The 55,096-nt window shown below is 68.0% G+C and carries 58 protein-coding genes and 1 tRNA gene (1 of these 59 only partly in view); 30 read left to right on the top strand and 29 right to left on the bottom strand.

What is annotated here, in order from left to right; genetic code table 11:
- The 4 genes from pth to B3E43_RS14985 all read right to left on the bottom strand — a co-directional run.
- Positions 1-126, bottom strand: partial view of an aminoacyl-tRNA hydrolase gene (pth, locus tag B3E43_RS15000; RefSeq protein WP_292030903.1) — the 5' portion only. It extends 504 nt beyond the left edge of the window; 126 of the gene's 630 nt are visible here — the first part of the coding sequence; it begins with the start codon at positions 124-126; the stop codon falls past the left edge of the window.
- 78 nt (positions 127-204) lie between these two features.
- Entirely contained in the window at positions 205-891 is a 687-nt protein-coding gene (locus B3E43_RS14995) for a 50S ribosomal protein L25/general stress protein Ctc (protein WP_292030901.1), read from the bottom strand.
- 153 nt (positions 892-1,044) lie between these two features.
- Positions 1,045-2,154, bottom strand: a complete 1,110-nt coding sequence (locus B3E43_RS14990; protein WP_292030899.1) for a hypothetical protein — start codon at positions 2,152-2,154, stop codon at positions 1,045-1,047.
- 84 nt (positions 2,155-2,238) lie between these two features.
- On the bottom strand, positions 2,239-3,174 hold the full coding sequence (locus tag B3E43_RS14985) for a ribose-phosphate pyrophosphokinase (RefSeq protein ID WP_292030897.1): 936 nt from the start codon (positions 3,172-3,174) through the stop codon (positions 2,239-2,241).
- A gap of 220 nt (positions 3,175-3,394) precedes the next feature.
- Between B3E43_RS14985 and B3E43_RS14980 the strand changes: the two genes are divergently transcribed.
- The 3 genes from B3E43_RS14980 to B3E43_RS14970 all read left to right on the top strand — a co-directional run bounded on the left by B3E43_RS14980 (position 3,395) and on the right by B3E43_RS14970 (position 6,554).
- On the top strand, positions 3,395-4,240 hold the full coding sequence (locus B3E43_RS14980) for an outer membrane protein assembly factor BamD (protein ID WP_292030894.1): 846 nt from the start codon (positions 3,395-3,397) through the stop codon (positions 4,238-4,240).
- 159 nt (positions 4,241-4,399) lie between these two features.
- On the top strand, positions 4,400-6,100 hold the full coding sequence (gene recN / locus B3E43_RS14975; RefSeq protein ID WP_292030892.1) for a DNA repair protein RecN: 1,701 nt from the start codon (positions 4,400-4,402) through the stop codon (positions 6,098-6,100).
- A gap of 133 nt (positions 6,101-6,233) precedes the next feature.
- On the top strand, positions 6,234-6,554 hold the full coding sequence (locus tag B3E43_RS14970; protein WP_292030890.1) for a hypothetical protein: 321 nt from the start codon (positions 6,234-6,236) through the stop codon (positions 6,552-6,554).
- A 61-nt stretch (positions 6,555-6,615) separates the two neighbouring features.
- On the opposite strand, the gene B3E43_RS14965 is transcribed toward B3E43_RS14970, so the two are convergent.
- Positions 6,616-6,688, bottom strand: a tRNA-Arg gene (locus B3E43_RS14965).
- A gap of 554 nt (positions 6,689-7,242) precedes the next feature.
- Between B3E43_RS14965 and B3E43_RS14960 the strand changes: the two genes are divergently transcribed.
- The 4 genes from B3E43_RS14960 to B3E43_RS14945 all read left to right on the top strand — a co-directional run bounded on the left by B3E43_RS14960 (position 7,243) and on the right by B3E43_RS14945 (position 10,012).
- Positions 7,243-7,518, top strand: a complete 276-nt coding sequence (locus B3E43_RS14960; RefSeq protein ID WP_292030887.1) for a hypothetical protein — start codon at positions 7,243-7,245, stop codon at positions 7,516-7,518.
- A 303-nt stretch (positions 7,519-7,821) separates the two neighbouring features.
- On the top strand, positions 7,822-8,685 hold the full coding sequence (locus B3E43_RS14955) for a class I SAM-dependent methyltransferase (protein ID WP_292030885.1): 864 nt from the start codon (positions 7,822-7,824) through the stop codon (positions 8,683-8,685).
- Positions 8,686-8,697: 12 nt separating this feature from the next.
- Positions 8,698-9,321, top strand: coding sequence for a class I SAM-dependent methyltransferase (locus B3E43_RS14950; RefSeq protein ID WP_292030883.1), 624 nt, complete (start codon positions 8,698-8,700; stop codon positions 9,319-9,321).
- Positions 9,322-9,517: 196 nt separating this feature from the next.
- Positions 9,518-10,012, top strand: a complete 495-nt coding sequence (locus tag B3E43_RS14945; protein ID WP_292030881.1) for a thioredoxin family protein — start codon at positions 9,518-9,520, stop codon at positions 10,010-10,012.
- A gap of 503 nt (positions 10,013-10,515) precedes the next feature.
- On the opposite strand, the gene B3E43_RS14940 is transcribed toward B3E43_RS14945, so the two are convergent.
- The 5 genes from B3E43_RS14940 to B3E43_RS14920 form a co-directional block, all read right to left on the bottom strand.
- A complete protein-coding gene (locus B3E43_RS14940; RefSeq protein WP_292030879.1) occupies positions 10,516-11,319 on the bottom strand; it encodes an inositol monophosphatase family protein in 804 nt (267 codons plus the stop codon).
- 179 nt (positions 11,320-11,498) lie between these two features.
- Positions 11,499-12,068 (bottom strand): elongation factor P, encoded by a 570-nt coding sequence (efp, locus tag B3E43_RS14935; protein ID WP_292030877.1) that lies wholly within the window; start codon positions 12,066-12,068, stop codon positions 11,499-11,501.
- 95 nt (positions 12,069-12,163) lie between these two features.
- Positions 12,164-12,709, bottom strand: coding sequence for a tryptophan-rich sensory protein (locus B3E43_RS14930; RefSeq protein ID WP_292030875.1), 546 nt, complete (start codon positions 12,707-12,709; stop codon positions 12,164-12,166).
- A 45-nt stretch (positions 12,710-12,754) separates the two neighbouring features.
- A complete protein-coding gene (bfr, locus tag B3E43_RS14925) occupies positions 12,755-13,255 on the bottom strand; it encodes a bacterioferritin (protein WP_292030873.1) in 501 nt (166 codons plus the stop codon).
- Between the two features lie 160 nt (positions 13,256-13,415).
- Complete coding sequence (locus tag B3E43_RS14920) at positions 13,416-13,601, bottom strand: (2Fe-2S)-binding protein (RefSeq protein WP_292030872.1); 186 nt, start codon at positions 13,599-13,601, stop codon at positions 13,416-13,418.
- 116 nt (positions 13,602-13,717) lie between these two features.
- Between B3E43_RS14920 and thiE the strand changes: the two genes are divergently transcribed.
- The 3 genes from thiE (at position 13,718) to B3E43_RS14905 (ending at position 17,078) form a co-directional block, all read left to right on the top strand.
- Positions 13,718-14,377, top strand: a complete 660-nt coding sequence (gene thiE / locus B3E43_RS14915; RefSeq protein ID WP_292030871.1) for a thiamine phosphate synthase — start codon at positions 13,718-13,720, stop codon at positions 14,375-14,377.
- A gap of 73 nt (positions 14,378-14,450) precedes the next feature.
- On the top strand, positions 14,451-16,127 hold the full coding sequence (locus tag B3E43_RS14910) for a sensor histidine kinase (RefSeq protein ID WP_292030870.1): 1,677 nt from the start codon (positions 14,451-14,453) through the stop codon (positions 16,125-16,127).
- A 30-nt stretch (positions 16,128-16,157) separates the two neighbouring features.
- The gene (locus tag B3E43_RS14905) at positions 16,158-17,078 is read left to right on the top strand and encodes a hypothetical protein (RefSeq protein WP_292030869.1); all 921 of its coding nucleotides are present in this window, start codon (positions 16,158-16,160) and stop codon (positions 17,076-17,078) included.
- 9 nt (positions 17,079-17,087) lie between these two features.
- Here the strand turns inward: B3E43_RS14905 and B3E43_RS14900 are convergent, their stop codons facing one another.
- The 3 genes from B3E43_RS14900 to B3E43_RS14890 all read right to left on the bottom strand — a co-directional run bounded on the left by B3E43_RS14900 (position 17,088) and on the right by B3E43_RS14890 (position 19,347).
- Positions 17,088-17,516, bottom strand: coding sequence for a YkgJ family cysteine cluster protein (locus B3E43_RS14900; protein WP_292030868.1), 429 nt, complete (start codon positions 17,514-17,516; stop codon positions 17,088-17,090).
- Between the two features lie 158 nt (positions 17,517-17,674).
- Entirely contained in the window at positions 17,675-18,400 is a 726-nt protein-coding gene (locus B3E43_RS14895) for an ABC transporter permease (RefSeq protein WP_292030867.1), read from the bottom strand.
- A complete protein-coding gene (locus B3E43_RS14890) occupies positions 18,400-19,347 on the bottom strand; it encodes an ABC transporter ATP-binding protein (RefSeq protein ID WP_292030864.1) in 948 nt (315 codons plus the stop codon). Before B3E43_RS14890 ends, B3E43_RS14895 begins: the two co-directional genes overlap by 1 nt.
- A gap of 103 nt (positions 19,348-19,450) precedes the next feature.
- Between B3E43_RS14890 and B3E43_RS14885 the strand changes: the two genes are divergently transcribed.
- On the top strand, positions 19,451-19,951 hold the full coding sequence (locus B3E43_RS14885; protein WP_292030862.1) for a DUF2975 domain-containing protein: 501 nt from the start codon (positions 19,451-19,453) through the stop codon (positions 19,949-19,951).
- On the top strand, positions 19,951-20,187 hold the full coding sequence (locus tag B3E43_RS14880; RefSeq protein WP_292030861.1) for a helix-turn-helix domain-containing protein: 237 nt from the start codon (positions 19,951-19,953) through the stop codon (positions 20,185-20,187). Before B3E43_RS14885 ends, B3E43_RS14880 begins: the two co-directional genes overlap by 1 nt.
- Here the strand turns inward: B3E43_RS14880 and B3E43_RS14875 are convergent.
- From B3E43_RS14875 to B3E43_RS14865, 3 genes are all read right to left on the bottom strand, one after another.
- Complete coding sequence (locus B3E43_RS14875) at positions 20,184-21,161, bottom strand: alpha/beta hydrolase (protein ID WP_292030860.1); 978 nt, start codon at positions 21,159-21,161, stop codon at positions 20,184-20,186. The two genes, B3E43_RS14880 and B3E43_RS14875, sit on opposite strands and share 4 nt — an antisense overlap.
- A 47-nt stretch (positions 21,162-21,208) precedes the next feature.
- Positions 21,209-22,390, bottom strand: a complete 1,182-nt coding sequence (locus tag B3E43_RS14870; protein ID WP_292030859.1) for a thiolase family protein — start codon at positions 22,388-22,390, stop codon at positions 21,209-21,211.
- Between the two features lie 69 nt (positions 22,391-22,459).
- Positions 22,460-22,963 carry a winged helix-turn-helix transcriptional regulator gene (locus B3E43_RS14865; RefSeq protein ID WP_292030858.1) on the bottom strand — a complete coding sequence of 168 codons (504 nt, stop codon included), beginning with the start codon at positions 22,961-22,963 and terminating at the stop codon, positions 22,460-22,462.
- A gap of 169 nt (positions 22,964-23,132) precedes the next feature.
- Between B3E43_RS14865 and B3E43_RS14860 the strand changes: the two genes are divergently transcribed.
- Entirely contained in the window at positions 23,133-23,969 is an 837-nt protein-coding gene (locus B3E43_RS14860) for a thioesterase family protein (protein WP_292030857.1), read from the top strand.
- Here B3E43_RS14860 and B3E43_RS14855 read toward each other — a convergent pair.
- The 6 genes from B3E43_RS14855 to B3E43_RS14830 form a co-directional block, all read right to left on the bottom strand.
- Positions 23,966-24,532: a hemerythrin domain-containing protein gene (locus B3E43_RS14855; RefSeq protein ID WP_292030856.1), complete on the bottom strand. Its 567-nt coding sequence runs from the start codon at positions 24,530-24,532 to the stop codon at positions 23,966-23,968. The two genes, B3E43_RS14860 and B3E43_RS14855, sit on opposite strands and share 4 nt — an antisense overlap.
- Positions 24,525-25,724 carry a tRNA 2-thiouridine(34) synthase MnmA gene (mnmA, locus tag B3E43_RS14850; protein WP_292030855.1) on the bottom strand — a complete coding sequence of 400 codons (1,200 nt, stop codon included), beginning with the start codon at positions 25,722-25,724 and terminating at the stop codon, positions 24,525-24,527. Before mnmA ends, B3E43_RS14855 begins: the two co-directional genes overlap by 8 nt.
- A 105-nt stretch (positions 25,725-25,829) precedes the next feature.
- Positions 25,830-26,117, bottom strand: coding sequence for a DUF1153 domain-containing protein (locus B3E43_RS14845; RefSeq protein ID WP_284222292.1), 288 nt, complete (start codon positions 26,115-26,117; stop codon positions 25,830-25,832).
- 164 nt (positions 26,118-26,281) lie between these two features.
- Positions 26,282-27,736, bottom strand: coding sequence for a flagellar hook protein FlgE (flgE, locus tag B3E43_RS14840; protein WP_292030854.1), 1,455 nt, complete (start codon positions 27,734-27,736; stop codon positions 26,282-26,284).
- Between the two features lie 13 nt (positions 27,737-27,749).
- Positions 27,750-28,508: a flagellar hook assembly protein FlgD gene (locus B3E43_RS14835; protein ID WP_292030853.1), complete on the bottom strand. Its 759-nt coding sequence runs from the start codon at positions 28,506-28,508 to the stop codon at positions 27,750-27,752.
- A gap of 4 nt (positions 28,509-28,512) precedes the next feature.
- Positions 28,513-29,946 carry a flagellar hook-length control protein FliK gene (locus B3E43_RS14830; RefSeq protein WP_292030852.1) on the bottom strand — a complete coding sequence of 478 codons (1,434 nt, stop codon included), beginning with the start codon at positions 29,944-29,946 and terminating at the stop codon, positions 28,513-28,515.
- Positions 29,947-30,354: 408 nt separating this feature from the next.
- Between B3E43_RS14830 and flgK the strand changes: the two genes are divergently transcribed.
- The 8 genes from flgK to B3E43_RS14790 all read left to right on the top strand — a co-directional run bounded on the left by flgK (position 30,355) and on the right by B3E43_RS14790 (position 39,723).
- Positions 30,355-32,469 carry a flagellar hook-associated protein FlgK gene (gene flgK / locus B3E43_RS14825; protein WP_292030851.1) on the top strand — a complete coding sequence of 705 codons (2,115 nt, stop codon included), beginning with the start codon at positions 30,355-30,357 and terminating at the stop codon, positions 32,467-32,469.
- Positions 32,469-33,398: a flagellin gene (locus tag B3E43_RS14820; protein ID WP_292030850.1), complete on the top strand. Its 930-nt coding sequence runs from the start codon at positions 32,469-32,471 to the stop codon at positions 33,396-33,398. The genes flgK and B3E43_RS14820 overlap by 1 nt, the downstream gene beginning before the upstream one ends.
- 61 nt (positions 33,399-33,459) lie before the next feature.
- A complete protein-coding gene (locus B3E43_RS14815) occupies positions 33,460-34,701 on the top strand; it encodes a putative DNA modification/repair radical SAM protein (protein ID WP_292030849.1) in 1,242 nt (413 codons plus the stop codon).
- Positions 34,702-36,132 (top strand): UdgX family uracil-DNA binding protein, encoded by a 1,431-nt coding sequence (locus B3E43_RS14810; protein WP_292030848.1) that lies wholly within the window; start codon positions 34,702-34,704, stop codon positions 36,130-36,132.
- A 117-nt stretch (positions 36,133-36,249) separates the two neighbouring features.
- Positions 36,250-37,362: an MlaE family ABC transporter permease gene (locus tag B3E43_RS14805; RefSeq protein ID WP_292030846.1), complete on the top strand. Its 1,113-nt coding sequence runs from the start codon at positions 36,250-36,252 to the stop codon at positions 37,360-37,362.
- Entirely contained in the window at positions 37,359-38,159 is an 801-nt protein-coding gene (locus tag B3E43_RS14800) for an ABC transporter ATP-binding protein (RefSeq protein ID WP_292030844.1), read from the top strand. The genes B3E43_RS14805 and B3E43_RS14800 overlap by 4 nt, the downstream gene beginning before the upstream one ends.
- Positions 38,160-38,173: 14 nt before the next feature.
- The gene (locus B3E43_RS14795) at positions 38,174-39,112 is read left to right on the top strand and encodes an MlaD family protein (protein ID WP_292030842.1); all 939 of its coding nucleotides are present in this window, start codon (positions 38,174-38,176) and stop codon (positions 39,110-39,112) included.
- Positions 39,109-39,723, top strand: a complete 615-nt coding sequence (locus B3E43_RS14790; RefSeq protein WP_292030840.1) for an ABC-type transport auxiliary lipoprotein family protein — start codon at positions 39,109-39,111, stop codon at positions 39,721-39,723. Before B3E43_RS14795 ends, B3E43_RS14790 begins: the two co-directional genes overlap by 4 nt.
- 16 nt (positions 39,724-39,739) lie before the next feature.
- Here B3E43_RS14790 and B3E43_RS14785 read toward each other — a convergent pair whose 3' ends face one another.
- The 7 genes from B3E43_RS14785 to B3E43_RS14755 form a co-directional block, all read right to left on the bottom strand.
- On the bottom strand, positions 39,740-40,585 hold the full coding sequence (locus tag B3E43_RS14785) for a hypothetical protein (RefSeq protein ID WP_292030838.1): 846 nt from the start codon (positions 40,583-40,585) through the stop codon (positions 39,740-39,742).
- A 150-nt stretch (positions 40,586-40,735) separates the two neighbouring features.
- Positions 40,736-41,386 carry a 3-oxoacid CoA-transferase subunit B gene (locus B3E43_RS14780; protein ID WP_292030835.1) on the bottom strand — a complete coding sequence of 217 codons (651 nt, stop codon included), beginning with the start codon at positions 41,384-41,386 and terminating at the stop codon, positions 40,736-40,738.
- On the bottom strand, positions 41,386-42,090 hold the full coding sequence (locus B3E43_RS14775) for a CoA transferase subunit A (protein ID WP_292030833.1): 705 nt from the start codon (positions 42,088-42,090) through the stop codon (positions 41,386-41,388). The genes B3E43_RS14780 and B3E43_RS14775 overlap by 1 nt, the downstream gene beginning before the upstream one ends.
- A gap of 122 nt (positions 42,091-42,212) precedes the next feature.
- Positions 42,213-42,590 (bottom strand): helix-turn-helix domain-containing protein, encoded by a 378-nt coding sequence (locus B3E43_RS14770; RefSeq protein ID WP_292030832.1) that lies wholly within the window; start codon positions 42,588-42,590, stop codon positions 42,213-42,215.
- Between the two features lie 9 nt (positions 42,591-42,599).
- Positions 42,600-42,911 carry a type II toxin-antitoxin system HigB family toxin gene (locus B3E43_RS14765; RefSeq protein ID WP_292030831.1) on the bottom strand — a complete coding sequence of 104 codons (312 nt, stop codon included), beginning with the start codon at positions 42,909-42,911 and terminating at the stop codon, positions 42,600-42,602.
- A 37-nt stretch (positions 42,912-42,948) separates the two neighbouring features.
- Positions 42,949-43,743 carry a DUF1365 domain-containing protein gene (locus B3E43_RS14760; protein WP_292030830.1) on the bottom strand — a complete coding sequence of 265 codons (795 nt, stop codon included), beginning with the start codon at positions 43,741-43,743 and terminating at the stop codon, positions 42,949-42,951.
- The gene (locus B3E43_RS14755; protein ID WP_292030828.1) at positions 43,740-45,113 is read right to left on the bottom strand and encodes an NAD(P)/FAD-dependent oxidoreductase; all 1,374 of its coding nucleotides are present in this window, start codon (positions 45,111-45,113) and stop codon (positions 43,740-43,742) included. Before B3E43_RS14755 ends, B3E43_RS14760 begins: the two co-directional genes overlap by 4 nt.
- Positions 45,114-45,229: 116 nt before the next feature.
- On the opposite strand from B3E43_RS14755, the gene B3E43_RS14750 reads away from it, so the two are divergent.
- From B3E43_RS14750 to B3E43_RS14710, 9 genes are all read left to right on the top strand, one after another.
- Positions 45,230-46,261 carry an SAM-dependent methyltransferase gene (locus B3E43_RS14750; RefSeq protein ID WP_292030826.1) on the top strand — a complete coding sequence of 344 codons (1,032 nt, stop codon included), beginning with the start codon at positions 45,230-45,232 and terminating at the stop codon, positions 46,259-46,261.
- A 12-nt stretch (positions 46,262-46,273) separates the two neighbouring features.
- On the top strand, positions 46,274-46,687 hold the full coding sequence (locus tag B3E43_RS14745; RefSeq protein ID WP_292030825.1) for a DUF2177 family protein: 414 nt from the start codon (positions 46,274-46,276) through the stop codon (positions 46,685-46,687).
- A gap of 106 nt (positions 46,688-46,793) precedes the next feature.
- Complete coding sequence (locus B3E43_RS14740) at positions 46,794-47,705, top strand: DUF459 domain-containing protein (RefSeq protein WP_292030824.1); 912 nt, start codon at positions 46,794-46,796, stop codon at positions 47,703-47,705.
- Positions 47,706-47,707: 2 nt separating this feature from the next.
- Positions 47,708-48,970, top strand: a complete 1,263-nt coding sequence (locus tag B3E43_RS14735; protein WP_292030823.1) for a GDSL-type esterase/lipase family protein — start codon at positions 47,708-47,710, stop codon at positions 48,968-48,970.
- Complete coding sequence (locus tag B3E43_RS14730; protein WP_292030822.1) at positions 48,971-50,380, top strand: MBOAT family O-acyltransferase; 1,410 nt, start codon at positions 48,971-48,973, stop codon at positions 50,378-50,380.
- A 15-nt stretch (positions 50,381-50,395) separates the two neighbouring features.
- On the top strand, positions 50,396-50,893 hold the full coding sequence (locus tag B3E43_RS14725; RefSeq protein WP_292030821.1) for a hypothetical protein: 498 nt from the start codon (positions 50,396-50,398) through the stop codon (positions 50,891-50,893).
- Between the two features lie 64 nt (positions 50,894-50,957).
- Positions 50,958-53,414: an alpha/beta hydrolase family protein gene (locus B3E43_RS14720; RefSeq protein ID WP_292030818.1), complete on the top strand. Its 2,457-nt coding sequence runs from the start codon at positions 50,958-50,960 to the stop codon at positions 53,412-53,414.
- Between the two features lie 78 nt (positions 53,415-53,492).
- Positions 53,493-53,870, top strand: coding sequence for a hypothetical protein (locus tag B3E43_RS14715; protein ID WP_292030816.1), 378 nt, complete (start codon positions 53,493-53,495; stop codon positions 53,868-53,870).
- A gap of 95 nt (positions 53,871-53,965) precedes the next feature.
- On the top strand, positions 53,966-55,096 hold a 1,131-nt coding region (locus B3E43_RS14710), incomplete at its 3' end, for a circularly permuted type 2 ATP-grasp protein (protein WP_292030812.1).

Below are 55,096 nucleotides of genomic sequence, written 5' to 3'. Positions count from 1 at the left end.
GAATTTGGCCCGCTCGGGCCCGAACGACCAGCGCCGCGCGATCTCGTCAGCGGCCATGAAGCCGATGTTGTGGCGGTTGCCCTGATATTTGGGACCCGGATTGCCCAGGCCGGCGATGATGATCATGGCGCGAGGTCCGGATAAGGAAACGGCCCCGTCCGTTTCCGGATGGGGCCGTTCCAGTAGCAGTTTGTCGAGAGGCGATCAGCCCTCGGCGGTGTCTTCCGCGGCGGCTTCGCCGGCTTCCTCGGCGGCGGCCTGTTCGGTCGCTTCGACCTCGGCGGCCACTTCGGCGTCGTGCGCATCGTCGGCGGCGGCCGAGATGGCGGCCGAAGACGTCTTGATCGAGGCGATCACGAAGTCACGGTCGGTGATGGTCGGCTCGACGTCCTGCGTGCCCTTCAGGTCGGACCAGCGGATGGTGTCGCCCATCTTGTGGCCGGCCAGGTCGACGATCAGGTCTTCCGGGATGTGATCCGCGCGGACCTTCACCTCGACCGAGTGACGGACGATTTCCAGCGAACCGCCCTGACGGAAGGCTTCGCACTGGTCCTGGTTGATGAAGTGGACCGGGATTTCGATCTTGATCGTCTGCTTCTCATCGACGCGCATGAGGTCGAAGTGCAGGGGGCGGTCGGTGACCGGGTCGAACTGGACATCGCGCGCGATGACCGGCTGCGATTCCTTGCCGTACTTCAGCGTCACCAGGTGACCCAGCAGCTTGCCGGTGTAGAGCGACTTGCGGAAGTCGCGCTCGTTCACCGAGATGGCCACGGGGGCCTTGTCGCCGCCGTACAGGACGCCCGGGACCATGCCCGCGCGGCGCGCGGCGCGAGCGCCGCCGGTGCCGACGCCATTACGGACGTCCACGTTCAGAATGATCTCGGCCATCGCCTCGCCTCAACAACACAAACGCCGCGCTGACCAGTCAGCCCTCGCGGCGGGGTCAGGGACCCTGAATTCAAGAGCGCGGGTCATTACACGCCAACCGGCGTTGACGCAACCGTCCCAGGCGTCATTGCGACACCCGAATGGAATTGAACGTTAGCGCCCGCTGTTCAACGCCGCGGTGGCCGAAGCGGAGGCCGCCGCCGCGGCTTCCGCCACCGGGGACTGCACCGGTGCGGAATCAGGCGCGCCGCCCGTCACCGCGGTCGCCGTCGTCTCGACGGGGGCAGGGGTGATGTTCTGGGCCGTGCAGGTGGCCAGGTCGCGCGCCACATGGCGGCCGACGCAGAACATGTCCTCATAGCTGGGCCGTGACGCGGCCAGGCACTGGAACAGCATCAGCTTGGACATGTTGAGGCAGAACTCGCTGTTCTGATCGACCGTCAGGGCCTCGGTATTGGCCCGGGCGTCCTCGCCCCCGGCGCCGAGCGCGGCCAGGGCGGCGATGGCCAACGAGCGGGCGACGGCCGGCGTATAGGGTGGACCCGAGCGCGAGGCGTTCAGGGAGAGGCCCGAGCCGGAGTTGGCCGCGGCGAACAGACGGGCCGATTCCTCGGCCGACGGCAGCATCTGCACCGCCGACAGGGCCTTTGCGCCCTCGAGTCGCGTCACGCGGTCGCTGATCGGCACCGTCGCCCAGCGGCGGCGCGGGTCCCGACGACCCTGGATCGTATAGGCGTCCTCCTCGACGGCGTCGGCGATCATCAGCATGGCCGCCGAATCACGACCGATGGTGTCGACGATCAGGCCGGCGGCGGCGTCTGCTCCGGGCAGGGTGGCGGCATAGGCGGGGTCCGCAACGATCCGGTCGATGATCTGCCTGCGGTTCGCGGGGTCGGCGGCGATCGCGCGGACGCCCTGCACGAACTCCGGCGACTGCAGCGCCAGGATCGAGCCGTAGGCGATCATGCCGCGCGACAGCTGGGCCGGTTCATAGGAGGCGCCCCGGCGGATGGCGGCCTGGATGGCCTCGGCGCTGGTGAACCCGGCCTGGATGGAGCCGGCCTCGCGCATGAAGGCGACATAGATGGAGGCGGCCTGGGCCACGCCTTCGTTCAGGCTGACGGCGGGCAGCGGAGCATGGACCGGGGCCGGCGGCGGGGGCGCGGGCGCGGGTTCAGGCTCCGGAGTCGCGCAACTGGCCAGAAGGACGAAGCCGGCGGCGGCCGCCAACGAAAGGCCGCGACGCGGAAGAGCCTGAAACATGCGAAATCCCCACAAGGACGCACGGCGCGTCGAGGCGCCGGAGTTTGAAGGGCTTATAACGCGTGGAGAACCGTTTTCCGACCGTTAATCGAACAGTTTGGACACGGATTCCTCGTTGGCGATCCGCCGGATAGCCTCTCCGATCAGCGGGGCCACGGAAACCGTACGGATTTTTCCGCAGTTCAAAACTTCGTGGGGCTGTTCGATGGAGTCCGTGATCACCAGTTCCTTCAACGGTCCGTCGGTGATCCGCTGGACGGCCGGGCCCGAAAGCACGCCGTGGCTGATATAAGCCGAAACCTCGGTCGCGCCCTTGTCCATCAAGGCCTTGGCGGCGTTCACCAGGGTGCCGCCGGAATCGACGATGTCGTCGAACAGGATGCAGCGCCGGCCCTGGACGTCGCCGATGATGTTCATGACCTCGCTCTCGCCGGCCCTCGCCCGGCGCTTGTCGACGATGGCCAGATCGGCATTGAGGCGCGAGGCCAGCGTGCGGGCCCGCACCACGCCGCCCACGTCGGGCGACACGATCATCAGGTCATCGCCGCGCGGGTAATGATCCTTGATGTCCTGCGCCAGCACCGGGGTGGCGACCAGGTTGTCGGTCGGAATGTCGAAGAAGCCCTGGATCTGGCCGGCGTGCAGATCCATCGTCAGCACCCGGTGCGCCCCGGCGCGGGTGATCATATTGGCCACCAGCTTGGCCGAGATGGGGGTTCGCCCTCCGGTCTTCCGGTCCTGCCGGGCATAGCCGAAATAGGGCATGACGGCCGTGATCCGCCGCGCCGACGCCCGCACCAGGGCGTCGGTCATGATCAGCAGCTCCATCAGATTGTCGTTGGCCGGATAGCTGGTCGACTGGATGACGAAGACGTCCTCGCCGCGGACGTTTTCCTCAATGACGGCAAAGACCTCGTTGTCGGCGAACCGTTTCACCTGGGCCTTGGTCAGGGGCATGTCGAGGTGGGCCGCGATGGCCTGGGACAGGGTCCGGTTGGAGTTGCCAGAGAGCAGCTTCATGTCCGGTCATCCTTTCGCCGTCATCGCCCGGCTGAGAATGCGTCCGCGGCGTTGGCGCGCTACATACCAGCGGACGGCCCGGCCACAAGGCGCGGCGCGCCTTTTTGGCGCTGTTCTTCGCGCATTGGCGTGGGCAGGTTCGCTGGTGTAGAGATCGCGTCTCGTTTTTCGGGGGCGCCGACGGGTCCGCGCCCGCCGGCATTTCAAGTTGAGGTCGTCCTTGCCTGCTTCCAAATTCCGCGCCGGCCTGGTCCTGGCCACCGTGGCTGTTTCGGCCCTGACGATCTCGGCCTGCAGCGGCCGCCCCGAACGTCCGCGTCTGGCCTATGAAGAGCGGCCGGTCGAGGCCCTCTACAACACGGGCTACCAGCGCCTGCAGCGCAACCGCTGGGCCGATGCGATCGACTATTTCCAGGAGGTCGAGCGCCAGCATCCGTATTCGGAGTGGTCGCGCCGCGCGATCCTGATGCAGATCTACGCCTACTATCAGAACAACAACTACGCCGAGGCCATCGCCGCCTCGGACCGCTTCATCCAGCTGTTCCCGGGCAATCCGTCGGCCCCGTACGCCTTCTACATGAAGGCCCTGTGCAATTTCGAACAGATCACCGACGTCGGCCGCGACCAGGGCTATGCCCAGGCGGCGCTGGACGGGCTGAAGGATGTGCAGCGCCGCTATCCGGGCACGTCCTACGCCATCGACGCCACGGTCAAGATCGACATGGTCAACGACCAGCTGGCCGGCAAGGAAATGGCCATCGGCCGCTACTACCAGCGCGCCGGCCAGCCGCTGGCGGCGATCAACCGCTACAAGGCGGTGATCGACAACGAAGCCTATCAGCGCACCTCGCACACGCCCGAGGCCCTGTACCGGCTGGTCGAGGTCAATCTGACGCTCGGGTTGAGGGAAGAGGCGACCCGCAACGGCGCCGTGCTCGGCTTCAACTATCCGGGCAGCCCCTGGTACGCCGAGGCCTACGCCCTGCTATCCGAAGACGGCCGGACGCCCGACGTCGCCCCGACCGCCCAGCGCGAAAGCTGGCTGCGCCGGATCATTCCGGGCTGACGTTTCCGATATGTTCCGCTAGTCTCGGGCTTTACCCGGGGCGCGAATGGCCAGCATTCTCCGGCGTCGCCCGAGAGATCGATTCGCTTTGCCTCATCCTGATCCCTGCGCCTCCCGTCCTCGCGCTCCCGCTCCCGTGAACGCCATCGGAGCGGGCCCGTGCTGACCGCCCTCTCCATCCGCGACATCGTGCTGGTCGATGCGCTCGACCTCGAGGTCCATGGCGGCCTGACCGTGCTGACCGGCGAGACCGGGGCCGGCAAGTCGATCATTCTCGACGCCCTCGGCCTGGCGCTGGGGGCACGCGCCGACGCCGGTCTGGTGCGGGCCGGGGCCAAACAGGCCTCGGCCACCGCCGTCTTCACCGCCCCCGACGACCCGGCCCTGATCGCCCTGATCAGCGAGCGCGGCTTCGATGTCGCCCCCGGCGAGGAGCTGATCCTGCGCCGCACCCTGGCCGCCGACGGCCGCAGCCGCGCCTTCGTCAACGACCAGCCGGCGGGCGTCACCGCCCTGCGCGAGATCGGTCAGGCCCTGGTCGAGGTCCACGGCCAGCACGAGACAGTCGGCCTGCTCGACTGGAAGACCCACCGCGCCCTGCTCGACAACTACGGCGGGCTGCAGCCCCAGCTGGACGGCGTCGCCGGCGCGGCCGACCGGCTGAAGACCGCCGAACGCACCGTCGCCGACCTCAAGGCCGCCGCGGCTGATGCCGCCTCGCGGGCCGAGGAGCTGACGCAGGCGCTCGCTGATCTGGACGACCTCGACCCCCGCGCCGACGAGGAGACCGAACTGGCCGGCGAACGCGCCATTCTCGGCGCCGCCGAAAAGGCCGTGGCCGACCTCGCCGACGCCCGCGCCTCCCTGGGCGGGGACAAGCTGTCCCAGAAGCTGTCGGCCGCCCTGCGCGCCGTCGAACACGCCCGGACGCGGGCCGGCCAGGCGGGGACCGACCCCGAACACCCCCTGCTGCAGAAACTGGCTGCCGCCGCCGAGGCCATCGACCGCACCATGGTCGAGGCGGAAGAGGCCATCGCCTGCGTCGACGCCGCCGCCAACGCCTTCGACTTCGAGCCCGGCCGGCTCGACAAGGCCGAGGAGCGGCTGTTCGCCCTGCGCGCCGCCGCCCGCAAGCTGAACACCTCGGTCGACTGCCTGCCGACCCTGCGCCTCCGCTTCCGCGAACAGCTGCGGCTGATCGAGGACGGGGCCGAGGCCATCAGCGCCGCCGAACGCGCCGCCTCCGCCGCGCGCGAGGCCTATGACGTCGCCGCCATCCTGCTGACCTCCGCCCGCGAGGCCGCCGCCGACCGGCTGACCGCCGCCGTGATGGAGGAACTGGCCCCCCTGAAGCTGGAGCGCGCCCGCTTCCGCGTCGGCTTCGAGCCGGTGACCGAGGGCCGGCGCGGCCCGCTGGGCGTCGAGACTGTCCGCTTCGAGATCGCCACCAACGCCGGCGCCCCCTTCGGCCCGCTGGACGCCATTGCGTCAGGCGGCGAACTGGCCCGCTTCGCCCTCGCCATGAAGGCGGCCCTGGCCGGCCGCGAGGACCAACGCCAGCCGGTGATGATCTTCGACGAGGTCGACCAGGGCGTCGGCGGCGCCGTCGCGTCCGCCGTCGGCGCACGGCTGGAGCGGCTCTCGCGCGGCGCCCAGGTCCTGGTCGTGACCCACAGCCCCCAGGTCGCCGCCCGCGGCCACGCCCACTGGAAGGTGCGCAAGACGGATGCGGGCGGCGTGACGACCACCACCGTCGATACGCTGGACGATGAGGCGCGGCGGGAGGAGATCGCGCGGATGCTGTCAGGGGCGGTGGTGACGGACGAGGCGCGGGCGGCGGCGAGAAGCCTGATCGGGTGACGGGGACGCGGTGGGGGCAGCGCTGAAAGCGGACGGTCCGGAGGTCGGCTATGGGGGGTGAGCGGACTCTACCCAGAATGAAATCGACAGCCTGACAGTTGACTTTGAGACCATCAAAGCGAGGGTCGTCAACATGACCGACAATCCCAACTCAAACAGGCGAAAGAAGATCATGGAGGCCGTCTTTGGTGAGCGGCTGACTGGCGATGACTTGCTGAGACACAAAGCCGCGCGGCCCTCGAAGAAAATCTACTACGCGTTGCAGCTTGTCAGGTTGATCTTGATCACTGTCCTTGGTGCGTGGGTCTTCAACGTCGAAGGCCGTTTGCCTTTGATCGGCACATGGCTGGCTCAGTCGCGGTTCGCGGTGTTTCCAGTTTGGGCAGGCTGCTTGAGCATTTTGGCATTCTCAGAATGGTTTTATGAGCGGCGCGAGCGCACACTTCGGCGGTAGTTGCTGTGTCCGCAATGGGTCGAGAGCGGAAGCGGGCGTCGCGGCAGCAAGCGGACACGATAGGCACGGGCCGGGACTTGAACCCGGCGTCTTCAGGGCGAACCTGATGCACTCTCCAGTTATGCTACCGCGCCCGACGTAAGCATACGGGGGAGTGGGATGTCCGCAATGGGTCGTGAGCCGACCGTCGCCTGAAGGTGGAAAGCGGACCTAACTCGCTGCGAGCCGTTCAAGCCACGCTCGCGCCTGCTTGGGTTCACCCGGCGCGTTTGCGCCAGCGCGCCCACGGGCTGCTTCGAACTCTTCGTGAAGAGAGAACGGCGGTTCTCCGACCTGCGCCCGAAGTCGGTTTATGGCCTGAGCAAGCGACTGTAGGTCGCGCATCTCGGCGGGGGGCGACGCGCTCAAATGTTCATTGTGGCCGAATAGCCCCCAGCGACCGCCAGCACAGTCAACCAGTGCCTTCTCCAGAACGGACCGATACTCGCGTTCTAGCTCGTCCAGTTGCTGCGCGATGCGTTGACCTTTGCCCATTCACGATCACTACAGCGATGCCGAATGTCCGCAATGGGTCGGGAGCGGACCATCGTCTGAGGGTGGATTGCAGACCTAAGGAGATGGGTTCACTTTCGCTGACGTAGCGCGAGGATTACGTGGTCCCCGTTAGGAATTTGAGATGGCAACTCCAATGCTGCCCGTTCTGACGAGGATATCCGGCCTGTTGGCCCTCGCGCTTTCCCTGCTCGGGCTTTGGTTTTCGTATCTCTTGCCGGTCCTCGAAAACGGCTTCGCGTGGGTCTACCTTCAAGTCGTTGTATATGTAGCGTTCGCGGTGCCGTCACTTCTCCTGTTGGCGGTGTCGCTATTGGGCAGGAACCGCTACTTGGCTTGGGCAGTGACGTTCGTCTTGGGCCTCAACGCTCTGGCCTTCGCGGTTACGCCTTACCTCCCAAGAGATATGTAGCTGGAAGACGAGAGCCTCAGAGCCCACGCTCCAAACGTCCGCTTCGGGTCGAAACCGGACCGTCGCCCAAGGGTGGTTTTCAGACATGACAGCAGCCGGTCTCAAGACCCTCGACTGACCGCCCCCAGCCGTCGCGACACCTCGGCCCGGTCGGCGGCGGACAGGTCCATGCGGGCGGCCTCGGTGTATTTTTCGCGGGCCTGATCGCGCTTACCTTGAGCCTCCAGCGCCCGACCCCAGGCCTGATCGGGGATTTCAGGCCCGGGGCGTCTTGCTCCCGGCCTTCAGACAGAGAAGACCACCATGCCGTTGCCTGATCCGGATTCCACTGAAGCGCCCCGGGCCGAGGACTGGGCCGGCGAGATGGGGGCCAGATGGCTGGCCAACATCGATCGCCTTGAGTCGATGATCGCGCCCATCGGCGATGCCCTGCTGGCCCGGGCCGGCTTTCAACCGGGCCAGCACGTTATCGACATCGGGTGCGGCGGCGGCGCGACCAGTCTCGCCATCGCCTCGGCGGTCGGTTCGTCGGGAAGCGTGGTCGGGATCGACATCTCGCCCGATCTGATCGCAAAGGCGACCGAGCGCGGGGTTGCGGCCGGGGTGCCGAATGCCCGTTTCGAATGCGCCGACGCGTCGCTCTACCAGGCTGAGACCCCCTTTGATCGCCTGTTCTCGCGGTTCGGCAGCATGTTTTTCCAGAACCCCGGCCCGGCCTTCGCCAATCTGCACCGATGTCTGAAGCCGGGCGCACGCATCGATCTGGCGGTCTGGGGCCCGCCGCGCGACAATCCGTGGATGATGGAGGTGATGGGCGTGCTCCGTCGGCATGTCGATGTCCCGCCCGCCGTGCCCCGTGCACCCGGTCCGTTCGCGTTCGAGGACCTCGACTATCTGAACGCGGTCCTGGCAGAGGGCGGATTTACCGGGACGGAGATCGTGGCCTGTTCGGTGCTTCAACCCTTGGGCGGAGCCGGGGCGACGCCGGAGGAGGCCGTCCGGTTCGTCTTCTCATCCCTTGCGGCCGGTCGCCTGCTGGAGGGCCAGCCCCGGGCCGTGCAGGATCGCGCCGGGGACGATCTGCTGTCGCTTTTCAGCGCCGCGCACAGGCCCGGTCAGGGTGTGATGATGGCCGGCTCGGCCTGGCTTGTCACCGCAAGGGCCTGAGGGAGTTTCAGCGTGAGCAGCTTCTATGATCGACAGATCCTGCCGCGTCTGATCGGCTGTGCCTGCGGGGCGAAGCCCATCCGCAGGCAAAGGGCGAAGATCGTGCCCCGCGCGCGCGGACGCGTGCTGGAGCTCGGCATAGGCGGCGGCCTCAACCTGGCCTTCTACGATCCCGACCGGGTGGAGAGCGTCACGGGCGTCGATCCCTCTGAAGGTCTGCGGTCCCTGGCCGGGGAAGCCCCTCGACCGGCAGGCCTGATGGTCGAGATCGTCGCGGGACGGGCCGAGGCGCTGTCGTTCGACAGCCGGAGTTTCGACACGGTCGTCTGCACCTTCACGCTTTGCTCGGTGCAGAACCCGGCTGCGGTCCTGGCCGAGGCCCGCCGGGTACTCAAGACGACGGGAACCTTTCTCTACAGCGAGCATGGCCTGTCGCCCGATCCCGGGGTGCAGCGGTGGCAGCGGCGCATCGAGCCCTTCTGGCGCCCCTTGGCCGGTGGCTGTCACCTGACCCGTCCGGTAACCGCCTCGATTGAAGCGGCTGGCCTCGTCATCGAGGCGGTCGAGACGATGTATCTGCCCGGGACTCCCCGTGCGTTCGGCTGGTGTGAATGGGGCGAGGCCCGCCCGGGCTGACGGTCCTGCAACCACCGCCTCCCGATCCGGCGTCCGCCGAAACGGTTCGCACCGCGTGCCGATCCGTCGCGGAAGGGCGATCCGGGACGCGGCCGCAGCTTGACCCACCCTCGAATTCGTGGCGAACCGGGGCTTCCACACGGCGGCATCGCGTGACTGATCACCGCTGAACGCGCCGTCCACAGGAGATTGCCCGGTGAAACGAGTTACGCTGATCGTCGCGGCGGCGTTGGCCGTGGCGGCTTGCGCGTCAGCGCCCGACACTGCGAGCAAGCCGGAAGCCCGCTCCTATCACGTGAGCGAGAACGCATCGGCCGACGTGGACGCCGCGTTGGCGCGGGCCAGACAGTCGGGCAAACGGGTCCTGTTGGTGATGGGAGCCAACTGGTGCGGCGACAGCCGCGCCCTCGCCGGTTGGCTGGCTACCAATCGCTTCGCCGAACTGATCGAACGCAAGTACGAACTGGTCTTCGTGAATATCGGGATGCCAAGCAGCGGTGACGGACACAATCTGGGCATCGCCACTCGCTTCGGCATTCAGGAGTTGCCGGGCCTGCCGAATGTGCTGGTGCTTACGGGTGACGGAGTTCTGGTGAACCCGACGACGGCAACCAGTTGGGGGAACGCCAGGAGTCGTACGGGCGACGCAATCTACGATGAGTTGGCAGCCCTGGCCGATCTGCCAGTCTGAACCGGCAAGACCCGTCGACCAGGCGACAGCGGCTGACAGGCATGAGTGAGCCGGCGCGGCAGCCAAAACGGGCCGGCACGTTTCGTCAGCAGGGATTTGAGGAAGGCGTCTTGCGGGCGCTCGCGAACCACATCCACCATTCTCGACCGGAATACGATGAAGAGGCAGCAAGCCTCCTGGCGGAGTTCAATTGGCATCGGAATCCCCTCCGCCCAGGTGTGTATTCCCGCCCCGTGTCTTCTCGCCCCTTGAGGACCCCGATGCACGACTTTCGACCCTCCGACGCGCGCTGAAGTCGCCCCGGAACCCGCCCGACGACCGCTTCTGACGCAGGCCCGTGCATAGTGGTGAAAGGCCCGCCGGGCCTGGGTCTTTGACATGGCCAAACCCGTCGCCGCCGCCGCCTCAGGGGCCGACGATCCGCCTCAGCGGGCGATGACGGAACGGCAGCGTTCATCGCCGGAATTTCTTGTCCGGAAAGCGATACTCTCGCCCCTCGGAGCTTAGCCCCGCAACACCTTCAGCAGCTGCGGATGCAGGTCCGAGTTCGTCGCCAGGATCTGGGCGCCCGTCTCGGGACGGCCCTCGCCGTCGATGGTCGTGACGATGCCGCCCGCCTCGGTGACGAACAATATGCCCGCGGCCACGTCCCAGGGCTGGAGGTTGCGCTCATAGTAGGCGTCGTACCGCCCGGCCGCGACCCAGGCGAAGTCCAGGGCGGCCGAGCCCAGACGGCGGATGCCGGCGACGCGCTGGCCGATGGCGTGGATGTCCTTGATGGCCTGGGCGTGGCCCGTCTTGCCGATGAAGGGCAGGCCGGTGGCGATCAGGCTTTCCGACAGGTCGCGGCGCGCCGCGACGCGGATGCGCTGGTCGTTCAGATAGCAGCCCTTGCCCTTTTCGGCCCAGAACAGCTCGTTCATGACGGGGTTGTAGGTGACGCCGGCCACGATCTCGGAGCTGCCGTCTGGCGCGGTGCGCTGCAGGCCCACCGTGATCGCGAAATGCGGCATGGCGTGCATGAAGTTGGTGGTGCCGTCGATCGGGTCGACGATCCACAGGTGGGACTTGTCCGTCCCCTCGATCATGCCGCGCTCCTCGCCCAGGAAGCCGTAGCCGGGGCGGGCCTTCATCAGCAGTTCGTACAGGGTGTCCTCGGCCTTGATGTCGGCGGCGGTGACGAAGTCGCCGGGACCCTTGCGCGACACCTGCAGCTGGGCGACCTCGCCGAAGTCGCGCAGCATAGGCCGGGCGGTCTTGCGGACCGCGTCGATCATGACGGACACGAGGGCAGAGGCGAGGGCCATGGGGATCTCCTGGTCCGACTATCCTGAAAAGGCGCAGGGGCCCGGATAGGCGGAGAAGTGGCGGCCCAAGCTGGGCCGAGTGGCTAGTGGCTAGTGGCTAGTGATTCCGGCTTGGGACCACCGGCTTTGACTACGGGCGCGATGCCCACTCGCCACCAGCCACTAGCCACTAGCCACTTCTATTCAGCGCGCCGAACGTACTCGCCCGTCGTCGTATCCACGACGATCCGCTCGCCCACGCCCATGTACGGCGGGATCATGATGCGGACGCCGTTGTTGGCGATGGCGGGCTTGTAGGACGAAGAGGCGGTCTGGCCCTTCACGGTGGGCTCGGTCTCGACGACTTCCAGCGTGACCTGGTCGGGCAGGGTCAGGCCGATGGGCCGGTCCTCGTGCATTTCGATGACGACCTTCATGCCGTCCTGCAGATAGGCGACGCGGTCCTCGCCGACCCAGTCCTTCTGCAGCTCGGTCTGTTCGTAGGTGGCGTCGTCCATGAACACCAGGGCGTCGCCCTGCTCGTACAGGAACGAGAAGTCCTTCTGCTCCAGTGTGACGCGCTCGACCTTGTCTTCCGACCGGAAGCGTTCGTTCAGCTTGTTGCCGGTTTCGAGGTTCTTGGCCTCGACGTTGGCGAAGGCGCCGCCCTTGCCCGGCTTGACGTGGCTGGCCTTGGTCACGACCCACAGGCCCTTGTTGTGCTCAAGGACCATGCCGGGCTTGATGTTGTTGCCGTTGATCTTCGCCATGGGTGTCTCGGAAGGGATTGGGCGCAGCCTGCGATGGCGCGCGAACGGGCGCAGTCCCTAGAGGATGCCGGGCCTCACGGCAAGCTGGGGGTCTTTCAGTGCACCGTTGGCCGATGGTCGGCCTTGCGCTGAAGGAAGTTGGCCAGCCGCACGCGCCCGCCGGTCGGCGACGCCAGCTTGCCCGCCCGCTCGTCCAGCTTGCGCGCCTCATGGGCGAAGGCGGCGGCCAGTCCCGCCGACGACATGGCCGCCGCGATCTGCAGGCCACGGCTGGCAGGCCGCATGGCGATCCACACCGCGTTCAGCGCCTGGGCCGCGGCCCACAGGCCCATGGCCGTGGTGCGCTCGGGCCGGGCAGGGGCGTTCCACACCCGCACGGCCGACAGGGTGGTGACCGAGAACACCGCCGGCAGGATCAGGCTCAACGGCCCGCGCGGCCGCTCGGTGATCGGGGCGTCGTCGTCCGTCAGAAACTGCGGGCGCGGGCGGATGGTTCGGCTGGCGAACAGGGTGGCGGCGAGGGCGAAGCCGACCGTCACGGCCACGCCCAGCGCCACATGGGCGGCACCGCGCCCCTCGGCGTTGAGGAAGCTGGCCGCCGCGTCCTGGGCGTCGTCGAGTGCGTGATCGATGGATGTCATTCCGGCTCCCCTTGGCTGCGGGACCGGAATGAGCGGGCCGGGCCGTCAGTTCCCGGTGGCGCTCTTGTCCGGGGCGATTTCGGTCATGGCGGACTGCAGATAGTTCTGCTCGCCCAGCTGTTCGATCAGTTTGAACTGCGCCTCGAGGAAGTCGATGTGCTCCTCGGTGTCGTTCAGGATGCGCATCAGGATGTCGCGGCTGACGAAGTCCTGTGCGGCCTCGCACTGGGCCACGCCGGCCTTCACGGTCTCGCGCCCGCCCAGCTCCAGCTGCAGGTCGGCCCCGAGGCATTCCACGGCGGTCTCGCCGATCTTCAGCTTGTGCAGGTCCTGCATGTTCGGCAGGCCGTCGAGGAACAGCACCCGCTTGATCAGCATGTCTGCGTGTTTCATCTCGCCGATCGATTCGTCGTAGATGATCTGGCCGAGATGCTTCAGGCCCCAGCTCTCGAACATCCGGGCGTGCAGGAAATACTGGTTCACGGCCGTCAGTTCGTTGGTCAGCACCGCGTTGAGGGTGCGGATGATCGCGGGATCGCCCTTCATCGTCATTCTTTCCGTCAGCGGCGCGGCGGTCGGCCCGACCATCCTGAATCACCGGCTTTGAAGCGCTGTTTTAGCACGACAACCAGCCGTGTGTTCACCTGCGAGTGCTTATCACGACATTGAAAATGCGAATGAATCTCCCCGGAGGGAGGGCGTGGGCCTATTCGGCCGCCATGGCGAAGGATTCGCGGGTTTCCTGAATCATCTCCCGCATTTCGCAGACGCATTTGGCGCACTGGGCGGTGCACTGGTTGCGGGCGAAGACATCGCGCGGCCGCGTCGCGCCCGCCTCGATGGCGGCGGCGACGTCACGTTTGCGAAGGCCGTTACAGTTGCAGACGTACACGGAGGGGCGGACCCGACTGGTTGCGAATGGTTCGCTATAGCAGGCGCGGCCGGGCGAATGCAAGTCGTTCGCACTGGGCGGTTGACCATGCGGTTCATCCGTCGCACTTCCCGCCCATGGCCAAGACCCCCGTCGTTCCCGACCGCCCGCCCTGCCGGCTGTATCTGATCACACCGCCGGCGATCCCCGATCTGGTCGCCTTTGCGCGCGATCTGGAGGCGGCGCTGGACGCCGGGGACGTGGCGGCGTTGCAGATCCGGCTCAAGGACGCCGACGACGCGGCCGTGCTGGCCGCCGTTGCGGCGCTGAAGCCTATCGCCCAGGCGCGGGGCGTGGCGGTCATCCTCAACGATCGCGCCGACCTGGCGGCCCGGTCGGGCTGCGACGGCGTTCATCTGGGGCAGTCTGACGGCTCCGTCAGCGCGGCCCGCACCATGATGGGCCGGGACGCCATGATCGGCGTCACCTGTCATGACAGCCGGGAACTGGCGATGGACGCGGCCGAGGCCGGGGCGGACTATGTCGCCTTCGGCGCCTTCTTCCCGACCACGACCAAGGCGACGATTCACCGGCCCGATCCGGAGATCCTGACCATCTGGCAGGAGACGGTGGAAACCCCCTGTGTCGCCATCGGCGGCATCACGGCGGCCACCGCCGGCGAACTCGCCGCAGCGGGCGCCGATTTCGTGGCCGTCAGCGCCGCCGTCTGGGCTCACCCCGATGGGCCGGCCGCGGCGGTTCGGGAGCTGGATCGGGTGCTGGCCGCCGTCGCCTGACCTTCAGGGGATATTAGGATGCGCCGCGGTAGGAAAATCGCTGACATCCTGCCGTTCGGACCCGAAGATGACCATGAGCCGCGCGCTCGACCCGCTTGAGTCTGCCGTCGGGACTGACATCCCGACCCAGGCCCGTGCCGCCGCCGGCGCGCGCCCGGTGGGCAACGGCCAGCCGATGGCGCCTGTCTTCACCGCCATGGCCGTGCTGGTGCTGGTCGTCCTGTCCCTGACCTTTGCGCGGTCCGCCGGCGTGGTGGCGGCCTTGTGGGGTGCGGCCGGCGTCGCGGTGGCCGTCTGGCTTCGAACCTCGCGGGGACCGCTCTATGACCTGTCATTCGGCGGGTTGATCGCGGCCGGCATCGCGGCGGGCAATCTTCTCGGGGGTAATTCCACCGGGCTGACGGTGATGTTCACCGCCGCCAACATGCTGGAAATCTGTCTCGCTGTCCTGCTCGCGCGGCGCTTCGCCCCGACCCTGAATCTCGCGTCCGTGCAGGGCGCTTGCCGGTTCCTGCTGGCCGCCGCCGTCGTCGCTCCCATCCCCGCAGCCGCCTTCGCCGGCGGCATGCTCTGGTGGATGACAGGCGCTGATTTCCTCGATTCCGTTCAGACGTGGTGGTTCGGCCATGCGCTCAGTATCGCCGTTCTCTCCAGTTTCGGTCTGGCCCTGACGAAGCGTGAGGTCGCGCGCTACCGGGTTCCGGCACGCGCCATTGAGGCGGTCGTGCTGCTGGGTGGGCTGACGGCCGTTTGCTACACGGTGTTCTCGCAACAGCAGATGCCGATCGGTTTCGTCACCATGCCGCTGCTGCTGCTCATTGCAGTCAGGCTGCGGATGCTGGGCGTCACGGCGGCGCTGGTGATCATTTCCATTCTGGCCGTGGGCGGCAGCATGCGGGGCTTCGGCCCCTATGCGGTCGCGTTCGAGGGCGCCGACCGCGCCCTGATGGCCCAGTTGCTGGTGCTCTTCGGCTATATGCCCATCATGCTGGTCGCGGCCCTGCTCGAAGAGCGCGACCGCTTCGCCGACCGGGCCCGACTGGGTCAGGTGCGCGCCGAGAAGGCGTCCGAAGCCAAGTCCCGCCTGCTCGCCAACGTCGCCCATGAGATCAAGAGCCCGGTCGGCGGCGTGATCGGCATCGGGGAACTGTGGAAGGGCGGTCAGCTTGGCCCGGTTTCGGCGACCCAGGCCGAGATGGCCGACATGCTGGTCAAGACCGCCCGCCAGGTCGAGGCCCTGGCGCATGACCTGCTGGACGTCGCCCGCGCCGAGTCCGGCGCGGTCAAGGTCGAGCTTCGGCCGACCGATGTGCCGGGTGTGCTTGAAGATGTTCGCCGCACCACGGCCCTGCGGCCCGATGCGCAGGGAATCCGGCTGGAAGTGGTCAGTGAAGGCGACGGCCTCGTGGCCCTCGCCGACTCGCAGCGCCTGACCCAGGTCATCGCCAACCTGGCCTCCAACGCCGTCAAATACGGCGGGGCGGGCGGCGTGGTCGTTTTCCGCGCCAGCAAGGTCTACGACGGCGTCCGCATCGAGGTCATCGACCGCGGCGGCGGTCTGTCGATCGAGAAACAGACCCAGCTGTTCGAACCCTTCAACCGGCTGGGGCTCGAACGCTCGACGGTCGAGGGCCACGGCATCGGACTGGCCTTGGCGAAGCGTCTGGTGGAGTTGCAGGGCGGCTCGATAGGCGTGACCTCCGCCCCGGGCGAGGGCGCCACCTTCTGGGTCGAACTGCCCGCCGCCTGAACCGTCTTGCCGTTGGCGGATTGAAGGGGGATGTTCGTCCTCATGAAATTCATCGTCCCCGCCGCCGCCCTCCTGTTTGCCGGAGCCGCGCACGCCCAGACGCCGCCGGCCCAGACACCGGCTCCCCGGGCGGAGCCGTCCCCGCCGGTCACCACCCTGACCCGCGACCTGAACAGCGGCCCGCCGGCCCCGGCGGTCTATCTGGCGCCGGCTCCCGCGCCGGCGACCGCGCCTTCGACGCCGCCCCCGCCCGCGGTGATCACTCCGGCTCCGCGCCCAGCGACGACGGTCGGACCGTCGGCTCCCGCGCCTTCCATGGCGCCGCCTGCACGGGTGGATCCCGCTCCGATACCGACGCTGCCGCCGTCCGCGCCGCCGGTTGTGGCGACCCCACCGAGAGTGACCCCGACCGCTCCCTCGCCTGCGCCGCGAATGGTCCCGATCACGCCGCCGGGTTCGACCATCCCCGCCCCGGTCCTGCCGCCTGCTGCGCCTTTCACCCCGCCAGGCGCATCCCCGACCCCCGCGCCGACGGTTCCTCTGGAAACGGTTGTGGCCGAGCCCGCCGCTCCCCCTGCTCCGTCCCTGACTGTGCTGGACGCCGCCGCCCGCTCGGCCCTGCCGTTCACCGCCGAGCTGCCGCCGGGGTTCGAGATCGTCACGGGCCGCCCGGGTCCTGACTTCCGCATCTACACGATCCGCCGCGGCGGCCAGTCGTTCGTCATGGTCTATACCGGACCGGCGTCGCAGTTCCCGATCTACAGCGGCCAGATGGTCGAGGCGGGGGGCCGCGCCTCCATTCTCTCGACTGACGGAAGCGTGCGCCGCGCGGTGGAGCATCTGTTCCAGCGGACGGCGGCGCCGCGCGAAGTCCATGTCTGGACGATGAGTTTGGACGGCGCGGACCGCGACCTGGCCGAACAGATCGCCCAGTCGGTGGACGTCCGCTAGCCCTGCAAATCAGACCCGGCGCACCGGCGTGTCGGGGTCGCCCAGTCGCACGCCGCGCGATCCGGCGAAGACCAGCACCTCCTGGCCGGGCGCGGCGGCCCAGCGGCGCAGCGTGGCCTGATAGGGTTCGCGCCGCCAGTCGTGGGGCCGGGCCGCGTCACATTCTACCACCAGCCTCGCTCCGCCCTGTTCGCTGTGCAGGACGAAGCCCGCCGTGGTCGGCTTCCAGTCTTCGTCCAGCGCCTCGGTCAGCAGCCACAGGCAGTTGAATATGCGGCAGTCGCCGGGCCGTTCGTCATAGACGGCGCAACCGGCTGACTTGCTGAAATGCCGGCACCATTTGCCCGCCGGCTTGGTCAGGGCGGTCACGCCCATCAGCTTGCAGCAGAGGCCGCAGTCGCCGCAGCTTTTGGCGAGGGGCGCGCCGTCTTCCCGCATGGGTGATGCTCCGAACGGACCGCAGCCCGCCTTCGGCCTTGCCATGAGCGGCTGTTCTGCGCAAACCTGCAAACGGTTCTCAATCGCAGGAGTCGGCCATGATCGTGCTGACCACAGGTCCCGGCGCCCTGGCCCGCCTCATGAGGCCGGACGACGCCTCACAACACCTCGCGCCGCGACAGATGGACGACCATGGCGACCAGGGCGACCAGACCCAGGCCGCAACCCAGCCCCAGGGCCGTGTTCATCCGCCACGCCTCTGAGGCCAGCATGTTCACCGGCATCTGCCAGGGCAGGAAGACGCCCTCCTTCGCCGAGGTGGCCACGACCGCGAAGAAGGTCCCGCCGATGCCCAGCACCAGCCCCGGCACGAAGCTGGCGAAGCGCAGGGCGGTCCACAGCTGAAGCGCGATCATCAGCAGGCCGGCGAGGAACATCAGTCCCATGGTCCGGGCATAGGCCGCCAGGTCGAAGGGTCCAGTGGGCGTCAGCTCCGGCTTCAGCACCGCGGCCAGGGTCACCGCCCCCCAGACCATCAGCAGCGTCAAGGCGCTCATCGCGGCGACGACCGCCAGCACGCAGACCGCCTTGGCCGCATAGAGTTTCCAGCGGGGCAGGGGCAGGGCGCGCAGATTGTCCCAGCTCTTCGGCCCGTGCTCCATATGCGCCACCAGCGCCGTCAGCGCCGTCACGCTCATCGGCAGCATGAAGAAGGCCCAGATGGCCGAGGCGCTGCCCATCCACATGTCCCAGGGCGCCGGGGCCTTGCCGCGTATCATGTTGAAGAAAACGAACACCGCGATCAGCGACGGCGCGGCTATGGCCAGCAGGGCGGCCAGCGAACGGTTCAGCTTGCGGGCTTCCACGAACAGGGCGGCGAGCATCAGACCGGCTCCGGCTGCATGAGGGGTTGAACGGCGGGCGGCGCGGACACCTCACGGTAGATGCCTTCCAGAGTCCGGGCCCGCGGCCCGATGGCGAAGACGGCGACGTCGGCCTCGACGAGGGCGCGGTTCAGGGCGGCCGAGGCGGCGCGGGCGTCCTCGCCGGGCTTCAGGCTGGCGACGATCTGGTCCGGGGTGCGGGTGACCGCGAAACCACGGGCTGTGGCGAGGGCGGCGGCGCGCACGGGATCATCGGTCTCGACGGCGACCTCGGGGGCCAGATCGGCCTTCAGCCGGGTCAGTTCGCCCTCCAGCACCAGCCGGCCCTGATGGACGATGCCGATGTGGGTGGCGGTCTGTTCGATCTCTCCCAGCAGGTGGCTGGACAGCAGCACCGTCGCCCCGGTCCTGTCCGGAAGTTCGGCGAGGAAGCGGCGCATGTCGGCGATGCCGTCGGGGTCCAGCCCATTGGTCGGCTCGTCGAGGATCAGCACCGGCGGGGCCCCCAGCATGGCCCGGGCCAGTCCCAGCCTCTGACGCATGCCCAGCGAATAGTCCGAGACCTGCCGCCCGGCGTGTTCGGTCATCTCGACCACCTCCAGCACCCGCTCGACCTCCGTCCGGGGCAGGCCGATGAGGCAGCGGGTCAGGTCCAGATTCTCCCGCCCTGACAGATTGCCGTAGAAGCCGTGCGCCTCCAGCAGCGCCCCGACCTTGCGCGCCGCGCCCAGCCGGTCTTCGGCGACATCGACGCCGCAGATCCGCGCCGTGCCGCCGCTCGGCCGGATCAGCCCCAGCAGCATCTTCAGCGTCGTTGTCTTGCCGGCCCCGTTGCGCCCGAGGAAGCCGTAGACGGCCTGCTCCGGTACGGTCATCGACACCCCATCCACCGCCAGATGGCGCTTGAAGCGGCGGGTCAGCTCGGTGGTCTCGATGGCGGCGGACATGGCTGGCGCTCGGGCGTCGTTTAACTCGTATATAAAGTTGCGAAGTCTGCGTCTTTAAGTCAAGATTAAAGACAAGACAGACTCTCGACCCGGACTTCCTGCCATGAGCCAGAACGACATCGACCGCTTTCGCCAGCGCTGCGCCCAGTTTCGCTGGCTCGCCGTCTTCATGGTGGTCAGCGTAGCGGCCCTGCTGGCGCTCACACATTTCGTGGCGCCCGGGGTGATGCTGGCGCGCGGCGATTTCACGGGAACGCCGGGCGGATGGATGTCGGACATCGTCTGGGCGCTGCCCACCGCCTTCTATCTCTTCGCCGTCTGGTCGATCGGCGCGGCCATGGGCCAGCTGTCGAAGGGCCGGCTGATCCAGCCGATTCTCGTCCACGCCCTCCGGCGGGTCGGCCTTTCCCTCGGGCTGGGCGGTCTGTTCAGCGTCTTCGGGGTCACCAATATCATCCGCATGATCGAGGGCGGTCGGGGCGGATTCGCCTATTTCGATGTGGCCGGCATGACTCTCGGCATGATCGGCGGGGCCCTGTTCCTGCTCGGCGGGGTCATGGAGCAGGCCGGCAAGGTCCAGGCCGAGCTGGACGAGATGATCTGATGCCCATCCGCGTCACCCTCGACCAGCTGATCGTGAAAAAGGGCCTCAAGGCCCGCGACCTCGCCGCCGAGGTCGGCCTCAGCGAGACCCAGCTGTCGCTGTTCCGTTCGGGCAAGGTGAAGGGCATCCGCTTCCGCACGCTGGCGAAACTGTGCGCGGCGCTGGAGTGCCGGCCGGGAGACTTGCTGGACTATGACTTCGATGCCGCGGACCTCGCTGCCGTCGACGAGGACTAGCCGGCGAACCCTTGCCGCGCGGCCCAGGCCAGGGCGAGCTGCGGCCACACCGCCGCCGGCTTCCCCGCGATCAGCCGGATGCCGAAGCCGTGGCCGCCTTCCTGGAACAGATGCACCTCGGCCGGTACGCCCGCCGCCTTGAGTGTCGTCAGCAGTTGCAGACTGTTCTCGACCGGCACGGCCTCGTCATCCATGGCGTGCAGCAGGAAGGTCGGCGGACGCCCGGTCCAGTCCATCCGCTCCAGCGAATAGCGCTCCATCCCCTCCGGCGTCGGCGCCGGGCCCAGCAACTCCAGCCGTGATCCGGCATGGACATGCGGGTCGCCCATGGTGGCCACCGGGTAGAGCAGGATGCTGAGGTCCGGCCGGTGGGACACGGCGTCGGCCTCGTCCACGGCGGCATAGGACGCATCGGCGCGCGCCGTCAGCATCCCGGCCAGATGCCCACCGGCCGAGGCGCCGAGGACGCCGACCCTTGCAGGGTCCAGACCGTGGGCGGCGGCCTGTGACCGCACCAGCCTCAGGGCGCGCTGGGCGTCCTGTAGCGGTGCATCCGGTCCCGCGGCCCAGCCGTCGCCGGGCAGGCGATAGCGGAGCACGAAACAGGTCACCCCGGCCTCGGCGAACACCCGGGCGCAGTCCAGCCCCTCCTTGTCCACGACGGCCCATTTGTATCCGCCGCCGGGGATCAGCAGCAGGGACGCTCCGTTCGGCCGCGCGGGGCGCAGAACCGTCAGGATCGGGTCAGTGGTGTAGCGGGCGAAGCGGTCGTGGAAGGCCGGGTCGGTCGACCGCTCGGTGACCTGGGGCGTGACCGTGACCCGCTCTCCGCCGGGCGCGGCGCCGGGCCACAACCGGATGATCTCCACCGGATCCGCCGGCGCGACCTGGGACACCGGTATCATGGCCAGTGCGGGTCGGGCGGTCGTGGCCAGGGCGGCGAGGCCCAGGGCGGCTCTTCGATTGAGGCTCATGGGACGAGGCTAGGCCATCGGCCCGCCTGACGCCAAGCCGGTTGCCCTCAGACCAGCTCGACCGCGACGGCTACCGCCTCGCCACCGCCGATGCACAGGCTGGCCACGCCCTTCGTGCCGCCGCGCGCCTGCAGCGCCGCCAGCAGGGTGGTCAGCACCCGTGCGCCCGAGGCGCCGATGGGGTGCCCCAAGGCCGTCGCCCCGCCGTTGACGTTCAGCTTCGCCCGGTCGATGCCGAGGTCGCGCATGGCGATCATGGCGACCACGGCGAAGGCCTCGTTGATCTCCCACAGGTCGACGTCCGCGACCGACCAGCCGGCCTTCTTCAGCGCCTTCTGCATCGCCGGCACGGGGGCGGTGGTGAACAGGCCCGGCTCATGGGCGTGGGCGGCGTGGCTGACCACCCGGGCGACGATCGGCAGGCCCATCGCCTTCGCCACGCTCTCGCGCGTCATCACCAGGGCCGCGGCGCCGTCCGAGATCGAGCTGGCGTTGGCGGCGGTGATGGTGCCGTCCTTCGAGAAGGCGGGCTTCAGCGTCGGGATCTTCTCCGGCATGGCCTTGCCGGGCTGTTCATCCTCGGTGACCGTAACGACCCCCTTGCGGCCGGTCACCTCGACCGGCGTGATCTCGGCCTTGAAGGCGCCCGAGGCGATGGCCTCCAGGGCGCGGCTCAGGCTCTCCAGCGCATATTCGTCCTGGGCCTCGCGCGTGAACTGATAGGTCCGCGCCGAGTCCTCGGCGAAGGCGCCCATCAGCTTGCCTGGCGTGTAGGCGTCCTCCAGCCCGTCCATGTACATGCTGTCGACGATGACATCGTGGCCGATCCGGGCGCCGCCGCGGTGCTTGGTCATCAGATAGGGGGCGCCGGACATCGACTCCATGCCGCCGGCGACGATGACGTCGGCGCTGCCGGCCAGCAGGGCGTCCGAGGCCATCATCACGGCCTGCAGGCCTGAGCCGCACATCTTGTTGACCGTGGTCGCCTCGACATGCTGGCCGAGGCCCGCGCCGATGGCGGCCTGGCGCGCCGGAGCCTGACCCAGGCCGGCCGGCAGGACGCAGCCCATGTAGATCTGCTCGACCTTGTCCGCGGAGACCCCGGCGCGCTCGACCGCGGCCCGGACCGCGGTGGCACCCAGCTCGGTCGCCTTGACGCCGGACAGGGCGCCCTGGAAGCCGCCCATCGGCGTGCGGGCGAAAGAGACGATGACGACGGGATCGGACATGGAAAATCTACCCTTGGCAGGAGGAATTGCGCGGCTGGATGGGCCGCTATGCAGGGAAAGGCAAGAGGCTCAGGCGGCCTCTTCGTCGGCCCGTTCCCGCGGCATCATCTCGCCGACCGTCGGCCGGTTCTCGGCCCGGGTCAGCACGATGTCGCGCGGTTTGACGATCTCGTTGCAATGACCGCAGGCGATCCGCGGGGCCAGGTCGTGGCCGCAGGTCTTGTGCATCATGGAGACGCCGGAATCCGCATCGCCGTAGACGTGTTTGGCGCCCCAGCCGTGCAGGGTGACCAGCACCCCGTACAGGTCCTTGCCCTTGGCGGTCAGGACATACTCATTGCGGGGCGGGCGCTCGGAATAGAGCTGGGGTTCGAGCACGCCATGCTGGACCAGGCTCTTGAGCCGGGCCGCCAGCACATTGCGGGCGACACCCAGCCGTTCCTGCCACTGCTCGAACCGGCTGACGCCGTTGAAGGCGTCCCGAATGACCAGCAGGGTCCACGGATCGCCGATGACCTCGAGGGTGGCGGCGATCGAACAGCTCTGTCGAGAATAGTCTGCGGTGCGTCCCATACGGACGAACGTGACCCCGCGTCAGCCTTTTGGCAAGAGGGTTGCCAATCTAAACGGACTAGGTCAGTCTTGTTTAGCTACGGACGCGCCGCGGCGTTTCCGGATTCCTCGACTTCGGGCGGAAGCCTCCCCGCTTCCGCCCGCCTTTCCTCCAAGATATCGACACGGCATGACCCAGACCCTCGCCGAAGCCCTGGCACTGAAGAACGACGGCGCCGGCGGTCTGACGGCCCGGCTGACCGGCGGCTTTTCCAATGCCCCCCAGTCGGCGCCGCAGGAACGCGGCGCGCCCTTTGGCGGCCTGATGGCGGCGCTCGCCGCCGGCGCCATGCGGCAAGGGCTCGGCATCGAGACCCCGCTGCAATCGCTGACCGTCCAGTACCTGGCCGCCGCCCGTTTCGAGGACGCGGTCTTTACCCCGACCATGAACCGCGGCGGCCGCAACGTCGCCTATGCCTCGGTCATCGGCGGACAGGGCGACCGGCCCGCCATCCAGGCGCTCGGCACATATGGCCGCGACGTTACCGGCCCGGTGCTGACGCCCCTGACAGCGTCGCCCCCGCCGGTGAAGGACCTTGATCCGACGCCCCTCGATCCCGCCTTCGGCCCCTGGTTCACCCGACACATCGACCATCGCTTCGTCTCGGGGCCGAAACTGTTCGGTGAGAACGCCGGCCGAACGCCCGAACTCGGCTGCTGGATGCGGACCATCGACGGCGCGCCGCTGGACGAGGCGCGGCTGCTGTTCCTGCTGGATGGCCTGTACCCGACCTATTTCACGGCCTTCCCGGCCCCGCCGAACATCTCCGCCAGCGTTGACCTGCGCGCCGACCTGCTCACCGAACTGACACCGGACACGTCGTCGGATGGGTGGGCCTGGTTCCACTTCACAAGCCGGGACGTCGGCGGCGGCTGGGCGGTCGAGGACGGGGTAGCGCATGGGCTGGACGGTCGGCCGCTGGCGCTGGTGCGTCAGCGCCGGAAACTGTTGCCCACCCGCGGCTAGCCGTGCAGGCCGCGCAGCTGGATCAGGGGGATGACGATGTCCTCCTCGTCGTCCAGATGGCGCAGCAAGGGCCGGGCGCCGGCCTCGATCAGGTCGGACAGGCGGGCGGCCTTGTCGCCGGCGTCCGGGGCGGCGCCCATCACTGCCTGATGGAAGGCCAGTCCGCCCTTGAAAAGCGTTTCCAGCGCCTCGTGGATGGCGTCGTGGTCGCGGTCGAGCAGGTCGATGCCCGCGCCGATCTTTGGTTCTATCGTCCGCATCATCGGGAAATACTGGCCGCTCTCGATCCGGTGGTGGCCATCGAGATGCTGCAGGAAGGACTGAAGCGCCGGAATCAGTTGGCGGTGCAGGGCTGTCAGGTCGCCGTTCGCCCGCCACTGCCCGACGAGGCCGTCCATGTGGGCCTGATGGCCGCGAAAGCTGCCGTGCATCTGCAGCCAGAAGGCGGCGGTCTCGTCGAGCTTCGAGGTCCAGCGGTCGCGGGGGAACTGCTCCAGCAGATAGCGGAACCCGGTGGGCAGGCCGGTGCGCGAGGCGAGCGCGTCGCCGGGCCCGTCAGACAACGGCGGCGGTCGTCTTGATGAAGCCGCCGCCCAGCAGCCGATCGGGATCGGCCGGGTCATAGAGGGCGCAGGCCTGTCCGGGGGCCACGCCTTCCTCGCCCGAGGCGAAGGTCACGGCGACGGCCCCTTCGACCATCGACAGGCGCGCCGGGGAGGGCGGACGGGTCGAGCGGACGCGGGCCAGCACCGGCGCGCCGGCCTCGGCCGCCGCCTCGATCGAGGCCTCGTCGCCCAGCCAGTTGGTCTCGTCCAGCGTCAGGGACGCCGTCAGCAGGGCCTCGCGCGGGCCGACGATGACATGGCGCTTGACCGGATCGAGCCGGGTCACGAACAGGGGCTCCCCCACGGCGACGTTGAGGCCGCGGCGCTGGCCGATCGTGTAGTCGGTGATGCCCGCATGGCCACCGAGCACCCGGCCGTCCATGTGCACGATCTCGCCCGCCTCGCGACCCTGCGGCCGCAGCTTGTCGATCAGGGTGCGATAGTCGCCGTTGGGCACGAAACAGATGTCCTGGCTGTCCGGCTTGGCGGCGATGCGCAGGCCCAGTTCGGCCGCGACGCCGCGCACCTGGGGCTTCTCCAGATCGGCCAGCGGGAACCGCAGATAGTCGAGCTGCTGCGCCGTGGTGGCGAACAGGAAATAGGACTGGTCGCGCGAGTGATCGACCGCCTTGCGCATCTGGGCCCGGCCGTCGACGACCGAGCGCCGGACATAGTGGCCCGTGGCCATGGCCTCGGCCCCCAGATCACGGGCGACGTCCAGCAGGTCGCGGAATTTGACCGTCTGATTGCAGCGGATGCAGGGCACCGGCGTCTGGCCCGCCAGATAGGAGTCGGCGAACTGGTCGATCACCGCGTCCCGGAACCGGCTTTCGTAATCGAGGACATAGTGGGGGATGCCCAGCATCTCGGCCGCCAGCCGGGCGTCGTGGATATCCTGACCGGCGCAGCAGGCGCCCTTCTTCTTCAGCGCCGCGCCATGGTCGTAGAGTTGAAGCGTCACCCCGACGACATCATAACCCGCCTTGTGCAGCAGGGCGGCGACGACCGTGGAGTCCACCCCGCCCGACATGGCGGCCACGACGCGCGACCCCACCGGCAGCCCGACCGCCGCGCGCGCGGACTCGACCGCCGCATCCATGTCGGTGCGGGCGATGGTCGGAACCGGGCAGATGTCCTCAATGAGGGTCATGGGCCGCCATGTAGTGCGAAAGCGGCGCGATTTCGAGGCCTGCCGGAAACGACAACGGCCGCCCCCGTCGCCGGGAGCGGCCGTGATCTCGTCGGAGCAGTCGCCTTACGGGCGGCCGTAGTGCTGGATGCGCGTCGTGCGCAGGCCCTGCATGCCCCATTTGTCAATCGCCTTCTGCCAGGCGAGGAATTCCTCGGCCGTCAGACGATAGCGCGCGAGCGCATCTTCCAGACTGATCAGTCCGCCACGCACGGCGGCCACGACCTCCGCCTTACGGCGGATCACCCAGCGGTCCGTATTGGCCGGGGGAAGGTCGTGCAGCGTCAGGGGAGTGCCCGTCGGCCCGACCACGTATTGTTCGCCTCGATTATTAAGGCGTCGCTCTTGCAACATGGGCTTATGCCTCATTGACCACCACCACTATGATCATGACCGTAGCGGTCGGCGGCTAAGGGCCGTTTAAGCGTCGTGGTGAAGGAAAGGCTAAAATGCCGTCCGTCCACAGTCTCAATATTCAACGAAGGATTCATTGAGGTTTACGCCCTGTTACTCAAGTATCAGCGTTTGATGCTGATAAGCTCGGCGAGCATTTCATCTGCGGTGGTGATGATCTTGGACGATGCGGAATAGGCGCGCTGGGTGGTGATCAGGCCGGTGAACTCTGCCGACAGGTCGACCGTAGAGGCCTCCAGCTGGGATGCTCCGATCAGACCCGCGCCGCCACTGCCAGCCGCCTTGAGGTTATAGGTGCCGGAGCCCTGGCTCACGCGATAGGCGTTGCCCGAGGTCTGGGTGAGGCTGTCCGGGCTCGGGAAGGTGGCCAGGGCGATCTGCGCGATCTGGCGCGTGACGCCATTGTCGAAGATGGCTGTCACGAAGCCCGTGTCGTCGATCTTCACCTCGGACAGGTTGCCGAAGGCGGTGCCGTTGGTGAGGACCGCCTGCACCACAGAGCCGCTGTCATACTGGGTCAGGCCGCCGGTGGCCGCCGTCAGGTCGAAGGCCAGATCCTGGCTGTCGATGCCGAGTTCGGGAGCCCAGGTCACTTCCCCCGCGCCGGGCGCGCCCGAGCTGGACGAGCCAAAGCTCAGGGTGGCGTTGGTGACATCCTCGAACAGGGCGTCGGCGCCCAGGGCCGCCATGGCGTCGGCGTCGAGGCGACCGTCCTGGGTGAAGGCGACAAGACCGCTTCTGATCTGACCGTTGGACAGACCGGCGCCCGTGACGACGTCAGAGGCCGGAATGGCGCGGATTTCGGCGTACCACTGGTTCGGTACGGTACTCTTCAGGAACGAGATCGCCACGGTCCGCTGACCCCCCTTGGAGTCGGACACGGGGATGGTCAGTTCGAAGTCCGGCTTCACGCCATCGCCGGTTTCGGCGTTCCACATGGCCATCGAGTTCGTCGCGGGGTCATAGGCGTTCACGCCGGGAGGGACGGCGGCGGCGTCGGTCGCTTCGGCCGAGATCAGCTGGCTGGACTTGATATTGGCGTTCAGCTGGATGCGGGTGGTGGCCTCGGCCGTGCCGCCGACTGAGCCGACGTTGATCGTACGCAGCCGGTTCAGGTCGGAGGGGTCGGTGGCGATATTGCCTTCCGCGTCGACCGGCCAGCCCTGGAGATAAAGCCCGGCCGTGTTCTTCAGATAGCCGAGGTTGTCGACGCTGAAGGCGCCGGCGCGGGTGAACAGGCGGCTGTCCGTGACCTGCAGGTTCTCCGGCCGCTCCGTGACCACGAAGAAGCCCTGACCGGCGATGCCGAGGTCGGTGTTCGACGTCGTGCGCTGCAGCTGACCGTTCTGGCTGGTGAAGTGGCGGGCCGTCGCCAGCACGCCGCCGGCGGAATAGCCCGCACCCTGCGACTGGCTGTTGATAACCGTCGAGAACTCGCCCGCGGTGCGCTTGTAGCCGACCGTGTTCACGTTCGCGATGTTTTGCGAGATCGCCGCGAGGGCCGCGGCGTTGGCGGTCAGGCCGGACACGCCGGCCAGAAGGGCGCTGTTGATACTCATGGCGCGGGGCTCCTTACGAGAACAGTTTCATTGGGTTGAAAGAGGAGGCGAGGGAGGCGAGCAGGCCGTCCTCGTCGTCATTGGCGGGCGGCGGGGTCGCGGCGTTCCGGGACTCTTCCAGCGCGATCACGGTGGAGAGCGGCAGGATGGAGTTGCCGACCGTCAGATAGGGTTCGCCGTCGTACATCTCGACGCCGGTGATCCGGCCGCGGGTCAGAACCTGGCTGTCGACAGCGCCGCCGGCGGCGTCCTTGGCCACGACCCGCAGCGAATAGACCTGACCGTCCTGGGCGTTGGCGCCGGTGGTGGTCTCGCCGTCCCAGGTGAAGTCATGCACCCCCGTGGTGCGGTCCGGGACGTCGCCGGACCAGACCACCTTGCCCGTGCCGTCCAGCACCTCAAGCCGCGCCGAGGTCGCGTTCGACGCCAGCTCATAGCTCCAGGTCGCTTCACCGTCGGTGAATTTGGTGGCCGACCAGGCCGCGGTGGCTTCCTTGCCGATATAGGTGGCCGCGCCGGCCAGACTGCCGCCGCCCTGGGCAGCCAGCAGGCCCTTGAGCAGGTCGTTGGTCAGCAGCTGCTGCTCGACCCCCGCCATCTGGGTCAGTTGGGCCGTGAACTGGTTGGAATCCACCGGCGACAGCGGGTCCTGGTTCTTCAGCTGCGAGGTCAGCAAGGTCAGGAAGGTCTCGAAATTCGAGGCCAGCATGGTCGATCCGGCGCCGATCCGGCTGGTCGCATTGGTGGTCGTGTTGGTGATGGAATCGACCATCGGATCAGACTTTCATGTCCACGCCCGAAGGCGAGAGGGAGAGCGCCAGCGAGCCGGGCGGCTGGGCGACATCAATTTCGTTGTTCAGTCGGGTGGCGGCGGCGAAGGCCCGGGATGAACCGTGGCGGGCGTCCTGACCCCGGTCGAAGGCGCTGGAGTTGCTGTCCCGGTCCGCGAATTCGAAGGCGTCCTCGGCCAGCTGGAAGCCGGCCTCCTCAAGCTGACGGCGCAGCTCGTCGGCGCGGCCCCGCAAGTCCGTCGCCGCGGCCGGATTATCGAAGGCCAGCCGGGCGTTCAGACGGCCCTCGGAGTCGATGTCCAGCTTGACGTCGACGCGGCCGAGCTCATCCGGCGTCAGCGCCATTTCGAACCGGGTGGAACGGCCCTCGAGACGGCGCAGGATCTGGGCGGCGATCTGGGCGGTCGCCTCGATCGTGGCGCGGGACAGCTGGGACACGCCGGTTTCGCGGGGACCGGCGGAGGACTGGGTCTGGGCCGCTGTGCTTTCGACGGGCGGCGGCGGCTCGGAGGGCGGCCCTTCGGTCTCGCCGCCGTTGGCCATGTCGCGGGCCATGGCAGCGGCGGTTGCGGCGAAGTCAGGGGGGGCGGTTGCCGGGCTGGCGGCGGGGCTGGCGGCGACAGCCGGGCCGGCCTGCGCAGGGGCGGATGCCGGGCGCGCAGTATCAGCCCCGCGCGATCCGTCGCCGGTCCTCGCATCGACCGGTCCCAGCAACCGGCCAGTGCGTTCCGCCGAAGGGCGGAGCGGTGGCGGAGGCGGCGGCGCTGGAGGCAAGGTCGTCGGCGTGGGCGCGGCGCCGGTCCGGGCGTGGGCCTCGACGGCCTCCGTCGCCGCGGCGGTTTCAGCGAGAGTCAGCTCCGTGTTCGAAGTTCCTGCGGTGACAGGACGAACGTCGCGCAGCGGAGGCTGAACCTCGGGCCGGGGCGGCTTGGTGTTGGGGCCCTTGTCTGTGAGCAGGGGCGTCGTGGTTTGTTCGCGCGGCAGAACCTCCGGCCCGGTGGTCCTGGCGGACAGCCCCTTGTCCGAGGGCAGCGGCGTCGTGTCCTGCTCCCCGGGCAGAACCTCAGGCCCGGCGGTCTTGGCGGTCGAGGCCTTGTCCACCGGCAGCGGGGTCGTGGCTTGCGTCCCGTCCAGATCACTGGTTGCGGATGCTTCGTCCGCTGCGGGAAGAACGAGCGGCGTCGGCGTCGTGGGCGCGGCGAGGAAGGCGGCAGCGGCCGGAGCATCGGCGTCCGCCTCGACCTGCACGTCGTCCGATTTCGACGGCTCGGCCTGCTTCTTGGTGACGGGAACGGCCGCCTCTTCGCCGGACAGGGCCGCGAGCAAATCCCTGAAGCCGGACGCGGCGTCGTCCGACGGCCCTTGCGGGACGCTGGGGACGGCTGGCGCGATGGCGGACAGCAGGGTGAGGGCGGACATAGGTTCCGGGAAGTCGGTTCGCCGAAGCGAGGGGGACGAGGGCGCCTGCTGCGCCGGACATTCGGAACCCGTGGCGCAAGTCGCGGGCCAACCGGGAGGCGCACGGCAAGATACGGAATAATCACAGAAAAAATTCTCGCTGGCCCCGGGCGTCGTTGTCACGGCTCAGTCGAAACTTGCCGCGTGAAGACGATTCTTGCCCGGCGCCCGTCGTGATCCGGCGCGTCTGGTTAGGGCCGGCGAGCGAATGGCCCGGCGTTTGCGCCCCTTGCCGCCCATGACCCAGGCGCGAAACGCAAGAGCGCGTAATTTCAGTAGCTTGCACGGCCCGCCTTCGCGCGACGCCGGGCAAAAAGCGCGCGTCGGCTGGCAGGGCTTGCCGGGCGCCGCGTCTTTGGAGGCCTTCGGATGTCCCTGAACGCCATCATGAACACCGCGAGTTCGGGTCTCCAGACCGCCCAGACCCAGCTGCGCGTCGTTTCGGACAACGTCTCCAACGTCAACACGCCCGGCTATGTCCGCAAGATCGCGGAACAGCGGACCCTGACCAGCCAGGGCCTGGGTTCCGGCGTCGAGGTCGCGCGCATTCGTCTGGCCACGGACCGGTTCCTTCAGGCGGCCAGCCTGAATGCGGGGGCGGAGTCCGCGCGCATGGGCGTGCGCCATGAACTGTACGATCGTATCCAGTCGCTGTTCGGAGACCCGGGTGGCGACGCGGGGTTTTTCTCGCAGGTCGACGCCGTCTTCTCGGCCTTCGCGGCCAGCGCCGAGGATCCGACATCTTCGCCTCGACGCCAGGACGCCCTGTTCAGGACCCAGGCGCTGTTTGATGAGGCCAGCCGGATCGCCGGCCAGATCCAGGCGGTTCGTGAAGATGCCGACAGCCGGATCCAGAGCGCCGTCGAACGGGCCAACAGCCTGCTTGAACAGATCGAGGGCCTGAACCTCGAGATCGCGCGCGCCACGGCGGTCGATGGCGACGCCTCGGGCGCGGAGACCGCCCAGTCGGCCCTGATCGGTCAGCTGGCGGAACTGATGGACATCCGGGTGGCTGTGCGGCCCGTCGGCGGGGTGTCGATCCGGACCGGATCGGGGACGCTTCTGGCCGGTCAGGGCGCGGCGGTCCTCGGCTACAACCGCGCGGGGACGATCACCGGCGAAACGGCCTTCAACGAAATCTGGGTCACCGAGCCCGGCGGACAGATGCGGTCCCTGCTCGACAGCGTGACGTCGGGCGAGATCAAGGGCCTGGTTGAACTGCGCGATATCGAGGCGCCTGCGGCGGCGGAGCGGCTGGCCGAACTGGTCGCCCATGCAGCCGACCAGCTGAACCGCGCCCACAACGCCAACTCCGCGGTGCCAGCGCCGACCAGCCTGACCGGTCGCAATGTGGGCCAGTCGTTCGAGAGCGCGATCGCGGGCTTCACGGGTCAAACAACCGTCGCCGTGACCAATGCGGCCGGTATCATCCAGACACGGGCCGACATCGTCTTCTCGGGCGGGACGATGACGGTGAACGGCGCCGCTGCGACGCCGGCGACCTTCCTGACGGTTCTGAACGCCCAGCTCGGCGGCGCCGCGACGGCCAGTTTCACTGACGGCAGGCTGACCATTGCGGCGACCGGCGCCAATGGCGTGGCTGTCGCAGATGACGCAGCGGGCCCGTCCGCCAAGGCAGGCCGGAGCTTCTCGCACTATTTCGGTCTCAACGACCTGGTGTCGTCGGACAGGCCGGCCTTCTACGACAACGGCCTGACCGCCGCCTCGCCGCACGGCTTCACCGCCGGCGAGACCCTGACATTCCGCTTCACCGGTGAAACCGGTTCGCGCCTCCGCGACCTGCAGGTCGCCGTGCCGGCGGGCGCGACCGTCGGCGACCTGGTCGCCGCGCTGAACGACCCCGGCGCCGGGATCGGCCGCTTCGGCTCCTTCTCGCTTGCCGCCGACGGTTCGCTGTCGTTCACCGGCTACGGCAACCCGCCGCCGACGATGAGCGTCCTTGAGGATCGGACGACCCAGGTTCCTTCGGGCGTGTCCGTGACCGAACTGTTCGGCATCGCCGGCGGCGTGCGTGCTTCGCGGGCTGACGGCTTCTCCCTGCGTGCAGACATTCGGCAAAGCCCCTCCAGACTGGCCCTGGCGCAGCTGAATCTGTCAGCCGCTGTCGGGACGGCGGCCCTGAGCGTCGGGGACGGTCGCGGTGCCCTCGTCCTCGCCGACGCGGGAGAGCGGGCGGCGAATTTTCAGGCCGCGGGGGGATCGTCCGGCGGATCGATCTCGGTCTCCCGCTATGCCGCGGAGCTGTCGGGCGAGATCGGCGGCAAGGCGGCCGCGGCCAGGAACCGGATGGAGACGGCAAACGCCCTCTATACGGAAACCGCGGCCCGCCAGACGGCGCATGAAGGCGTCAATCTGGACGAGGAACTGGTGTTGATGACGACCTATCAGCAGGCCTTCAATGCCTCGGCCCGGCTCATCCAGGCCGCCAAGGACATGTACGATACGCTGATGGGGATGGTCTGATGACCCGCGTCGCCACCTTCGGAAACTATCAGTCGGCCCTGCTGGACCTGATGAACGCCCAGACCCGGGCGGCGGACGCCCAGGAACGGGTCGCAACCCAGAAAAACGCCACCGATCTGACCGGTTTCGGCCGACAGTCCCAGACGCTGACCGCCATGAAGGGCGCGCAAAGCCGGATTCAGGGGTTTATCGACACCAGCGAGGCTGTGTCCGCGCGCCTGACGACCCAGGATCTGGCCATGGGTCAGATCAAGGACGCCATCACCGGCGTCCGGGATGCGCTGGGAAGCGCGATTTCCAGCGATTCCGGCGCGTTGCTGTTTCTGGAGCTCGACGGTCATTTCCAGACCGCACGGGGTGGACTGAACACCCGCCACCACGGCGGCTATCTGTTCGCCGGGGCCTCGACGTCGACCACGCCCGTGGTTGCGGCCAACCTGTCCGAGCTGGCGGCGGCCCCCGATGTGGCCTCCCTGTTCAGCAATGACACCCTGAAGGCGGCCAGCCGCGTGGCCGAGGGTACGACGCTGGAGACGGGGTTTCTCGCCGACGAACTGGGTACGGACATTCTCAGCATCCTGAGGGACATCCAGACCTTCCACACCACGCCGGGATCCGGACCTCTCGACGGTCGGCTCAGCGAGCCGCAGAAGGCGTTCCTTGCAACGCAGTTGAACCGGCTGGAACTGGCGGGAACGGCTGTCGTCGACAAGATGGCCAGGACGGGTTCCCTGGCCAAACAGGTCGAGAGCATCGCCAACGGTCACGAGGCGCAGAAGGCCGCCCTGGATGAACTGGTGGCGGGACGCACCGATGCCGATATGGCGAAGGCGATCACCGACCTTCAGCTGTCTCAGGTCGCCATCCAGGCCTCGGCCCAGGTGATCAGCCAACTGCGACAGGTCTCGCTCCTCAACTATCTGAGCTGATGAGGCAAATATCTTATTGCCACGCTCGACACGCGCACCGGCGAGAACATAAAGTGAACGAATGGCCGTTCTCGATCTGCGCAGCAAGCTCGCCGTCCTCGCGGACGCCGCCAAATATGATGCTTCCTGCGCGTCGTCGGGGACATCGAAACGAGACTCGATCGGCGGCAAGGGCGTCGGGTCCACCGAGGGAATGGGGATCTGCCATGCTTACACGCCGGACGGCCGCTGCGTGTCCTTGCTCAAGATCCTGCTGACCAATTTCTGCATCTACGACTGCGTCTATTGCATCAACCGGGCGTCCTCGAACGTCCAACGCGCACGGTTCAGCGTCGATGAGATCGTCGAGCTGACGCTGAATTTCTACAGGCGGAACTACATTGAGGGCCTGTTCCTGTCCTCGGGCATCATCCGCTCAGGCGACTACACCATGGAACAGCTGGTACTGGTCGCGAAGAAGCTCAGGGAAGAGCACGACTTCCGCGGCTATATCCATCTGAAGCTGATCCCGGAGGCCGATCCCCTGCTGGTCGAGGAGGCGGGTCTCTACGCGGACCGGCTGTCGGCCAATATCGAGCTGCCGCGGGACGAGGCGCTGAAGCGGCTGGCGCCGCAGAAGGACGTTGGGGTCATCAAACAGGCGATGGGCCGGGTGCGCTTGAAGGTCGAGGCGGCGCGTCCCGCGAAAAAGGACCGGGCCAAACCTCCGAAATTCGCGCCCGCGGGTCAGAGCACCCAGCTGATCATCGGCGCGGACGGCGCGTCGGATACCGAGATCGTCGACCGCAGCGCCTCGCTCTACGCCGGCTATGGCCTCCGCCGGGTCTATTATTCAGCCTTCAGTCCGATCCCGGATGCATCCAGCGCCCTGCCGCTGTCGAAGCCGCCGCTGATGCGCGAACATCGTCTGTACCAGGCCGACTGGCTGATGCGCTTCTACGGCTTTTCGCCGGGCGAGATCGGCGACGCCGCCAATGACGGCATGCTGGACCTCGCCATCGATCCCAAACTGGCCTGGGCGCTCAACAGTCGGGCCCAGTTTCCGGTCGATGTGAACACGGGCGCGCGCGAGATGCTGCTGCGGGTGCCGGGGCTGGGGGTGAAGTCGGTAAACCGCATCCTTCAGGTCCGCCGCTGGCGCACCCTGAGGCTTGAAGACATCGGGCGACTTTGCCGGGGTATGGACAAGGTCCGGCCCTTTATAACCGCGCTGGACTGGACGCCGGGAGGGTTGACCGACGCGGCAGATCTGCGCGCGCGGATGACCCCGGTCGTCCAACCGGTTCAGTTGAGCCTGTTCTGAATGCGTGTCGCGACGCTCGCCGGGGAGACTGATTTCGACGGCTGGCGAGTCGGCGCGCGGGCGTTGAGGCTGGCGGGCGTTCCGCCGGTCGAGGCGGCTTTCCGGGTCGGGGGGAGCGGGCCGGGCCTGTTCGACGACGGGCTGCCGCCGGCCCCGCCGGACGCCGGCTTCCACACACCGCGCGCCTTCGTCGATCTGGCGCAGTCGGTGATCCTGCACCGGTCGGAGGACCGGTTCGACCTGCTGTACCGGCTGCTCTGGCGACTGCAGGTCGAACCCGATCTGATCCGCGTTGTCACCGACGTCGACGTGGCCGACGCCATGGAACGCGCGAAAAACGTCAGCCGCGCCAGCCACAAGATGAAGGCCTTCGTGCGCTTTCGGCGGATTGATGCGGCCGATGGCGAGCGGTGGGGGGCGTGGTTCGAACCCGCCCACAGGGTGCTGGAACGAACGGCTCCATTCTTCACCCGCCGCTTCCCCAACATGATCTGGACGATCCTGACGCCCGACGGGACAGCGTCATGGGACGGGGACGCGTTGGCGTTCGGCCCGCCGGCGACCCGGGACATGGCTCCGGGCGAGGACGAGGTCGAGGACTTCTGGAAGACCTACTACGCCTCGACGTTCAATCCGGCCCGGCTGAAGCTGAAGACCATGCAGGGCGAAATGCCCAAACGATACTGGCAAAACCTGCCCGAGGCGGCCCTGATCCGGGAGCTGACGGCGCAGTCATCCACCCGAACCGAGACCATGGTCGCGGCGCCGGCCTCGGAACCCAATCTCCGGCTCACGAAGACGCTTTCCCGGATTAATCGCGACCATGCTTTCGACCAAGGCTTTGTCCCGTCATCGCTCGAAGAGCTCGGACAGGCGGTTCAGACCTGCCGCCGATGCCCGCTGTGGCGCGACGCAACCCAGGGCGTTTGCGGATCCGGGGCGAAGCAGTCGCGGCTGATGATCGTCGGCGAACAGCCGGGCGATCAGGAGGATCTGGCGGGCCGGCCCTTCGTCGGTCCGGCGGGTCAGGTGCTGAACGATGCGCTGGTCGAGGCGGGCATCGACCGCGAAGACGCCTTCGTCACCAATGCGGTGAAGCATTTCAAGCACGAGCCGCGGGGCAAGCGGCGCATCCACAGGACCCCGCTGGTCAGCGAGATCAGCGCCTGCCGCTGGTGGCTGGACGCGGAGCGACGGCTGGTGAGGCCGAAGGTGATCGTGACCCTCGGCGCGACCGCGGCTCTGGGCGTGCTGAACCGGAAGATCACCGTGGCGCAGGCGCGCGGTCAGGTGCTGGCGCAGCCCGATGGCGCGAGGATCGTGACGACCGTGCACCCCTCCTACCTTCTGCGCTTGCCGGAAGAGGCGGCGCGATCCGCTGAACGCCGCCGCTTCGTTGAAGACCTGTCTCGCGCCCGGGCCTTGATCTGACCCGAAACATCCGAGACCGTGGCTGAACGAATACGACCGGGCGGCGTTCTGATGTCTGCCCCAGCTTTGCCGTTTGGCCGGCGTAGGCAAAACGGACAGGGCGATCTAGGTAGGGGCATGGCCGCAGCGGATTTCCAGATCGAGGACGGCGGGCCGGGGCTGACGCTCCGGCTGACTGGCGACTGGACCGCGACCGAATTGGGCCGGATATCCCGTCGTCTTGACGATGAGCTTCAGGATCGGTGCGTCGATGCGGTCGATCTGACCGATATGGGCCGGTTCGACACGGCGGGCGCCCTGGCGATCGTTCAGGCCGCCAACTGCGTCCTGCCCCCAACAGCCTGGACCCAGCGCCCCGAGGCCGGGCGCACCTATGCCATGGTCGAGAAGCTGGAGCGCGAAAGCGCCGGCCCTCCACGCCGGTCTCCCGGCTGGGTGCGGACCTTCGGCAAGGTCGGTCGCGGCGTTCACGACATTTTCGACGAAGCGACCCTGTCGATGGCCTTCCTCGGCCGCCTCGTGGTCGCCGCCGGGTCGGCCCTGCGGCCCGGACGAATTCGCTGGGCCGCCTGGTTCAGTCAGGTCGAGCGCGCCGGGCTGGACGCCATACCGATCGTCGCCACGACCAATTTCTTCATCGGCGCGGTCATCGCCTACCTGGGGGCCAATCTGCTGACCCAGTTCGGCGCCGGGGTCTACACCGTGCAGCTGGTGGCGGTGGCGACCCTGCGTGAGCTGGCTGTCCTGATTACGGCGATCCTGCTTGCGGGCCGTTCCTCCTCGTCGTTCGCCGCCGAAATCGGCTCGATGCGGATGAATCAGGAAGTCGACGCCATGCAGGTGATGGGGGTGAACCCCTTCCAGGCGCTGGTCATACCGCGGCTCGCGGCCATGGTGCTGATGATGCCACTCCTGACCTTCATCGGTATGGTGGCGGGCATGCTCGGCGGCATGCTGGTGACCTGGGCCGAGCTGAGCTACGGCCCGTCCTTTTTCATCCAGCGCGTCAGCGAGGATCCGAAGATGGGAACCCACCTGATGGTGGGGATGATCAAGGCGCCCGTATTCGCGGTTGTCATCGCCGCCATCGGCTGCCGGCAGGGGATGGCGGTCGCGGGCGATGTCGAGAGCCTGGGCCGGCGGGTCACGGCCGCGGTGGTGCAGGCCATATTCGCCATCATCTTCCTGGACGCCGTGTTCGCCATGATCTTCCTGGAGCTGAACCTGTGACCGCCGCGACGACGCCGGCGGGTCCGGCTACAGCCCCGGAAAATCTGATCGAGGTTCGCGGTCTGCTGAGCCAGTTCGGCGAGCGGGTCATTCATCAGGACCTCGACCTGACGCTGGAGCGCGGCGAGGTGATGGGCGTGGTCGGCGGGTCGGGTACCGGCAAGACCGTGCTCCTGAACTCGATCATCGGCCTGAAGGAGCCCGAGGGCGGCACGGTCAGCATCCTTGGCTATGATCGCGCCACCATGACCGAGGAGGACGAGGCGGATGTCCAGCGGCGGACAGGCATCCTGTTCCAGCAGGGCGCCCTGTTCTCGTCGTTGAGCGTCATCGACAATGTCGCCTCGCCCCTGGTCGAGCACACCGGCCTGTCCGCGGACGTGATCCGCGAACTCGCCGAGATGAAGATCGCCATGGTCGGGTTGAAGCCCGAGTCCCATCATCTGAAGCCCGCCGAGCTGTCCGGCGGCATGCGCAAGCGGGTCGGACTGGCCCGGGCGCTGGCGCTGGACCCCGAGCTGCTGTTTCTTGATGAGCCTACGGCGGGGCTGGACCCGATCGGCGCCGCGGCCTTCGACGCCCTCATCCGTCAGCTTTCGGATGACCTGGGTCTGACGGTGTTCATGATAACCCACGACCTCGACAGCCTGTATGCCATCACCGACAAGGTTGCGGTGGTGGCCGACAAACACATCGTCGCCAAGGCGACGGTTCAGGAGCTGGAGCGTTCAGACCACCCCTGGATCAGGGAATACTTCCTCGGCCCGCGTGGCCGGGCCGCAGACAAGGCCGCCTGAGGAGAGCGGACGAGATGGAACGAGACGCCCACTACGCCGCCGTCGGCATCGCCACCATCGCCCTGATGGCGGCGCTGGCTGTGTTCGTGATCTGGCTGGCCCGACTGCAGTTCAACAATGACTACGACGTCTATGACATCGTCTTCTACGGCCCCGTGCGCGGCCTTTCAGAGGGCGGCGAGGTGCATTTCAACGGCATCCGCGTCGGCGAGGTCACGGACCTGAACCTGGACCCGGAAAAGGGTGATCAGGTCATCGCCCGCATCCGCGTCGACGCAACCACGCCGGTCCGCGTCACCTCGCGCGCCCAGCTGGAGCCGCAGGGCATCACCGGCCTGAACTATATCCAGATCACCGCCGGCAATCCGCAGAGCGCCAATCTGAAGGAACAGTATCCCGCCAATGTGGTGCCGGTGATCCAGAGCCAGCCGTCGCCGATCGCCGAGCTGCTCAGCGGCTCGGGCACCGTGTTGGCGCAGACCGTCGATGCGCTGAACCGGATCAACCGGGTGCTGTCGGACGACAACGTCCGGTCCTTCTCCACCAGCCTGAAGAACATCGAGAGCCTGTCCACCGAGCTCGAAGCCCGCAAGGGCATGCTGGAACAGCTGGAACAGGCCCTGACCAAGGCCAATTCGGCGGTGGCCGAGTTCGAGGCTCTGGCCGTCAGCAGCCGCCGGATCATTGAAGGCGACGGGCGCGAGGCCGTGGCCAATATCAACGCCGCGGCCGAAGAGGCGAGGGCGGCGGTGGCTTCGATCAACCGCACCGCCACCAATGTCGAAGGGCCGCTGAACGAGTTCGCCACCACGGGTCTGCCGCAACTGCAGCAGTCGATCCAGGGGCTGGAGGACGCGACCCGGTCGCTGGAAGGCCTGATCGATGAAGTCCGGTCCAGCCCTCGCGATTTCATCAGCCGCCCGCCGACCAAGGAACTGGAGGTCCAACCTTGACCCGCTTCTCGCTGATCCGCCCGATCGCGGCGATCGTGGCCATGATGGCGCTTTCGGCCTGCGCCCTGCTGTCGACGCCCGATCCGGTGCAGACCTACCGGTTCGGGGGCGGCGTCGCCGCCACCTCGGCCGCCGCGACCGCCAGCCCGGTTCAGGTCACGCTGCGCCGGGTCGAATTCCCGGAAGCCGTCGAGGGAGACAAGTTGCTGGGAGTCACCGGGACCGAGGCCGCCTATATCGCCGGGGCCCGTTGGGTCTCGCCGGCGGCGGACCTCTATATGGAGAGCATCGAGAACGCCTTCGCCGCCCAGGCGACGCGGGTGCGTCTGATCGGTCCGCGCGAGCTGACGCGGGGCCAGCGGTCGCTCGATATCGACATCCGCTCGTTTGAGGCCCGCTATGACGCGCCGGGCATGACGCCGACCATTGTGGTCACGGCCCGCGCCCGTCTGCTGGCCTTGCCGGAACGGACGGTGGCGGCCGAGCGCGTGTTCACCGTGGAGCAGCCGGCGACGGCCAACCGGGTCTCCGCCATCGTCGAGGCCTTCGACACCGCGACGCGCGACCTGAATACACAGATCGTCGCCTGGACGGACGCCAGCGCCGGCTGAGTCAGAGCGGCCTGAATCAGAGCGGTCTGCGCAACTCCGCCATCCGGCTCTCGACGTCGGCGCGGCGGCTGCGCGACGCGGTCAGCTCGACGACCGCACGGTCGATCCGGCCCTTGAGGTCATCCCGGACGCGGGCCATGCGGTCGCGATCGGGACGGACCGATTTCGGGCGCTTGCCCGACAGACCCAGCGCCTCTTTCCAGTCATCGCGCCAGGCCGCCACGCCGTCGGCGCAGGCCTTGAGCGCCTCGGCGGCCCGGGCGTCAGCGTTCTGGGCGCTGCGGATCAGGGGCAGGGACTGCAGGGCGGCGGCCCGGCAGGCGTCCAGCGTGGCGCGGCGCGCGGCCAGGGGGTGCGGCGCCTCGCCCTCGGTCGGGGTATGGCCCGCCAGCCGGGGGGCGGCGGCGGCGAGGTGCGCGTCGAGGTCGGCGAGCGCGTCGCGGATCTCTATCCAGGCCTGGTCGAGCGCCCCGGAGCGCTGCCCGGCGCCTTCGATACGGCCGGTCAGGTCCTTCGCGGTCTCGGTCAGGCCGGCGGCGGCGCGGCTCCAGGTTTCGCGGAAGCGTTTGAGCCGTCCGCCCCGGCTGTCGAACAGGCCAGCGAGCCCACGGCGCGGCTCCAACGCGCCGGGGTCCAGACCGTCCAGCACCGAACGGGCATGCGCCAGCTGGGCCGAAGCCTCGGTCAGATCACCGGTTCGGGCGGCGGCCAGTGCGCGTTCGATACGCTCCACCGCCGCGGCACGGGCGGGTTCCGCGAAGGCTTCGACCTGGGCGTCGTCCCAGGCCGCGTCGATTTCGGCGACGCGCGCGGCGTCAGGCGCAGGCCAATTTCCCTGCCAGCGATAGGCGCCGTCAGCCATCACTCGTACTCCACCCCTCCGGTTCTGCGACCGGTGGGACAGTATGACTACGACTTGAGCCGGACGGCAACGGTACAGGTTGTCCCGGTTGTATGACGGGCGGGGCGGCGCCTCGCGATCGCCAAGCTGTACGCGAGCGCCTGAGGCCGGTCAGCCGACGCCGGGCGCGACTGTATAGGTCGCCTCGGTCTTGCTCGCGACCTCTTCGAGGGTGACGCCCTCGGCCAGTTCGATGAGCTCAAGGCCTGTTCCGTCCGGTTTGACGTCGAAGACGCAGAGGTCGGTGATGATGCGGCTGACCACGCCCGTACCGGTGAGCGGCAGGGTGCAGGATTTCAGCACCTTGGACTGGCCGTGCTTGTTGGCGTGGTCCATGACCACGACCACGCGCTTGACGCCCGCGACCAGGTCCATGGCGCCGCCCATGCCCTTCACCAGCTTGCCCGGGATCATCCAGTTGGCGATGTCGCCGTTCTCGGCCACTTCCATGGCGCCGAGGATGGACAGGTTGATGTGGCCGCCGCGGATCATGGCGAAGCTGTCGGCCGAGCTGAAATAGCTGCTCTCGGCGATCTCGGTGATCGTCTGCTTGCCGGCGTTGATCAGGTCGGCGTCGACCTCGTCCTCATAGGGGAAGGGGCCCATGCCCAGCATGCCGTTCTCGGACTGGAGGGTGACCTCCATCCCGTGCGGAATGTAGTTGGCCACAAGGGTCGGGATGCCGATGCCGAGGTTCACATAGAACCCGTCCTGCAGCTCGTGGGCGGCGCGGGCGGCGAGTTGTTCGCGGGTGCGGGCCATTATGCGGTCTCCCGGGCACGGACGGTGCGTTGCTCGATGCGCTTCTCGGGCTCGGTCAGGACGATGCGGTCGACATAGATGCCGGGCGTGTGAATCTGGTCGGGGTCCATCGAGCCGGTCGGGACGATATGCTCGACCTCGACGACGGTGACCTTGCCGGCCGTGGCCATCATCGGATTGAAGTTGCGGGCGGTCTTGCGGAACTGGAGATTGCCGCGGCCGTCGGCCTTCCAGGCCTTGACGATCGAAAGGTCGGCGACGAGGCCGGTCTCCATGACGTAGTCGCGGCCGTTGAAGTTGCGGACTTCCTTGCCCTCGGCGACCAGGGTGCCGACGCCGGTGGCGGTGAAGAAGGCCGGGATGCCCGCGCCGCCGGCGCGGATGCGCTCGGCCAGGGTGCCCTGGGGGTTGAACTCCAGCTGCAGCTCGCCGGCCAGATACTGGCGCTCGAACTCCTTGTTCTCGCCGACGTAGGACGAGATCATTTTGGCGATCTGGCGGGTCTCCAGCAGCTGGCCGAGGCCGAAGCCGTCCACGCCGGCGTTGTTGGAGATGACGGTCAGGCCCTTGGTTCCGCTGTCGCGCAGGGCGGCGATCAGATGCTCGGGGATGCCGCACAGGCCGAAGCCGCCGGACATGACGGTCATGCCGTCGAAGGTCAGGCCCTCCAGGGCGGACGCCGCGTCGGGGAAGATCTTCCGCATCGCTTCCTCATATTTTCACCACCTGATGAATATTGGCGGCGCTCGTCCGTCCGTACCGTGGGGACGCGGGACGGGCAAGCCGGGCGGAAAAAAACACCTTCCGAGGCGTTCACATAGCCCGGTCAGGCGGCGAGACCGTCAATCAGGGCGGCGGCCGGAATGTGCCAGGCGCGGTTGAGCTTGCGGATCTGGTCGAGGTTGATCTCGCGACGGCCGTTCAGCAGGTCGGAAGCGCGCGCCTTGGAACCCACGACCTCGATCAGGTCTGCGCGGGTGTAGTTGTTGGCCGCCATCACTGACTTGACCACCGAGACGGGGTCCGCACGACTTATTGGATAGAAGCGCGCTTCGTAGTCCTCAATCAGCAAGGTCAGAGCGTCAAAATTGGCGGCTTCGGGTGTATCGGCCGCGGGCTCGTCGTCGAAATAGGGACGGACAGCGACCAGAGCTGCCTCGTATTCGGCTTCGTCACGCAGGGTCCGCAGGGTGCTGAAATCCATCATCGCCTCCTAGAGTTTCGCCACGTCGATCCGGTCGTAGTCGGCGTGCGTGCCGACGAAGAGAATGAACACCCGCCTCGTCCTGAAGCCGATCAGACCGACGACGCGATATTTGTTGCCACCCACATCGAAGACGATCTTGCCGTCCGCGACATAGTCGGCGCTGTTGAATGTGGCCTTCACCTCGCTGAAGTTCTTCCAGTCGGCGTCGGACACGGTGGTGTGCCATTCCGTCAAGGCAACGCGGGCGGCGTCGGCGAGCTTGCCTTTCGGCAAACCCGACCAGAATTTCACCAGCGTCGATTTGGCGATGATGCGCACACAGCCAACATAGTGCGTTCCCAATCTGGAAACAAGACTAGCGTGCCGACCCTTCGGTCACCGGCTGTGCCGGCGGTGCGCCGCGATGGCGATAGCGGGCGCCCTTGAGCATCATCTTCGCCGCTTCCCAGTGGATGCCCCAGGTGACCTTCCACGTCAGCAGGGGGTGGGTCAGGAAGGCGCGGAGCAGCTGGCTGTCGGTCAGGGGCCTGCGCCGGCCTGTGAAGCTGGCCGTCAGGATCGGCGTATCGCCCCGTCGCACCGCCACGACGACGGACACGGCCTCTCCGGGCGGGCGGACGGTGAAGTCGTAGGTCAGGTCGCGGTCCATGAAGGGCGAGACGAAGAACTGCTTGTCCACCGTCTGCCGGATCAGAGCCGTCTCGTCGCCCGGCGCGGCCACGAGATAGCTGTGACGCTCGTGAAAGGTGTTGGTGACCTCATAGAGCAGGGCCGCCAGTGCTCCGTCGGGCGTGTGGCAGAAGAAGACGCTGATCGGGTTGAAGCCGTAGCCGAGGATGCGCGGCATGGTCAGCAGGCGGATCGGCCCGCCGGCGATGTCGATCCCGGCCTCGTTCAGATGCGCCTCGACCTGAGCGCGCAGGGGTCGGCCGGAGCGGTCGCCGTGATCGGAGGATCGCAGGCTGATCAGGCCGAAGCGTCCCCGGCCCAGCAGGCGCAGGCGATTCTGAACCTCGTCCAGCTCATCGAGGTCGGCCAGCACCATCCAGAGGCGGTAGCGCAGCCGATGGTCAAAGGTGCGCGACCGCTGATGGACGACCTCGCCGACATAGAGGGCTGATGAGCAGGCGATGGCGGGATGCGCGTTCACGCCGCCTCGGTCAGCCGGTCCGGGTTGGCGGCAGGCGCACGGACATGGATCCGGCCGCTCTCATTCTCGACCGACCAGGGCCGGCGCACGCCGCCGAGCTGTTCGGCGACGGCCAGTCCGGCCTGCAGTCCGTCCTCATGGAAGCCCGAACCGAACCATGCCCCGGCGAACCAGACATTGCGGCGGCCCTGCAGCGACCACAGTTCCGACTGCGCCGCGACGGCGGCGGCGTCGAACACGGGATGCTCATAGTCCCATTCGCCGATCACCAGCGCCGGATCCGGGGCCTTGGCCGGGTTCAGGCTGACGAACAGGGGCGGGCCGGGCAGGGACTGGAGCTCGTTCATCCAGTAGGTCACGCCGCCTTCGCCCGCGCGGTCGGAGTATCCCATATGGGTCCAGGCGGCCCAGGCCTTGCGCCGCTTCGGCATCAGGGTTGTGTCACGGTGCAGGATGACGTGGTTGGGCCGGTAGCCGATGGCGCCGAGCAGCCGACGGTCCTCGGCCGAGGGCGCTTCCAGCAGCTTCAGGGCCTGGTCGGAATGGGTCGCCAGCACCACGGCGTCGAAGCTCTCCAGCCGCCCGTCGTCGAACCGCAGCGCCGCGCCGTCCAGTCCACGCAACACGCCGACTATGCCCGCGTTGGTCACGATCCGGCCGCGGAAGGCCTCGGCCAGCCGCGTCACATAGGATCGGCTGCCTCCGTCGACCGTCCGCCAGGTCGGCCTCAGGTCCACCTTGAGCAGGTTGTGGTTCATGTAGAAACGGACGAAGGAGGCGGCCGGATACTCAGCCATCTGCCCCATGGTGCAGGACCAGATGGCGGCCGCCTGGGGCAGCAGATGAGCCTCGCGGAACAGGGCGCCGTAGCCGCTGCGCGTCAGATATGCGTCCAGCGTCTCCCCGGACCGCTCGAGCGCTGCGAGATCGCGGGGGGCCTGTTTCTGGAACCGGAGCAGGTCGCTGATCATGCGCCAGAACCGGGGACTGGCGTAGTTGCGCTTCTGGGCGAACAGGGCGCCGAGGCCCTGGCTGCAATATTCGAAGGCGCCGTCGTCGATGGAGACGGCGAAGGACATCATGGCCGGCTTGGTCGGCACATTCAGATGCGCGAACAGGGCGGTCAGGTTGGGGTAGTTGGCCTCGTTGTAGACGATGAAGCCGGTATCGACCGCCACGGGCTCATGCGGGGAGGGCGCGTCCACGGTGCTGGAATGACCGCCCAGCCGGTCGTCGGCCTCGAACAGGGTGACGTCATGCTCCTGCGACAGCAGCCAGGCGCAGGACAAACCCGATATCCCCGAACCGACCACGGCGATGCGCCGGCCGGCGGGTGAGGCGGGTGTCTCCGCGACGAGATGAGGGGGCATGCCGACTCCGACTTTGGTTGAGAAGAGATACGGCGCACAAGGCGAGGCGGATGCCGGTCATCCGAATGCTACGCTGCGGCGTAGCTACGGGATAGTCAGGCCTGTCAGGAGCGCCCATGTCACTCGCCAACGCCGCCATTCGCCGGCTGCAGGATGCGCCGTTCCCGGACTTCATCGCCCGGCCGGCGATCGACAGTCTGGTCAGCGAGGCGCGCAAACGGCTGGACCGCGAGGGCCCGCACGACGAGGCCGCCTTCGCCCGCGACATGGCGCAGCGGGCCATTGCCGAACACACGGCGGCGGCCAACGAACAGCACTATGAGCTGCCGCCGGAGTTCTTCGAAATCTGCCTGGGCAAGCGGCTGAAATACTCCTGCTGCCTCTATCCGGCCGACGACACGACGCTGGATCAGGCCGAGGAGGCCGCGCTGGCGGAGACCTGCGACCATGCGGTCCTGACGGACGGCCAGCGGGTGCTGGAACTGGGCTGTGGCTGGGGGTCGCTGAGCCTTTGGATGGCGGAGCGCTATCCGAACTCGTCCATAACCGCCGTCTCGAACAGCCACGGCCAGCGGGGGCACATCGAGGCCCAGGCCAGGGCGCGGGGCCTGACCAATCTGACGGTCATCACCTGCGACATGAACGACTTCAAACCGGATACGAGCGGCGGGTTCGACCGGATCGTCTCGGTCGAGATGTTCGAGCATATGGCCAACTGGCGCGCCCTGCTGACGCGGGCCCACGGCTGGCTGAAGCCGGACGGGCGGATGTTCATCCACATCTTCACCCACCGCGACGCGCCCTACCGGTTCGACCACACCGACAGCGGCGACTTCATCGCCCAGCATTTCTTCACCGGCGGGGTGATGCCCAGCCGCGGGCTGATGCGGCAGTTTCCGGACCTGTTCCGGGTCGAGCGCGAATGGACCTGGAACGGGATCAACTACCAGCGCACCGCTGATCACTGGCTGGCCAATATGGATGCCAACGGCGACCGGGTGATGGAGCTGATGCGGGAGACCTACGGCGCCGATGCGGCCCTGTGGCGGCGACGCTGGCGGCGCTTCTATCTGGCCACGGCCGGCCTGTTCGGCAACGATGGCGGCAACACCTGGGCAGTCACCCACTATCTGCTGAAGCCAGCTTGAGGACCTGAACACATGATCAAATACATCGTCGGCTATCTCGGCGCCGGCCTGACCTTCGCGGCCATCGACGCGGTCTGGCTGACCAATATGACCGACCGGCTCTACAGGCCGGTACTGGGGCCGATCCTTGCCGAAAAGCCCGACATGCAGGCGGCGGTCGCCTTCTATCTCATTTCCATCTTCGGGACCGTTTTCCTGGCCATCGCACCCGCGCTGCGCCAGGGGGCGTGGCAGAGGGCGGCGATCAACGGTGCGGTGCTCGGTTTCGTGGCCTATGCCACCTACGACCTGACCAACCAGGCGACGCTGAAGGTCTGGTCGCTTCACCTCACGCTGATCGACCTGGCCTGGGGCACGACCCTGACGACCGTATCGGCGCTGGGCGGCTATTTCAGCGCTCGGTGGGCCGAGCGCCGGTTCGGCTAAACCCCTCTCGATTAACCTTTTTCTTCCCGCGACACGGGCACGAGGTGGCCAGATCGCAGCGATAGGGTAAAAGGTTCGACTGGACGTGGTTCAGTCGGGGGACTCCTTGCGCGCTGGCATCAACGCTTTGACGGCGATCTTCGTGGTCGGCGTTCTGGCCGGACTGGCGTTGACGCCGGACGGCCGGGCGTGGCTGCGCAATCCGACCGTCATGTTGGGCGACAAGGCCGCGGCCTCGGCGCCGCCGCTGGCGCCCGCGCCTGTCGCCGCCGCCGCCGTGGCTGCTCCCGCCCCTGCCCCCGCCATTGTCCGTGTGACGCCGCTGAGCGCGCGGCTGGCGCAGGGGCCGCTGCGGATCGGCGTGTTCGGGGACTCCATGGCCGACGGCCTGTACGCGGGCCTCTATCGCGACCTGCAGGACCAGCCGAATGTCTCGGTGAGGAAGTTCTCGCAGGTTTCGACCGGGCTGAGCCGCTACGACTATGTGAATATCCAGGCCCGGACCCAGGCCCAGCTTGATGAGCATCCGGTCGATGTGGCGGTGATGCTGTTCGGCACCAACGACGCCCAGGGCATCGACACCGGCGGCACGGTGCACATGTTCGGCACGGACGGCTGGAAGGCCGCCTATGGCCGGCGGATCGACGAACTGGTCGCCCTGCTGCGCAGCCGCAATGTGGCGGTCTACTGGGTCGGCCTGCCGCGCATGAAGCGCGACACGTTCGATGCCCGGATGATGCTGATCAACGGCGTGGTGGAGGCCCGGATGCGGGCGCTGGGCGTGCCCTGGATCGAGACCGTCGGCCTCACCTCGAACGCCGAGGGCGGCTATGAGGCCTATCTGCCGACCGACGGCGGACGTCGCGTCCTGATGCGCGCCGGCGACGGCATCCACATGTCGATGGCGGGCTATCTGCGTATGAGCGCCCCGGTCGCCGCGCGTCTGAAGCGCGACGCCGGACTGGATCGCCCGCAGGCGGCCCCGGTCGCCGCCCCGCCCGTTTCACCCGCCGCCTGAGCATGAGGGCGTTCGCCGGGGCCCTTGTCGCGGCTGTCCTGGCGTCCGCGGCAGCCGCCCAGGTGCCCTATGGACCGTCCGATGCGCCGGTGCCCGGCGCCTCCGTCTGTCCGGACGGCCTGTGCCAGCCCGATGCGCTGAACGGCGTGTTCGAGGCGCTCGCGGCCACCGAGGCGGGTCGTCGCGGAACGCCGGTTCACATCCTGCAGATCGGCGACAGCCACACGGCGGGCGACCGCATCACCGGCCAGCTCAGGGCGGCGCTGCAGGCGCGGTTCGGCGACGGCGGGCGCGGGGTCCTGCCGCCGGGCGTGCCCTACGACGGCTACGCCCCCAGGCAGGTCGAAGTGACTGCAACCGGCTGGACAACGACGCTTGCCCCGCTCGCGGGTCGTGCCGGCTACGCGCGGACGGCGGTCGGTCTGACCGGAGTGCAATCGATCACTGTCACGCCCGGTGCCGAGTTGAGGTTGCGGATCGAGGGGTCGGAAAGCCTGTTCTATATGGTTTCGATCTGCGGCGAGGGCGCGGGCCGTCTCTGGATGCGCGCCGACGACGAGGTCTGGAACGAGCGGTTCTTCAACGAGCATGGCCGGCAGCGCTCCTGCACCGACATGATGGCCAGCGGACGACCCGACGAGGTGGTGCTGCGGCCGTTGGACGACGTCCTGACGCTGCACGACATTCGCCTCGCCAGTGTCGGGCCGGGCGTCACTGTTTCCAACCTCGGCGTGGTCGGCGCGACGCTGAGGGACCTGGCGGCGCGGGACGAGGCGGTGGTCGCCCTGCAACTGGCGAACTGGCGGCCGGCGCTGATCGTGCTGGCCTTTGGGACCAATGAGGGGTTTGACGACGGGCTCGACAGACAGGCCTATGAGGCCCTGCTGCGCGGGCAGATCGTGCGGCTGCGCAGGCTGGCCCCGGTGGCCTCGCTGATGATCCTCGGGGCGCCCGACGCGCTTCGCAATGGCGTTGTGAACGGCTGCAGCGCCGATGGCCGTCGCGCGCCGCCGCCGTCGCTCGCGGTGGTGCGGGACGTGCAACGCCGGGTCGCCGCCGACATGGGTGTGGCGTTCTGGGACTGGCACGGACGGATGGGCGGCGATTGTTCGGCGGATCGGCTGGCGACGAGGGGCGAGCCCTTCATGTTGCGTGACCGGGTGCATTTCAGCTCGGCCGGCGCCGACTGGATCGGCGGCGCGCTCCATGCGGACCTGATGGCCGCCTATGATGGCTGGGCGGCGCGGCGCGGGGGAGCCGAATAGATGCTGTTCCCCACACTCGCCTTCGGCGTCTTCTTCCTCTTCGTCTATTTTACCGCCTGGTCGCTGGATCGCGAGAACGGGCGGCGCAAGCTGTTCCTGCTGCTGGCCAGCTGGTTCTTCTACGCCCAGTGGGACTGGCGGTTCGTCGCCCTGCTGATCGCCTCGGCGGTGCTGAACTGGGCCATCGGCGCCCTGATCGCGCGGACGCGGGAGCGAGGGGACAGCCGCACGGCCTGGATGGTCGGCCTCGGGGTCGCCGCCAACCTGCTGATCCTCGGCTTCTTCAAATACTACGGCTTCTTCGTCGAACAGGCCGCCGACCTGCTGATGCGGTTCGGCTGGGAGCGGGACCTGCCTCTGCTGCAGATCGTGCTGCCGGTGGGGATCAGCTTCTTCACCTTCCAGGGCATCAGCTATGTCGTGGACGTCTATCGCGGGAAGACGCCGCCGGCGAAGAGCCTCGTCGACGTCATGCTGCTGATGAGTTTCTTCCCGCATCTGGTGGCGGGACCGATCGTGCGGGCCTCGGACCTGCTGCCGCAGTTCGACCGGGCGCCGCGCCTTACGCGGGCCATGGCCACCCATGGATTGCTGCTGATCGTCTGGGGCCTGTTCAAGAAGACGGTCATCGCGTCCGAACTGTCGGTGAACCTGGTCGATCCGGTGTTCTTCGATCCATCGGCCTATTCGGCCTTCGACATCGCGGCGGCGACCTACGGCTATGCGGTCCAGATCTACTGCGACTTCTCGGCCTATTCCGACATGGCCATCGGGCTGGCGGCGCTGCTGGGGTATTCCTTCCCGCGGAATTTCGACCAGCCGTACCGCGCCAGTTCGATGCAGAGCTTCTGGCGGCGCTGGCACATCAGCCTGTCCAGCTGGCTGCGCGACTATCTGTATGTGCCGCTGGGCGGCGGGCGGAAGGGGCTGATCTCGTCCTGCATCAACGTCTTCATCACCATGGTGCTCGGCGGGCTGTGGCACGGGGCGGCCTGGACCTTCCTGGCCTGGGGCGCCTTGCACGGCGGGGTGCAGGTGATCGAACGGCTGTTCCGGGCCGCGCTCGGCGAGCGCAAGGTCGTGCCGACGATCATCGGCGTCTTCGTGACATTCCACATCGTCTGCCTGGGCTGGATCCTGTTCCGGGCCGAGAGTTTCGATCTGGCCATGCAGATGCTGCAGGGACTGGGGCGGATGGGGCCGGTGGTCATGCTGACGCCGCTGCTGCTGACGCTGATCGTCGGAGGGCTGGCGATGCACTGGCTGCCGCCGCGCGCCATCGAAGGCGTGGCCGAGCGGCTGAAGGCGGCGCCTTCGGTGACGCTGGGCCTGCTGATCGGCGCGGCCATCCTGCTGGTCGAGGCGGTGCGTCCCGAGGGCGTGGCCCCCTTCATCTATTTCCAGTTCTGAGGCGTTGAAACGACAATGACCGACGAGCGCGACCCTCCCGAAATCCCGCTGGAGCCGTTTCCGGTTCACCGGCCGGAGTCGCCCTTTCCGCCGCTGTACGAGAGCCTGCCTCCGAACCCGGCCGATCCGCCGAGCGACTGGATCGAGACCGCCGACGCCCACGACCTGCCGACGCGCGAGAACCGGCTGGCGGCGCTGGGGCGGTTCGCCTTTCCGCCCGCCCCGCCGCTTGACGACGAAGGCCTCGCGGCCCGCGACCGGCGCTGGACCAGCCGCACGATCGTCGTGGCGACGGCCTTCCTTCTGGTGTTCAACGCCGTCTCGCCGCTGAACTGGTCGCGGCAGCAGGCGCCGTCATGGCTGCAGGGTACGGTCCAGCAGATGTCCGAAGTCTGGGTGGGCGAGCTGGCGGTGTTCGGCGTGGATATGCCCCGGCAGGGCGCCCGCGAGGCCTGGATGGCGGCGCGGGATGCGCGGTTCGTGAGTCAGGAGCCCGTGTCGACCGCGCCTTGACCGACTCCGCAACCGCCCCCTAGCGTGCGCCGCCCATCAGGGTGTGCGGTTTGGGGAATTGATCATGCGTCATCGTCTGCTCGGTCGGGCCATGCCCGCCTTTGTCCTGCTGGCTGTGCTGGCCGGACCCGCCCTGGCGCAGGAAGGCCGCACCTATCAGCAGCCGCCGGCCCCGATCGCGGACATTCTCGACACCAAACCGACCCCGACGCCCAGCCTGTCGCCCGACCGGACGACCCTGGCCCTGTTCGACCGCGCCAATCTGCCGCCCATCGCCGAACTGGCCGAGCCGATGCTGCGGCTGGCCGGCTACCGCATCAATCCGCGCAACAACGGCCAGGCCAACAGCCGGGTGGCGTGGCTGACAGGTCTCAGCTTCCAGGCGGTGGAGGGCGGCCCCGCACGGACGGTCAGCCTGCCGGCCAATGCGCGCTTCGTTTCGCCCGGCTGGTCGCCCGATGGCCGCTCGGTGGCCCTGCTGATGGATGCGCCCACGGGGCTGGAGCTCTGGACCGTGGATGTGGCCAGCGGCCGCGCGCGCAAGCTGACCGACGCCCGCGTCAACGCCGCGGCCGGCGGGGCTTTCGACTGGCTGCCGGACAGCTCGGGCCTGCTGGTTCGGATGACGCCGGAGGGCCGCGGCCCGGCGCCCGACGTCAGCCGTCCGCCCGAAGGCCCGATCGTCGAGGAAAGCCTGGGCCGGACCGCGCCGGCGCGGACCTATCAGGACCTGTTGTCCAACGCCGGCGACGAGGCCCTGTTCGACCACTATTTCACGTCCCAGCTGACGCTGGTCCCCCTTTCGGGCCCGGCCCATACGCTGGGCGCGCCGGCGGTTTACCTCGGCGCCAGCGTGTCGCCCGACGGGCGCCATATCCTGCAGACGACGGTGAAGCGGCCCTACAGCTATGTGGTCCCGGCGGCCCTGTTTCCGGCCGAGGTGACGGTCACGGACCTGCAGGGCGGGGTCGTCCACCGCGTCGCCGACCTTCCGCTGCGCGACAACGTCCCGACCCCGTTCGACGCCGTGCCCCCGGGCCCGCGTTCGGTCCAGTGGCGCTCCGACGCCCCCTCGACCCTGGTCTGGGCCGAGGCCCAGGACGGCGGCGATCCGCGCACGCCGGCGGAGGTGCGCGATCGGGTCTTCATGCTGGCCGCGCCGTTCCGCGGCGCGCCGACCCCGCTGATCGATCTGAACGAACGCTATGCCGGCGTGACCTGGGGCGACGCGGACACCGCCCTGGTGGGCAGCCGCTGGTTCAATACCCGGCACGAGACCCGCTATGTGGTCGATCCGTCCAACCCCGGCTCCGGCCGGGTTCTGCTGGAGCGGAACTATCAGGACCGGTACAACAACCCCGGCTTTCCGGTCACCGAGCCCAACCTCGACGGCTTCCCGGTGATGCGGTTCACGGCCGACGGCTCGGGCGTCCTGATGACGGGGCCCGGCGCGACGCGCGCGGGCGAATATCCCTTCCTCGCCGCGATGAACCTGTCGAACGGTCAGTCGGAGCGTCTCTGGACCTCGGAAGACGGGGTCTATGAGAGCGTGGTCGGCATCCTCGACGAGGACGGCCGCCAGCTGGTGACGCGGCGCGAGACCCGCAACGATCCGCCCAACCTGTTCGTCCGCGATCTGGACGCACAGGCGACGGCGCTGACCAGCTTCCCCGACCCGGCTCCGCAACTGGCCGGGGTGACCAGACAGCTGATCAGCTATACCCGCGCCGACGGGGTCCAGCTGTCCGGTACGCTCTATCTGCCCGCCGGCTACGACAAGGACCGTGACGGTCCGCTGCCGCTGGTGATGTGGGCCTATCCGGCCGAGTTCACCGACGCCGCCGTGGCGGGGCAGGTGGTCGATACCGCCAACCGCTTCACCCGGCCGGGCGGGATCAGCCATCTGTTCCTGCTGACCCAGGGCTATGCGGTGCTGGACGATCCCTCCATGCCCATCGTCGGCGTCAACGGGGCCGAGCCCAACGACACCTACATCCAGCAACTGACCGCCAGCGCGGAGGCGGCGGTCAACGCCGTGGTCGAGATGGGGGTCGCGGACCGCGACCGGATCGCCGTCGGCGGGCACAGCTACGGCGCCTTCATGACGGCGAACCTGCTGGCCCACACCGACCTGTTCCGCACCGGCATCGCCCGGTCGGGCGCCTATAACCGGACCCTGACGCCGTTCGGCTTCCAGGCCGAGCAACGCAGCTATTGGGAGGCGACGGAGACCTATACGGAGATGTCGCCCTTCACCTACGCCAACCGGGTCAATGAGCCGATCCTGCTGATTCACGGCGAGGCGGACGACAACTCGGGCACCTTCCCGGTCCAGTCGGAGCGGTTCTATGCCGCGCTGAAGGGCAACGGAGCGAACGTCCGCTACGTCGTCCTGCCGCTCGAGGCGCACGGCTATCGGGCCCGGGAATCGGTCGGCCACACCCATTGGGAAATGACCCGCTGGCTGGACCAGTATCTGAAGAACGCGGGACCGAGGGCGGCGGCGACCGGCGCGCCCTGAGTTCGATCCGTCAGGAATCGACAGGCCCCGCCCGGCCCCGCGCGTGCTGACCTGCGCGCGGGACTGGAGGGACATTCCATGAAAACGCTTCTTCGCGCCGCCGCTGCGGCGACCATCATCGGCCTGGCCGGCGGCCTCGGCGGCTGCGCGTCGCTGATCACCGGCGGTGAGCTGATCCGGCCGGGCGAACCCACGGGCGCGCTTGTTGTTCGCAATGTCTCGCAGACCAATTCGATTGACGTCGTGCTGGTCTCGGACTGCAGCGCCCACACCTACGGCCTGAACCGCCTGCCCTCGGGCTACAGCATCCCGCCGGGCGGCAGCTATACCTTCACCGTCTCCGCCGGCTGCTGGGATGTCGGCGCGGGCGAGGTCCTGAGCGCGAACAGCTGGACCGAGGGCTATGCGAGGGTGACGGTGGCCGCCGGACGAGCAACCACGGTCCAGTCGCGATAATCCGTGGTCGTTGAACCTTTGCGGCGGCGCAACATTCCTGTTGCGCCAGCGCCGCTTGTCGGGCCACGCTGCAAGATCGTTGCAGCGGGAGCAGCATGGCCTTCGACGAAATGTCAGGTGACGGCGGTGGAGTCCGCGACAGCTATCGCGGACTCGCGCGCTGGCTGGCGGACGCCCCCGAAGGGCTGCTGCAGGCGCGGTCGCGTCAGGCGGAGCTGTTCTTCCGCCGCATGGGGATCACCTTCGCCGTCTATGGCGACGCGGAATCCAGCGAACGCCTGATCCCGTTCGACGTCGTGCCGCGCATCATCGGCGCGGCCGAATGGGCGGGGCTGGAGGCCGGGCTCACCCAGCGGGTTCGCGCGATCAACCTCTTCCTCGCCGACGTCTATGGCCCGCAGGAATGTCTGAAGGCCGGGATCGTCCCGGCCGAACTGATCCTGACCAATCCCCACTATGTGCCCGAGATGCAGGGCCGCCGCCCGCCGCGCGGCGTCTGGGTTCATATCGCCGGCGTCGATCTGGTGCGCACGGGCGAGGACGGCTTCTACGTGCTGGAAGACAACTGCCGCACGCCCTCGGGGGTCTCCTACATGCTGGAGAACCGCGAGATGATGATGCGGTTGTTCCCCGACCTGTTCGCCGACTATCCGGTCCGGCCGGTCGAGACCTATGCCGATATGCTGCTGCATTCGCTGCGGGCCTCGGCGCCCGAAGCGGCGGGAGCCGATCCGACCATCGTGGTGCTGACGCCGGGGCCGTTCAACTCGGCCTATTACGAACACTCCTTCCTCGCCGACAAGCTGGGCGTGGATCTGGTCGAGGGGCGTGACCTGTTCGTCGATGACGGCAAGGTCTTCATGCGCACGACCCAGGGCCGCCAGCAGGTCGATGTGGTCTATCGCCGGATCGACGACGACTTCCTCGATCCCCTGACCTTCCGGCCGGACTCAACGCTCGGCGTGCCGGGGCTGATGACGGCCTATCAGGCCGGAACCGTAACCCTGGCCAATGCGGTCGGGACCGGCGTCGCCGACGACAAGGCTGTCTACACCTACATGCCGGAGATCATCCGCTTCTTCACCGGCGAGGAGCCGATCCTGAAGAATGTCCCGACCTGGCGCTGCCGTGAGCCGGAGGCGCTGAAGGAGGTGCTGTCGAAACTCGACCAACTGGTGGTCAAGGAGGTCGGCGGCTCGGGCGGCTACGGCATGCTGGTGGGGCCG

The sequence above is a fragment of the Brevundimonas sp. UBA2416 genome (assembly GCF_002343105.1).
Lineage (GTDB): Bacteria > Pseudomonadota > Alphaproteobacteria > Caulobacterales > Caulobacteraceae > Brevundimonas.
This window is presented reverse-complemented; position numbering and strand designations above follow the sequence as displayed.

Coding starts and splice junctions, on each gene's coding strand:
- B3E43_RS14930 (WP_292030875.1), bottom strand. CDS start 12,709: ATGACATCCATCGATCACGCACTCGACGACGCCCAGGACGCGGCGGCC.
- B3E43_RS14795 (WP_292030842.1), top strand. CDS start 38,174: ATGGAACGAGACGCCCACTACGCCGCCGTCGGCATCGCCACCATCGCC.
- B3E43_RS14885 (WP_292030862.1), top strand. CDS start 19,451: ATGAGCCAGAACGACATCGACCGCTTTCGCCAGCGCTGCGCCCAGTTT.
- B3E43_RS14715 (WP_292030816.1), top strand. CDS start 53,493: ATGAAAACGCTTCTTCGCGCCGCCGCTGCGGCGACCATCATCGGCCTG.
- mnmA (WP_292030855.1), bottom strand. CDS start 25,724: ATGACCCTCATTGAGGACATCTGCCCGGTTCCGACCATCGCCCGCACC.
- B3E43_RS14940 (WP_292030879.1), bottom strand. CDS start 11,319: ATGGCCCTCGCCTCTGCCCTCGTGTCCGTCATGATCGACGCGGTCCGC.
- B3E43_RS14995 (WP_292030901.1), bottom strand. CDS start 891: ATGGCCGAGATCATTCTGAACGTGGACGTCCGTAATGGCGTCGGCACC.
- B3E43_RS14900 (WP_292030868.1), bottom strand. CDS start 17,516: ATGCGGGAAGACGGCGCGCCCCTCGCCAAAAGCTGCGGCGACTGCGGC.
- B3E43_RS14955 (WP_292030885.1), top strand. CDS start 7,822: ATGCCGTTGCCTGATCCGGATTCCACTGAAGCGCCCCGGGCCGAGGAC.
- B3E43_RS14890 (WP_292030864.1), bottom strand. CDS start 19,347: ATGTCCGCCGCCATCGAGACCACCGAGCTGACCCGCCGCTTCAAGCGC.
- B3E43_RS14725 (WP_292030821.1), top strand. CDS start 50,396: ATGACCGACGAGCGCGACCCTCCCGAAATCCCGCTGGAGCCGTTTCCG.
- B3E43_RS14830 (WP_292030852.1), bottom strand. CDS start 29,946: ATGTCCGCCCTCACCCTGCTGTCCGCCATCGCGCCAGCCGTCCCCAGC.
- B3E43_RS14860 (WP_292030857.1), top strand. CDS start 23,133: ATGACCCAGACCCTCGCCGAAGCCCTGGCACTGAAGAACGACGGCGCC.
- B3E43_RS14985 (WP_292030897.1), bottom strand. CDS start 3,174: ATGAAGCTGCTCTCTGGCAACTCCAACCGGACCCTGTCCCAGGCCATC.
- B3E43_RS14755 (WP_292030828.1), bottom strand. CDS start 45,113: ATGCCCCCTCATCTCGTCGCGGAGACACCCGCCTCACCCGCCGGCCGG.
- thiE (WP_292030871.1), top strand. CDS start 13,718: ATGGCCAAGACCCCCGTCGTTCCCGACCGCCCGCCCTGCCGGCTGTAT.
- B3E43_RS14750 (WP_292030826.1), top strand. CDS start 45,230: ATGTCACTCGCCAACGCCGCCATTCGCCGGCTGCAGGATGCGCCGTTC.
- B3E43_RS14775 (WP_292030833.1), bottom strand. CDS start 42,090: ATGCGGAAGATCTTCCCCGACGCGGCGTCCGCCCTGGAGGGCCTGACC.
- B3E43_RS14865 (WP_292030858.1), bottom strand. CDS start 22,963: ATGGGACGCACCGCAGACTATTCTCGACAGAGCTGTTCGATCGCCGCC.
- B3E43_RS14745 (WP_292030825.1), top strand. CDS start 46,274: ATGATCAAATACATCGTCGGCTATCTCGGCGCCGGCCTGACCTTCGCG.
- B3E43_RS14810 (WP_292030848.1), top strand. CDS start 34,702: ATGCGTGTCGCGACGCTCGCCGGGGAGACTGATTTCGACGGCTGGCGA.
- B3E43_RS14780 (WP_292030835.1), bottom strand. CDS start 41,386: ATGGCCCGCACCCGCGAACAACTCGCCGCCCGCGCCGCCCACGAGCTG.
- flgE (WP_292030854.1), bottom strand. CDS start 27,736: ATGAGTATCAACAGCGCCCTTCTGGCCGGCGTGTCCGGCCTGACCGCC.
- B3E43_RS14835 (WP_292030853.1), bottom strand. CDS start 28,508: ATGGTCGATTCCATCACCAACACGACCACCAATGCGACCAGCCGGATC.
- B3E43_RS14735 (WP_292030823.1), top strand. CDS start 47,708: ATGAGGGCGTTCGCCGGGGCCCTTGTCGCGGCTGTCCTGGCGTCCGCG.
- B3E43_RS14785 (WP_292030838.1), bottom strand. CDS start 40,585: ATGGCTGACGGCGCCTATCGCTGGCAGGGAAATTGGCCTGCGCCTGAC.
- B3E43_RS14905 (WP_292030869.1), top strand. CDS start 16,158: ATGTTCGTCCTCATGAAATTCATCGTCCCCGCCGCCGCCCTCCTGTTT.
- B3E43_RS14895 (WP_292030867.1), bottom strand. CDS start 18,400: ATGCTCGCCGCCCTGTTCGTGGAAGCCCGCAAGCTGAACCGTTCGCTG.
- B3E43_RS14875 (WP_292030860.1), bottom strand. CDS start 21,161: ATGAGCCTCAATCGAAGAGCCGCCCTGGGCCTCGCCGCCCTGGCCACG.
- B3E43_RS14845 (WP_284222292.1), bottom strand. CDS start 26,117: ATGTTGCAAGAGCGACGCCTTAATAATCGAGGCGAACAATACGTGGTC.
- B3E43_RS14770 (WP_292030832.1), bottom strand. CDS start 42,590: ATGGATTTCAGCACCCTGCGGACCCTGCGTGACGAAGCCGAATACGAG.
- efp (WP_292030877.1), bottom strand. CDS start 12,068: ATGGCGAAGATCAACGGCAACAACATCAAGCCCGGCATGGTCCTTGAG.
- B3E43_RS14970 (WP_292030890.1), top strand. CDS start 6,234: ATGACCGACAATCCCAACTCAAACAGGCGAAAGAAGATCATGGAGGCC.
- B3E43_RS14990 (WP_292030899.1), bottom strand. CDS start 2,154: ATGTTTCAGGCTCTTCCGCGTCGCGGCCTTTCGTTGGCGGCCGCCGCC.
- B3E43_RS14820 (WP_292030850.1), top strand. CDS start 32,469: ATGACCCGCGTCGCCACCTTCGGAAACTATCAGTCGGCCCTGCTGGAC.
- B3E43_RS14880 (WP_292030861.1), top strand. CDS start 19,951: ATGCCCATCCGCGTCACCCTCGACCAGCTGATCGTGAAAAAGGGCCTC.
- B3E43_RS14730 (WP_292030822.1), top strand. CDS start 48,971: ATGCTGTTCCCCACACTCGCCTTCGGCGTCTTCTTCCTCTTCGTCTAT.
- B3E43_RS14910 (WP_292030870.1), top strand. CDS start 14,451: ATGAGCCGCGCGCTCGACCCGCTTGAGTCTGCCGTCGGGACTGACATC.
- B3E43_RS14720 (WP_292030818.1), top strand. CDS start 50,958: ATGCGTCATCGTCTGCTCGGTCGGGCCATGCCCGCCTTTGTCCTGCTG.
- B3E43_RS14960 (WP_292030887.1), top strand. CDS start 7,243: ATGCTGCCCGTTCTGACGAGGATATCCGGCCTGTTGGCCCTCGCGCTT.
- B3E43_RS14805 (WP_292030846.1), top strand. CDS start 36,250: ATGGCCGCAGCGGATTTCCAGATCGAGGACGGCGGGCCGGGGCTGACG.
- flgK (WP_292030851.1), top strand. CDS start 30,355: ATGTCCCTGAACGCCATCATGAACACCGCGAGTTCGGGTCTCCAGACC.
- bfr (WP_292030873.1), bottom strand. CDS start 13,255: ATGAAGGGCGATCCCGCGATCATCCGCACCCTCAACGCGGTGCTGACC.
- B3E43_RS14815 (WP_292030849.1), top strand. CDS start 33,460: ATGGCCGTTCTCGATCTGCGCAGCAAGCTCGCCGTCCTCGCGGACGCC.
- B3E43_RS14870 (WP_292030859.1), bottom strand. CDS start 22,390: ATGTCCGATCCCGTCGTCATCGTCTCTTTCGCCCGCACGCCGATGGGC.